Source organism: Neisseria sp. P0009.S010 (assembly GCF_051958545.1).
GTDB classification, from domain to species: Bacteria; Pseudomonadota; Gammaproteobacteria; order Burkholderiales; family Neisseriaceae; genus Neisseria; species Neisseria subflava_A.
In genome coordinates this window covers 111,320-168,271 of sequence record NZ_JBQCVH010000003.1, presented here as the reverse complement: position 1 = coordinate 168,271, position 56,952 = coordinate 111,320, and the positions used below count along the sequence as shown (strand labels likewise).

The following is a 56,952-nucleotide window of genomic DNA, read 5'->3' as shown; positions in this document are numbered from 1 at the left end:
CTAAGAAATTAATGTCGGCGGTTTTCTCACCGCGTACAGGCACGCGGTCGGCCGCGATGGCAATCCATTCGCCGTTTTCGATACGGTGGTTTAATTCCATCATCAGGGTGGTGTCCAAATCTGTCACCTGAATCAGACGGATATGATCTGCACCGGCTTTTTGCAATGCCTCGTTAAATGCCTGCGCGTGTTTGCTGTGCACCAATACGTTGAGTCTGAAATTTTTATGGTGTGACACCAGCGCACGGCAAACTTCGGTATTGCCCAAGTGTGAGCAGGCAAAAATCTGGCCGCGTTCGTTGCGCTTGACTTGCGAATAGATGTCGTCCGGGTCTTCAATTACCAAATCTTCATAACGGATTTTGCGTTGCCACACGGCAAAACGGTCGCAAACCGCTTCGCCAAATGCGACGAATTGTTTGAATACGCTGTGTTTCGGCAGGACAGTATGGGGAAAGGCCATCTGAAGACGGGTTTGATAGCGTAAGACATGACGGCGCGGTTTGGGCGCGGTTGCATAAAAATACAGCACCACAAACCAAATGCACGGCCTCATGAAAAAAGCCGGCAGATAGCGCACCATCAATGTGGTCAGAGCGAGAAACAGGCGGTTGCCGCGTTCGGGCTGCGCCGCCCAATGGGTTTGTTTATTGTCGGTCATGGTTTCAGACGGCCTTTCCGAAAACTTTACCCAATCGGTGTTTCAACATACCGAAAAACAGCCGTGTGTGCATTTTGCTGATGCGGACATTGTCGGCAAAGGCATCGAAGTGGGACACGCCGTCGGCGGCGTATTGGACGGGCGTTTTAATCCAAACCGGTTTGACATCGCGCCAGTAGAGGCGGATAAGGATTTCTGTATCGAAGTCCATGCGGTCGCCTACAGTTTCTTCGCGGACAACGGATAGCGCGGGTGTAAGCGGATAGAGGCGGAAGCCGCACATGCCGTCTTTGATGTCGCATGACCAAGTGTGCAGCATATTCCAAAAGTCGGTAATTTTGCGTCCGTAAAGTCGTGCTTTGGGCGCGTCATTACCGTATTGCGGCCAGCCGCAAACAACGGCTTCGGGATTTTGTTCTGCTGCGGCGAGGAGTTTGGGTGTGTCGCTTAAGCAATGCTGGCTGTCTGCATCAACCTGCAAAACGTGGGTATAGCCATGTTCTTCAGCGTATTCCAAACCGGTTTTGACCGCTGCGCCTTTGCCGCCGTTGATGGGACGGTAAAGGACATCAATGCCTTCTGAAACCAAAGCCTGCAATACAGGTTTGCATTCTTCGCGTGAACCGTCGTCCACAATTAAAACGTTTAAACCGAAGCCGCGCATGGTTTGGGCAACGTGGCTGATGGTGGTCGGGTGGTTGTAATGTGGAATGAGGGCCAGGGTTTTCATAAATATTTTTTAGACGACGTTAACACAATGCAGAGTATAGCAAATAAACATGCCATAGCGTTTGAAAAGGCCGTCTGAAACGGCGATGACAAAATCGTTTGATTTCGTTTTTCACTGTTTCAGACGGCCTTTGCTATGCCATTAATTCAGCATTGTACATGACCGACATCGAGGCATAAATCATGGAATTCATTGAGCGTGCTGCGGTGGCCGATGCTGATGATGATGCTGTCGGGTAGTTTTTGCTTTAAGGCACGGTAGAGCATGGCTTCGGTCGGTTCGTCCAAGGCGGCGGTGGCTTCGTCGAGCAGGATGACTTTGGGCTGCGAGAGCAGGGCGCGGACGAAGGCGACGCGTTGTAGTTCACCCGGGGAGAGTTTGTGTTGCCAGTCATCAGATTTGTCTAATTTATCAACCAGATAACCTAATCGGCAGGTGTTCATGGCTTCGATCAGTTCCGGATGTTGTTTGTCGATGTCGGGGTAACAAATCGCATCGCGCAGGCTGCCTTGTGCCGTGTATGGGCGTTGCGGCAGGAAGAGGATGTCTTGATGCGGCGGATGGCTGACTTTACCGCTGCTGCCGAAAGGCCAAAGCCCTGCCAGCGCGCGCAGCAACGAAGTTTTGCCGCAACCGCTCGGGCCGCGTATCAGTAGGGAATTGCCGCTTTTGAGGTTGATGTTGATGCCGTCTAATAAAACTTCGCCGTTGTGGCGGTATAGGGCAACGTTTTCCAAGATCAGGCCGTCTGAAACTTCGGTAAGGTCGGGTTGTCGTGCGGTGTGTTTTTCTTCCGTACTCAGCAAAAAGCCGTACAGACGTTCCAGTCGGGCGCGGTAGGCGGTGAATTTGTTGTAGAACATTCGAAAGAAAGACAGCGCGTTTTGCAGTCGTGCGAAGGCTTGGACGGTCTGCTGGATGTCGCCGATTTTGATTTGTCCGGCAAACAGGCGCGGGGCTTGTAAAATAATGGGGAAGAGTTTGATGCCGTTGGTGAACATATCGTTAAAGCCGCTCAGGCAGACGCTTTGTCGCGCAATGCGCCAACGGTTGCGGATAATGGCTTTAAAGCGGTCGGAAAGCTGGTCGTGTTCGTGTTTTTCGCCGCTATAAAACGCCACGCTTTCGGCGTGGTCGCGCACGCGGATGAGGGAGTAACGGTAGTCGCCGTTGAGCTTTTCGTTTTCATAGTTGTAACGAATCAACGGGTTGCCTATCCACATGGCGATAAAGGTCGCCAAAATCACAAACATATAGACAAACCAAACGATGCCGTGCGGAATGTCGAAGCCGAACACGGTCAGGATGCCCGCCAAGCCCCACAAAACAACGGCAAATTCCAGCGAGGTAACGACCGAATTGACCATGCCGCGCACAAATTCTATGGTCGAGGCGATGAAATCCTGCGCGTCTTGTTGGATACGCTGGTCGATGTTGTCCGGCGCATGGCGGCGCATTTGCAGGCGGTAGTAGTTTTTGTCGGCAAGCCAGCGCGTTGTCAGCACTTCATTCAGCCGCTCCGACCATTTAATCGCCAAGCCTTGATCGAGAAAGTCGTTGACGACGTTGTTAAACGCCCGTACCAACACCACGCCGGCGTTCATCGCTGCAAACATCCAAAACGCGGAGGCGTTCAAATCCTGCATCGAGTCGTAAAGCCCTTTGGACATAAAGGTACTCAATACATTCAGCCGCACTTCGGTCAGCAGCAGCACAATCATCGCCGTAATCAGCAGCAAGACTTTGACCGCGCTTTTCGGCGTCAGGCACAGCCGCAGGATATAGGCAAACTCCCGCCCGAAGCGCGTTTCGCGTGCCAAAAACAGAATCACCGCCGAGGCGGCGGCGACCATCAATAAGGTTTGTAACAGCCAAGACGGCGTGGAATAAAGCTCGATTTGCCATTTTTGCATGTGCGTTGTCTCTTGAGGCAGGCAGCGGGCAGGGGTCGTCTGAAACCCTGATTCTCCGCTTAATAAAATAATTTACAATTACGATAGAAAAAGTTTTGATTGATGTTGTATTTTTATTTTTACAAATAGTTATCATCACTTTTTATAGAAAAGCAGAATGTTATCAAATATAATTCCGCAGCAAAATTACTTTGTGATTTTTAACGCTTATTGCAACAAAAATAACCCACCTCAAAGACAGAAGGAATTTATGAACAGCAAATTAGCCCTGATGCCGCTTTTGATTATGAGCGCATTTTCTTATGCCGCCGATGAAGCGACGCCCGAAGCCCCCGTGCAACAGCAGTTGCAGGAAGTCCATGTCCGCGCCGACGCCAAACGCGTCAAAGCCGCCCGCTCTTACTCCATCGCCAGCGACGGCGACTTGCGCGACCGCGTAAATTTGGGCGTATTGGGCAAAGCTAATGCCTTTACCGCGCCGATTACCGTCGTCAACTACGACGAACAAGCCCTTAACAACACCGAAGCGCGTACTTTGGTGGATGCCGTAGCAAAAAAAGACGCTTCCGTTTGGCAGTTTGGCGGAGAAAGCAACACGCTGACCGGCCTGTATTTCCGCGGTTATCAGCTTGATGCGCGCCAATTCAGCGTCAACGGTTTGGCAGGTATGTACGGCACGCAAGGCACAGCTAGCGTGCAAGTCGGCTCCGCACAACTGATTAAAGGCGCGTCCACCGCCGTAAACGGCATGGACCCTGAAGGCGCGGTATCCGGTTCCGTCAATATCGAAACCAAAAAAGCCGCCGATGAAGGCAACCGCAAAATCGGCTTGGGCTGGTTCAGCAACAACCGCGCCCAAGGCACATTCGACTTGGGTCAACGTTTCGGCGAAAACAAAGAATTCGGCGTGCGTGCCAACGGCAAACTGCGCCACGGCGACACCCCGCGCCACGGTTACAGCGAAGACAACAAAGAATTTGCCTTAAATGCCGACTACCGCGGCGAAAAACTACGCGTGGCGTTCGATTCCATCTACGCGAAACGCAAAACCAACGGCGGCCGCGCGCGTATGCAGGATATTCAAAACGCCAGCGGCCGCTTGTTTGACGCGCCTGAAGGCAAAGTGAATCTGGCGCCGAGCTGGCAGGCTCAAAACACGCGCGGTCAGACCAATATGCTGACCTTCGAATGGGATGCGTTTGAAAATGCCCAAATTACAGGCGGTATCGGCTACAACAATGCGCGCTATTATGGTAATTTCGCCTCTCCGACCGTTACGAGCAGCGGTTTGACCTACAATTCAGGTCGCGCACGTTTGACCGACCAGCGTTTCAAAACGCTCAGTATGAATCTGACTGCACGTGGCGAATTTGAAACCGGTCCGGTAAGTCACAACTGGAGTGCCGCATTTGACCGTATCGACCGCAAACGCACCACTTATCAAGGCGCACGTCAAACACGAAGCAGCGTTATCGATCCGAGCCTTGATATTCCAACTCAATTGGCAAAATTGGATTCCAACTTAGGAACGGCATGGAGTGCAACGCCTTCAGTGGATACCGTGATCAAAGTAAATAGTTTGGCGGTATCTGACACGCTGGGTTTTGTCGACAACAAATACCGCCTCACTTTGGGCGGACGTTTCCAAGCCGTCGAGCAGAAAAACAAATTAAACGGCCGCAAAGCAGATGCGAGCCGTTTCAGCCCAATGTTGATGGCGGCATGGGTTCCGCAGCCTGACTTGGTGGTTTACGGCAACTATATGGAAGATTTGGAGCCGTCCGACATCCGTACCGATGATGACGGTCATGTAACGATGGCAGATCCGCGCGTCAGCCGTCAGTTTGAAGTCGGCGTACGCAAAAACTGGGGCGATTTCGTAACGACGCTGAACGCATTCCAAATCAAACGTCCGGGTTACTGGCGCGGTAATACGACTTCAGGTACTGACTTCGCAATGCGCAAAAATGCAGGCTTGGCTTATAGCGGTTCCGAGCAAGGCATGGAACGCAGCCGCGGTATCGAGTTCAATACCTATGCCAATTTGTTGAACAAAACCCTGCGTCCGAGCTTTGGTTTGATGTATCTGCAATCGACCGTAAAAGATTACCCGAATTTCGCCGACAATCTTGTTAACGGCGTGCAAGTCGCCAACCCGCGCATGATTGCCAAAGCGGGCGTGGAATGGGACACCCCGTTTGCCAAAGGCTTGACCTTGAACGGCAACGTTTCGTACTTCGGCAAGTCTTACCAAGACACTCAAAAGCAATACGCCTTCCCATCCTATACCTTGGTTGACGTAGGCGCGCGCTACAAAACCAAGCTGGGTAAAAACACCCTGACCGTCAGCAGCTCGGTAGAAAACCTGTTCAACAAAAACTACTGGCAGGTACAGCGCGGCCAATACGACCGCAGCTTCGCAGTTGTCGGTATGCCGCGCACTTATTGGCTGAAAGCGGAATTGGATTTCTAATCTGATTTCGGTTTGACCGTAATAGCAGGCCGTCTGAAAGGGAATGATAAAGAGCAAGAATTTGTTTTATCCCTTTTCAGACGGCCTGATTTGATTGCCTTATGTTTTTCGCTTGAAAAATCTTACATGTTTTTTATGGATTTCACGCGAAACAAGGTTAATATTCCATTTTCACAATACATCATTCGAGAAGACATATGAAAAAATCCATCAAACTGACCCTGTGCGCCCTCGCACTCTCACTTTCCGTGCAAGCTCAAGCGGTTACCCATGCCGTGATTGAAACCAATATGGGCAACATCCAACTGGAGCTGGATGAAGTCAAAGCGCCAAAAACCGTGGCAAACTTTGTCAATTACGCCAAAAAAGGTTTTTACGACAACACGATTTTCCACCGCGTTATCGACAATTTTATGATTCAAGGCGGCGGATTTACCGAGAAAATGGTTCAAAAATCCACTGATAAAGCCATCACCAATGAAGCATACAACGGCTTGAAAAATAACGTCGGCACCATCGCCATGGCGCGTACCGGCGATCCGAATTCAGCAACCAGCCAGTTCTTTATCAATACAGCCGACAACGACTTTTTGAATTTCAAAAGCAAAACTCCTCAAGGCTACGGCTATGCCGTTTTCGGTAAAGTTACTTCCGGCATGGACGTCGTCCGCAAAATCAGCAAAGTAAAAACAGCGACACGCGGCTTCCACCAAGACGTTCCAACCGAAGCCGTGATTATCCGCAAAGTCAGCATCAAATAATTTTGATTGTTTGAACCCAAACAACAGGCCGTCTGAAACATTCAGACGGCCTGAATTTATTTATTTGATAGTAAGTGGCAATTTGGGCGATAATTCAGCATCTACTATTTAAGGAGTCGATTATGCAAACCCGCCTGCCTTTTTTCGGCGTTGTCCGTGTCAGCGGTGAAGACAGAGCTTCATTTCTTCATGGCCAATTATCCAACGATATTAATAATTTAGCTTCCGGTCAGGCATGTTACGCCACATACAATACGCCTAAGGGCCGTGTGTTGGCGAATATGCTGGTCGTCAATCGCGGAGAAGATTTACTGTTGGTCATGGCGCAAGATTTGACCGAAGCCATCGTCAAACGCCTGAGAATGTTTGTTTTGCGTGCAAAAGTCGTCTTCGAGTTGATGCCTGATTTAGCAGTCAGCGGCGAGTTGGCAGACAATGCAGCACCACATCCTGCTGCCGAACCGCAACTGTCTTTCCCGGCCCAAATTCAAGCAAACACCGTAGAAATCGCCTTGCCGCACACAGGCCGTCTGAAAATTTCAGCAGCCGAAAACGCAGCAGAATATCAAGCAGAAGCCGAAAACGCATGGAACCTGCACGAAATACGCAGCGGCTATCCGTGGATTTGCGCCGCAACCAAAGAAGCGGCCGTTGCCCAAATGCTCAACCAACACATCATCGGCGCCGTCCATTTCCGTAAAGGCTGCTACCCCGGCCAAGAAATCATCGCCCGCGCCCAATACCGAGGCCAAGTCAAACGCGGCCTGGCCGTATTAAGCGGCGATTCTTTGGAAGCTGCCGGTATTGCCGTCAAAATCGGCGAGGAAGAAGCAGGCGTTATCCTCAATGCGGCACTGACTGAACAAGGCAGCCTCAGCCTCGCCGTTATCAAGTTTTCCGCAGCAGAAGCAGCATTGACCGATGCAGACGGTAATGCTTTGAAACAGGAAGCACTGTTTTTTACGGTTGAGAAAGATTGATGTTAGATGATTGAATAAAAAGCTTAAATTTAAGGATTAATCAGCTTGAAATGAAAACAGAAAGGCCGTCTGAAAATTATTTTTCAGACGGCCTTTGATATTAAGTTTTGTTGGGTCATGACCCAAGCTGCGTTTGCTGCCGACTGGATTACGGCATGATTTGAAATCATTCGGTAGCAACAAAAACCGCGTGCGTGCGTACCGCACACACCCTACACCTCAATCTTAAGGTTTGCGTCGCCCGCAGTGGTAGGGTGTGTGGTCTAGCTACGCACGCGGTTGACAGGGGTGCGGGCTACAGCTTGCTGCGCCAGTGTCGGGCTGAAATAACCCGCCCCGCAGCCCACTTCCAAAATGCGGTGGTGCGGCGCAAGGTACAGCCGTTACACGATTTGTTGCGGCGAAAGCGCCCAGTTGCGCAAAGGAATTAGTAGCGTGAATGCAAGCTGATGCGGGAAGATTTTGCCTTTTTGCGTAAGTCCCTGCCAAATGCTTTTGAGCGTCTTAAACATGGGGATTCCTTTGGGTAGTTTGTTTCGCCGTGTGCCTGCACAATATACAGTATAAAAATAGTGTGCGTTTTTTCTAATCATCACAAAAAGCAGCCTGCATTTCGATTTTTGAAAGTGCAGGCTGCTTTCGATAGAGAGGGGCCGTCTGAAAATTATTTTTCAGACGGCCTTTGATATTCAGTTCCGTTGGGTACATGACCCAAGCTGCGTTTGCTGCCGACTGAATTACGGCATGGTTTGAAATCATTCGGTAGCAACAAAAACCGCGTGCGTGCGTACCACACACACCCTACACCTCAATCTTAAGGTTTGCGTCGCTAGCAGGTAGGGTATGTGACATGGCAACGCACGCGATTAGTGGAAATGCAAAGCTACAACTTGCTATGCTTGTTGATAGCTTTAAAATTCAATTCATTTTTATTTGTACTATTTTCATTTGTTTCATTTTGTAATACATTATTGTCAATGTCGATACTTTTATCTGTATTTCTAACGGCAAGATTCTTAGTCAATTCTTCATTATTTCTGTTAGGTAGATTTATAGTTCTTACTAAATTATTATATTTACCTTCAAAATCATTTTTTAATTCTTCAAGTTTTTGTTTAAAATCGTTACTGAGTTTTTCAGTTAATTTTTCTTTAAGTTCATCAATTTCATCTAATGCTTCATTAATTATTTCAGTTGATTTTTCTTTAAATTCATCAATTTCATCTAATGCTTTATCAATTCTTTGTGACTCTCTCAATGAGAAAAATATAGAAATTACAGTTATTAATACTGCGTATAAAGAAACTGAAAATGTTAGGGAGTTAATTATTTTATCTTGGTTATCTATTTTTATTTGTATATTTTCTATATATTCCTTTTGAATTTCATACCTAATTTGCTGGATTTTTTGTTGTATAACTTGACATTCACTTTTACTCTTACAAGTATATATCATATTCTTGGATGAAATTTCCTCTAGATAATTTTTATTGCTTTGTGTATTGTTGAAGTATATAAAAATTATTGGACTTATGCATAATGAAAATATGATCGTCATCCAAGAAATATTCCAAACAACATTCCAAATTTTATTATTTTTAGGTATAGATTCAGTTTTATTTTCATTAGACATTATTGAGTACCATTATTCAGATAAAAATTCATTTTTTAAGGAAGCAATACTTTCCTGTATGGCTGCCAGTGCGCGCTCAATTTTTCTATGTGAAATCTCTTCTTCTTCATCAATAAATATATCAACAAAGCAAATAGCAGTCTTTTCTTCTTGAAGTATAGTCCATTTAATTAACTTTTTTGTTAAATTTTCCTTAAGCAAGGTTTCTTGAATGTCATTACAAATTGGATTTAACTTTAAAACAGAAAAAAATTGTATAAAATCACCACCTTCTTGAATAGAGATTACTTGCATGAATCTCATATCCTGCTGTTCTTCGATGGAAAAACCTAATAAAAAACCATTAACTTCTTCATCGTATTTATATTTTAAAGAGTTCTTATTTAAATATGATATAATTTTTTTCTTTGTTGATTCAGTATTATATGCCATAATAATATCCTTTGCTGAGATTATTGTTTAACTTAAAACCAAATATAGAATAATTTGCCCATCTAGTTTTCTAATGTTTTTCACTAAAACTTAAATGAAATTAGATTTTTAAAAGGAGGTCGTGTGAGAGTTTTTTAGACGACCTCCTTTATCTACATATCACTCATTGTCAAAAACAAGTTTACTGTTCACCCAACCTTCCACGCTTCCCAGCATTTCAGGCAGTTTCGCAGCATCCGTACCGCCTGCCTGCGCCAAGTCAGGACGGCCGCCGCCTTTGCCGCCGACTTGTTCGGCTGCAAATTTAACCAGATCGCCTGCTTTGACTTTGGCAGTCAGCGGTTTCGATACGCCGGCGCACAGGGAGACTTTGCCGTCGTTTACTGCCGCTAAAAGAATCACGGCGTTGTCGGATTTGCCGGTTAAATCGGTCACGATTTCGCGCAGGGCGGCTGCGTCGGCTTCGATTTGTGCGGCAACGAGTTTGGCTGAGCCCAAGTCTTTAGCATCGTCCAAGAGTTTGGCGCCTGCGTGGACGGCGAGTTCGGCTTTGGCGCGTGCCAATTCTTTTTCCAATGCTTTGGCGTGTGCTGCGCCTGCTTGGATTTTCGCCAGTACGTCTTTTTCAGTTTGGGCTTTGGTTTCGGCAATAATGTCTTTAACCAAACGCTCTTGTTCTTGCGCCCATTTGAGTGCGTTCAGACCGGTGATGGCTTCGATACGGCGTACGCCTGCGGCAATACCGCCTTCGCTGATGATTTTGAAGAGGCCGATGTCGCCGGTGCGTGAAACGTGTGTACCGCCGCACAATTCGGTTGAAAACTCGCCCATTTGCAGTACGCGCACTTCGTCGCCGTATTTTTCGCCGAAGAGCATCATGGCGCCAGTTTTTTGGGCATCTTCCATGCTCATAATGGCGGCGTTGACGGCAACGTTGGCCAAAATGGCTTCGTTGACGCGGCGTTCGACTTCGGCGATTTCTTCGGCAGTTACTGCTTGAGGATGGGAAATGTCGAAACGGGTGGATTCGGCGGTAACCAAAGAGCCTTTTTGTTCAACGTGTTCGCCCAATACATCGCGCAGAGCTTTGTGCATCAAGTGGGTGGCGCTGTGGTTGCGCATATTGGCATTGCGGATTTCGTCATCCACTTTGGTGGTAACGCTGTCGCCGACTTTCAGACGGCCTGAAGTTTGTACGCCGAATTGACCGAATACGGCCGCTTTGATTTTTTGGGTATCGCGTACTTCGAAGCGGTTTTCGCCTGCAAAGATATAGCCGACGTCGCCAACTTGGCCGCCGGATTCTGCGTAGAACGGGGTAAAGTCGATAACGACGGCACCTTCGTCGCCTTCGTTCAATTCGTTGACTTGCTCGCCGTTTTTGTAGAGGGCGAGGACTTTAGATTCGGTTTGGCGTTCGCTATAACCTTTAAACTCGGTATCCTGACCTTCGTAAGGCAGTTGGGCGTTGGCTTTGAAGCTTTGTGCGGCGCGTGCGCGTGCGCGTTGTGCATCCATTTCGCGGTTGAAGCCTTCTTCATCCAAATCGATGCCCAATTCGCGCGCCATGTCGGCAGTCAGGTCGTAAGGGAAGCCGTAGGTGTCGTAGAGTTTGAAGATGTGTTCACCACCGATAACGAGTTTGCTGTTGGCGATGTTGTCCATCAAATAGGCATTTAAGGCTTCGGCAAACGGTTTTTCCGCGTCGGGAATATGGGCGGTTTCCAAAGCAGCCTGCAAATCGATATACATGCCTTCGTTCAGGCTACCTGAAACTTGGGGACGGATAACGATTTGCTTTTTGCCTGAAGCGGCACGGGAGGCGGCGGTGAATTCCACACCCTCTGCGGTTTTCAATGCCAGTGGTTTGCCCGCACCATCTTGCGGCAGCAGGCTTTCCAGTTTCAAGAATTTCATGCCGTTGAACACTTGATTGAACAAGCCCATGCCTTTTTCCAGCGTTTCGCCGAAACGGCTCTCTTCCGCGCGCAGGGCTTCCATAATCTGCGTCTGCTTCTCTTTCAACTCAGGATAAGCATCACCCATTACTTTCACCAAGTCGGGCACGAGTTTGTAGAAAAACGCTTGTTTCTGACCGAGTTTGTAACCGTGGCGTACGGCGCGGCGGACGATGCGACGCAGTACATAGCCGCGGCCTTCGTTGGACGGCATCACGCCGTCTGCAATCAGGAAGGAGCAGGAGCGGATGTGGTCGGCGATGACTTTCAGGCTTGGTTCTTCCATGCTGAACGGCGCGCCGGTTTCGCGGGCAACGGCTTTGAGCAGGTCTTGGAACAGGTCGATTTCGTAGTTGCTGTGGACATGCTGCATGACGGCGGCCATACGTTCCAAGCCCATGCCGGTATCAACGGATGGTTTAGGCAGCGGATTCATATTGCCTTGTTCGTCGCGGTTGAACTGCATGAATACGCAGTTCCAAATTTCGATCCAGCGGTCGCCGTCTTCTTCAGGGCTGCCCGGAATGCCGCCCCAGATTTCTTCGCCGTGGTCGTAGAAAATTTCGGAGCAAGGGCCGCAAGGGCCGGTGTCGCCCATTTGCCAGAAGTTGTCGGATGCGTATTTCGCGCCTTTGTTGTCGCCGATACGGACGATGCGCTCGGCAGGCATGCCGATTTCGTTCAACCAAATGTTGTAGGCTTCGTCGTCTTCTGCGTAAACGGTCGCCAAGAGTTTTTCTTTAGGGATATTCAACCATTCGGGAGAAGTCAGGAATTCCCAAGCGAAGTGGATCGCGTCGCGTTTGAAGTAGTCGCCGAAGGAGAAGTTACCCATCATTTCAAAGAAGGTGTGGTGGCGGGCGGTGTAGCCGACGTTTTCCAAGTCGTTGTGTTTGCCGCCTGCGCGTACGCATTTTTGCGCGGTAGTGGCGCGGTTGTAGGGGCGTTTGTCAAAGCCGAGGAATACGTCTTTAAATTGGTTCATGCCTGCGTTGGTAAACAGCAGGGTCGGGTCGTCGTGTGGCACGAGCGAGGAGGAGCGGACGATGGTGTGGCCTTTAGATTCGAAAAATTTCAGGAATTTTTGGCGTAGTTCGGTGGTTTTCATAATGTCTCGATAAATTTTTTACAAGGATTTCAGACGGCCCGGACGGCGCGTTGCGATTAAAAACGAATGGGCGTTATCTTACCGCAAAACCATATTTCAAGCTATCGGCAGAAAGGTTTTAAGTTGGCGGCAAGCTGTCTTTCAGACGGCTTCAAGCGGGTCGATATCTTTTAGCAATGAAGCCTATCCGCCCCGGCTTGCCTGCTTTATAATGCCTTTCTCTTTTCAACCGGATACGCAAGGAATGATAATGGCCAAACATCTGCCCCTCATCGTACTGACTGCGCTGGCATTGGCCGGCTGCGGCGGCTCGGACAAAACTTCTGCCGACAAGGCGGCGCAAACCGATAATCAAAAGGTATTGAGCATTTACAACTGGTCGGAATATGTCGATCCCGAGACGGTTGCCGCGTTTGAGAAAAAACACGGTATCTCAGTAACTTATGATGTATATGACAGCGATGAAACGCTGGAGAGCAAGGTATTGACCGGCAAGTCGGGTTACGACATCGTGGGTCCATCCAATGCGTTTGTCGGTAGGCAGATTAAGGCAGGTGCGTATCAGAAAATCGACAAATCCCTGATTCCCAACTATAAAAACTTGAATCCTCAGTTGATGAAGCTGATGGAAGGCGTTGATCCGAACCACGAATATGCCGTTCCGTTTTATTGGGGGACTAACACTTTTGCCATCAATACCGAGCGTGTGAAAAAGGCTTTGGGTACGGACAAACTGCCGGACAATCAATGGGATTTGGTGTTTAACCCCGAATACACGTCCAAACTCAAGCAATGCGGCATCAGCTATTTGGACAGCGCGGCAGAGATTTATCCTATGGTATTGAATTATATGGGTAAAAATCCAAACAGCAGTGAAACGGTGGATATTAAGGCGGCTACGGAAGTCTTGAAGAAAAACCGTCCGTACATCAAGCGTTTTACCTCGTCCGGTTTTATCGATGATTTGGCGCGCGGCGATACTTGCGTAACAATTGGTTTTGGCGGCGATTTGAACATTGCCAAACGTCGTGCCGAAGAAGCGGGCGGCAAGGAAAAAATCCGTGTGATGATGCCGAAAGAAGGCGTGGGAATTTGGGTGGATTCGTTTGTGATTCCGAAAGATGCCAAACACGTGGCCAATGCCCATGCGTATATCAATGATTTCTTAGATCCTGAAGTTGCGGCGAAAAACGGCAATTTTGTTACTTATGCGCCGTCCAGCAAACCAGCTCAGGAGCTGATGGATGAAGAGTTTAGAAACGACAATACGATTTTCCCGACTGATGAAGATTTGAAAAACAGCTTTATCATGGTGCCTATTCAACCTGCGGCGTTGAAATTTATGGTCCGCCAATGGCAAAGCGTGAAAGCAGGAAAATAAGCTGATTTGAATCATATTCAGGCCGTCTGAATGGTGTAACCGAAATCCTTGATTTCGTTTTACGGCTGTTCAGGCGGCCTTTGGTTTGTGTCAGACTGGCTTGAATAAGGTTTGAAAAAAACAAAGGGCGTGTCTATCAATCACGCCCTTTGTGTTTGTTTCAGACGGCCTTAGAATTTCACGCCTTTATGCAGGGCAACGATGCCTGCGCTCATGTTGTGGTAATCCACGCTGTCGAAGCCTGCATCCAGCATCATTTGCTTCAAAGTTTCTTGGTCGGGGTGCATACGGATGGACTCGGCAAGGTATTGGTAACTGTCGGCATCTTTGGCAATCAGTTTGCCCATAATCGGCAACAGTTTGAAAGAGTAGAGGTCGTACACGCCTTCCAAAGGTTTGTACACTTTTGAGAATTCCAACACCAGCAGGGTGCCGCCCGGTTTCAATACGCGGTACATTTCTTTCAGCGCGGCATCTTTGTGCGTCATGTTGCGCAGGCCGAATGCGACGGAAACCAGATTGAAATAGTTGTCGGGGAACGGCAATTTTTCAGCGTCTGCCAACGATACGGGCAGAATCATGCCTTCGTTGAGCAGGCGGTCGCGGCCGACCGTCAGCATGGAGGAATTGATGTCTGTCAGCCAAACTTCGCCTTCTTTGCCCACGCGTTTTGCCCAGCCTCGGGACAAATCGCCTGTGCCGCCGGCGATGTCCAATACTTTGTCGCCTTTTTTCAGGCGGGCGGTATTGATGGTGAAATGTTTCCAAACACGGTGCAGACCGCCGGACATTACGTCATTCATAATGTCGTAGTTTTTTGCCACGGAGTGGAAGACTTCGGCAACTTTGCCTGCTTTTTCGTCTTCGTCAACGGTAGAGAAGCCGAAATGGGTTTTGTGGTCGCTCATAGTGTCTGCCTTCTTAAAATAATACGGATTCAGATATCGAATACGTCGAAATCGCCAACCACTTTCGACGCGGGAAATATAGTTTGTGCCTGCCGCTCCAGCATCAGGCGTTGTTCTTCTTCGGTATAACGTGCGCTGATGTGGATCAGGTAAAGTTGTTTCACATTGGCTTGCAAGGCCAGCTTGGCGGCATCGGATACGGTCGAATGGAATACTCGTTCCGCTGTCTCTTCATTGCCTGTCGCAAAGGTTGCTTTATGCACCAAAACGTCTGCGTTTTGTACGGAGCATGCTGCACGCGGACAGGCTTTGGTATCGCCGAAGATAGCCACTACCCGTCTTTTTTTGGGCGGGGAGAGGAACGCTTTGCCGTCAATGGTCCTTCCGTCATTCAAGCTTACGGTCTTGCCTTTTTTCAGACGGCCTTTCCGCCGCAACCGCCGCTACCGCAGGAATGTGTGTGTTTGTGTTTTAAATCTTCTGCACTTGGCATTCTGGACGCGCCGGCTTTTTCGAGGCGGTCGAGATAGTCTTGCCAAAGCGCGTCTTGATTGTGCGCCAGTCGGTAGAGATAGTCCCAATCGTAAAGGCCGCTGTCGTGGCCGTCTGAAAAAGTAATTTTCAATGCGTATTGACCGACGGGGTCTAAATCGGTAATGCTGACTTCGGCTTTGCCTGTTTGCAAAACATCCTGACCGGGGCCGTGTCCGCGCACTTCCGCGCTGGGCGAGTACACGCGCAGGTATTCGGCAGGAAGGCTCTTGGCACCGTCAACATAGACCAAAGTCAGTACGCGCCGTTCTTTTTGGAGGCGGATTTCTTGTGGAATTTTATCGGCTTGGGTCATGTCATGCTCCGTTCTTTTTACGCAAATAGGCAACGCGTACAGAAAAAATACCGCCAAGTACAGCAAACAGCACGATTGCGTAGAGTGAAAACCGTATCAGGCCCACTTGTGTGTCCGCCGTCAGCCCTAAGGGCAGCAACATCACGGCAACGAACAGTAAAAATGCGGCCAACATGGCGGCAATGCTGGCAAAGGCATAGCGGGTATTGGCTGCTGTTTGCGGATGTTTGGTCATATTGGATAGCTTGCCGTAGGGTGGTGAGGCGGTATTTTATCAGTTTTTTGGTGCTTCATGCCGTCTGAAAACGGCTTTATTTCCATAAATAAAGTGTAATGGCGCGCCTGTCTTCGCCTTCGGGCATTAAGCGGATGCTGCTGCCTTTGCTTCCGTTGACACGGATAATGATGCCGCCGGCCTGCCGCTCGATGATGTCGAGTTGGGTGTCGCGGTTCATGCGGTAGTTGTAGCGTTCGCATTGCTTCAAGCACCAAAAATCCTGCCAATGGATAAAATATTTTTGTCCGGATTCGATGGCCAGCGTTTCGCCGCCTTTGACGATGAAATAAGGATAATCGGGTTTTTGCGTGCTGAATGTCCATTCGGCCGTTCTGTTTTTTCCGTTTTGACGGTATTCGAACACGGCACGGTAGTTGGTGTCGTATTCCAATGGCTGCAAAGGAAACAGCGCAAATTGACGTTCGGTCAGGAGGCGGTTTGGGTCATTATCTTTATCTAATATTTTGACGTCTCTGATTTCTTTTGTGTCCTGATACAGTTTGAACGAACGCATTTTGACCGGAGGCGATTGTTCTGAGAACGCGATGCTGACCGGATTGCCGGTCATTTCATAATGAGGCATAGGGTCGGGACGTTCGCCATGGAAAACCGGTAAAGCGAAGTTGCCTTGCGGATAGGTGATGTAAGGCCGGAATTTGCGGTTGGAGATTTCATCCGCATAAACAATGGAATGGCCATGACAGGCATCTTGATAAAACGAGCGGCTGAGGTCGGAGAGGGGGCGGTTTTTTTGGCAGAGGCTGTTGAATCTGCTGTCGCCCTGATTGATGCTCAGCGCGATTTGTTTGCCTTGCGATTCAAATGCGGCTCCGGCCTCGTCGATATTTTGATCGAGTAAGGAGAGACGGTGGTAAATCGCCGTCATCAGATTATCCAGCTGATGTTGGGCAGGTAGATGGCTGTTGATTTTTTCGTTTGGCGGATGCTGGCCGGTGCTGACGTTTTCGTGCACGCCTTTATAGGCATAACCGGCTTTGCGCGTGCGGTCTGATGGGCGTGGGCCTGTATAAAAGGGATTGTGTGTATTGTGTTCGTCATGTCCGTCGTCAGGGTTTTGCAGCAGATAGCGGGCATGATTGCGCGCGGCACGTTCGAGTGTGGCTGAGTGCGCCAGTGCGGGCAGATTGGCTGAGGCGCGGAGGAAGTTTAAATACGCCAAAGCGTCAAAATCGGCAACGGCAGAACGATTTTGTGGCGGTTGGGCATAGATGAGCTGGTCTTCGGAATAGCGATGGGTTTCGTAGTATTGGAATATGCCGAGGGTGACGGCAAAACCACCCAGCCAGTAAAGAATGTGTTTCATTATATGTACTGCGTTCAGACGGCCTTGAGCTACGGCTCTTTCCCCCTTGAAACTCATGCCGTTAAATGATTATTTTGATAGCGGCTTGACTTGGAATGCTTCAGGATGGGATTTGAAATATTCGACAGCGATAAATCCGCCGCCAATAATAATCAAGAGGGCAATGGCCATGCCAATCATCGCTAAAATGAATTTGTCCATATTTGTCCGTTTGAATGAAGGCCGTCTGAAACACTTGAAAGCGTTCAGACGGCCTTAAGTCAGGTTAATTAACGTTCGATTTGCGATACGTCGCGTACTGCGCCTTTGTCGGCGGAAGTCGCCATCGCGCCGTAGGCACGCAGGGCTGCGGAGACGTGGCGGTCGCGGTTTTCCGGTTTCCACGCTTTACTGCCGCGTGCTTCCATTTCGGCACGGCGTGCGGCAAGCTCTTCATCGGAAATGACAAGGTGGATGCTGCGGTTTGGAATATCGATTTCGATGGTGTCGCCTTCGTGTACCAAACCGATGGCGCCGCCTTCTGCCGCTTCAGGCGAAGCGTGGCCGATGGACAGACCGGAAGTACCGCCGGAGAAGCGACCGTCGGTCAGGAGGGCACAGGCTTTGCCCAAACCTTTGGATTTCAGGTAAGAAGTCGGGTACAGCATTTCTTGCATGCCCGGGCCGCCTTTAGGGCCTTCGTAGCGGATGATGACGATATCGCCTGCCACGATTTGGTTGCCCAAAATGCCTTCTACTGCATCTTCTTGGCTTTCAAATACGCGGGCGCGGCCGGTAAATTTGAGGATGCTCTCGTCCACGCCTGCGGTTTTCACTACGCAACCGCGCTCGGCAATGTTGCCGAACAATACTGCCAAGCCGCCGTCTTGCGAGTAGGCATGTTCGACATCGCGGATACAGCCTTTTTCGCGGTCGAGGTCTAGGGTTTTCCACATACGGTTTTGCGAGAACGCCTGAGTAGTGCGCACGCCGCCGGGAGCCGCTTTGAAACGCTTGATGGCATGGGTGTTTTCAGGGTTGGTCACGTCCCATTTTTCAATCGCATCTTTCAGTGTCGGCGCGTGGATGGTGTACACGTCGGTGTGCAGTTTGCCTGCTTTGTCCAATTCTTTCAGGATAGCGAAGATGCCGCCTGCGCGATGCACGTCTTCCATGTAGTAGTCGTGGTTGTTTGGCGCGGTTTTGCAGATGCAAGGTACAACGCGGCTCAGGCGGTCGATGTCTGCCATTTTGAAATCGACACCGGCTTCGTTGGCAACGGCCAACAGGTGCAAAATGGTATTGGTAGAGCCGCCCATGGCAATGTCCATGGTCATGGCGTTTTCAAACGCTTTTTTGGTGGCAATGCTGCGCGGCAACACGGTTTCGTCGTCTTGTTCGTAGTAGCGTTTGGTGATTTCGACAATCATGCGGCCGGCTTCGAGGAACAATTCTTTGCGGCCTGCGTGGGTCGCCAAGTATGAACCATTGCCCGGCAGGGAAAGGCCGAGTGCTTCGGTCAGGCAGTTCATGGAGTTAGCGGTAAACATGCCTGAGCAGGAGCCGCAAGTCGGGCAGGCGTTTTGTTCGACTTCTTCGACTTGCTTGTCGCTGATATTGTCGTCAGCCGATTCGATCATGGCGTCAATCAAGTCCAAACGGCGTTCGGGTTGAATGTTTGCAACTCCGATAACTTTACCGGCTTCCATAGGGCCGCCGGAAACGAAGATGGTCGGAATGTTCAGGCGCATGGCGGCAATCAGCATGCCCGGGGTAATTTTGTCGCAGTTGGAAATGCACACCAGCGCGTCGGCGCAGTGGGCATTCACCATGTATTCGATAGAGTCGGCAATCAGGTCGCGGCTGGGCAGGGAGTAGAGCATACCGCTGTGGCCCATGGCGATACCGTCGTCAATGGCAATGGTGTTGAATTCTTTGGCAATGCCGCCGGCTTTTTCGATTTCACGGGCAACCAGTTGGCCCATATTGTGCAGGTGCACATGGCCTGGGACGAATTGGGTGAAGGAGTTGGCAATGGCGATAATCGGTTTGCCGAAGTCGGTTTCCATTACGCCGGTCGCACGCCACAATGCGCGCGCACCTGCCATATTGCGGCCGTGGGTAGAGGTTTTGGAGCGGTATTCAGGCATTTTTGTTCCTTTGTTTTATGCTGAGGCCGTCTGAAATAGGCTGGTTGGTTGGCGGCCCGTTGTAGAAATAACTGGCTATTTTATACCAATTACGAGCGATGAAGCACGCTATTTTGTAATAAAACTAAACTGTATTTGCTTCACCTGAATTTGCTGCTCATTCTTTCAGACGGCCTGAAGTTTTCTTGGATGAAACGCTGTCTTTCCCAGTTGCAAAAGATGTTGGTGTCAAAAAGTGATATGATAGGGAACTTCTCACATTTCTAAGGATAAGACGATGAAAAAAATCATGTTTGCATTGTGTTCGGCCATATTGGCTTCTGCTGCGTCTGCCGCTGTTTATAAAGTGGACGAATTCCATGCCAATGCCCGCTTTGCCATCGACCATTTCAACACCAGCACCAACGTCGGCGGTATTTATGGTTTGACCGGTAATTTGGAATTTGACCGTGCCAAACGCCAAGGCTCAATCGATATCGTATTGCCTTTGTCCAAACTGCAAACCGGTTCAGATCGCTTTACTCAACATTTGAAATCTGCCGATATTTTCAATGCAGACAAATACCCTGAAATCCGTTTTGTATCCACCAAATTCAATTTCAACGGCAAAAAACTGCTTTCCGTTGACGGCAATCTGACCATGAACGGCAAAACTGCGCCGGTGAAACTCAAAGCTGACAAATTCAACTGCTACCAAAGCCCGATGGCAAAAGCAGAAGTGTGTGGCGGCGACTTCAGCACCACCATCGACCGTACCAAATGGGGCTTGGATTATTTGGTGAGTGCCGGTATGAGCAAAAAAGTTAACATCAATATCCAAATCGAAGCAGTGAAACAATAATCCTGCTTGATTTCAAAATAAAGGCCGTCTGAACAGGTAAGGCAGAAATCGTTGATTTCGTTTATCCCTGTTCAGACGGCCTTATGATTAAAGACGTTTAGGATTCTTTATTTTTATCGGCTTTGGCTGCCCAATAAGTTGCCAGGAGTGAGCCGGAGATATTGTGCCACACGCTGAACAACGCGCTGGGAACGGCAACAACCGGCGCGGCGGCAAAGTGTGCGGCGGCAAGCGCGGCGCCTAAGCCTGAGTTTTGCATACCGACTTCGATGGCCAGCGTTTTTTGTGCATCATAAGGCAGGCCGGTCCATTTGGCGGCAAAGAAGCCGAGCAGATAACCGATGCCGTTGTGGAGTACGACAACCGCGAAAATCAGCAGGCCGCTTTCAATAATCTTGCCTTTGCTGGCGCCGACTACCGCGCCGATAATCAGCACGATGGCGGCAACGGAAACCAGCGGCAGCGCGTCGGTCAGTTTTTCAGTTTTGTTGCCCAAGACTTTATGGACAATCAAGCCCAAAACGATGGGGAACAAAACCATTTTGACGATGGACATCAACATACTGCCCGCTTGGATTTCCAGCATTTCACCGGCAAGTATCAGGAAGATAGCAGGGGTCAGCAATGGGGAAATCAGAGTAGAAACCGATGTAACGGCAACCGACAAAGCCACATTTCCGCGCGCCAGATAAGTCATTACATTGGAAGCCGTACCGCCCGGGCAGCAGCCGACCAAAATCACACCAACCGCGATTTCGGCAGGCAGGTCCAACAGTTTCGCCAGCAGATAGGCAGTTGCAGGCATGATGGCAAATTGGGCAATCACGCCGATAATGACGGCTTTGGGGTGTTTGAACAAAATGTCAAAGTCGGAAGGTTTGAGGGTCAAGCCCATGCCGAACATGATGATGCCCAGAAGCCAAGGAATGTAAGGGCCGACCCATTTGAAGGTATCGGGTGAGAAAAAAGCGATACCGGCAAAGAGCGCAGCCCAAAGGGAAAATGTTTTTCCAATAAAGTTGCTGATTTTATTGAAGATACTCATGATAATATGTTGTGAAGTTGTTTTTAAGGGAAATCAAGGATACACGCCTTAACCTTAATTTGCAAAATGACTTAAAAATAAACCAGGCCGTCTGAAAATAGAGATTGATTTTCAGACGGCCTGCAATTTGTATTTATGATATAGACGGCATTATTCTTTTGATAAAATATTGCGCAGCCATCGGGCGGCAGGTGCGATTTCTCCGGCGAGCATACCGGTTTCGATTTTGCCGCTGTGTTTGATAACATCGGCTGCCGCTCCGTGCAGCCATACGCCGGCGCAGGCGGCTTGGAATGTCGGAATGCCTTGTGCCAGTAGGCTGCCGATAATGCCGCTCAAGACATCGCCGCTGCCGGCGGTGGCCAAACCGGCATTGCCGCTGGTGTTGGTATAGGTCATGCCGTCAGTTGCGGCAACTAATGTATGATGGCCTTTCAATACGACAGTCGCGCCATATTTTTGGCTGATTTCGGTTACGGCTTTTTGCCTGTCGGCTTGAACTGATTGGGTATCGGTGCCGAGTAAGCGGGCGGCTTCGGCCGGATGAGGTGTCAAGATGATATGTTTGTACAATTTGAGGCGTTCGGCCAATTCGGGAGAACGGGCAAGCAGTGTTAAAGCATCGGCATCGAGCAATAAAGGCCGGTCGTGGTGTGTAGACAGTATTTGGGGCAGCAGATGCTCTGATAATCCGTCCAAACCAAAGCCGCAACCGATTACGCGTGCGCTGACATCGTTGCGCTCCATCAATTGGGTCGCAGTAGCGAGCATAATTTCAGGGCGTTCGGGAATAATGGCAAAAGGCAGCATGGCTTGGTTGAAGCCTGCCCAAACCTTGCCGCATCCTTGATACATGGCGGCTGTAGCTGCCAAAACCACTGCACCGCTCATTCCCGTTGCGCCGCCGATAATGGCAAGCGTGCCGTATGTGCCTTTGTGCGATTCTTGTGCGCGGGGGTGGAATACGTCGGGAAATGCTAAGGCCGTCTGAAAAGCTTGAAGCGATTCGGGAAGCGTGTAGATGGGCTGCATGGCGTAACCTTCCAAGATAAGAAATTTAATTTTAAATCAGAAAGTAAAAGGTAATGAAGCAAAAAATAAAAGTTTGGGATGCACCTACGCGCCTGTTCCATTGGCTCTTGGTGTTATTGATGGGATTCATGTGGTACAGCGCAACCCAAGGCGGCGATATGCTGATATGGCACTTGCGCGGCGGCTTGTTGATGCTAGCGTTGGTGGCTTTTCGTTTGTGCTGGGGGATTTGGGGTAGCGATACGGCAAAATTCAGCCAATTTGTGCGCCCGTTTTCCGAAATCCGCCGCTACACGCAAGGCCGAATGTCTGAAGACGAATTGGTCGGCCACAATCCTTTGGGCGCGCTGATGGTCATCGCTTTATTGGCCGCCTTGGTTTTTCAGACGGCTACAGGTTTATTTGCCGCCGATGAAAATACGTTTACCAATTCCGGCTTTTTAAATCATTTGGTCAGCGAACACGCCGGTACGCTGGCGCGAAAAATCCATGTCAATTTCTTTAATGTTTTAGCTGTTTTGGCGGGTGTACATATCGCGGCTGTTTTGCTGTATCGCTTTGTGAAAAAACAGGATTTGATTACGCCAATGATGAGCGGCTTTAAAACCATCGATGCCAAGCAGCCTAAGTTGGCCGGAGTGGGACAACTGCTTGCCGCTTTGTCGGTGGCGATTGCGTTAGTGTGCGCAGTATGGATGTTGCGCGGTTGATGTTTTAAGGCTGATACCTAAAAACAAACCGACCCCGATAGCCGAAATGGTTGTTGGGGTCGGTTTATTTTTAGGGTTTAAAAGATGATGTTCAGACGGCCTTAACGCAGCGCAAGATGCTGTGGCCGCGGCCGATGCCGTCTGAAACTTCCGCTACTTTCAATCCGGCTTTTTCGACGCAACGGATTAGGTCTTCAGAGTGGAAGATTTTGCTGTTGCCGTTGGCCATGGCAGTGAAATACAGGCTGGTCATGGTCAGGCAGTAGGCGGCGGTTTCGTAGCGTTGTCTGTCCCAGAAAGGCTCCATGATGTAGAGGCTGGTGTTTTCGCTCATAGATGCAGCGGCGCGTTGAAGAATGCTGGTAGCTTGTTCCTCGGTGAAACAGTCTAGGAATTGGCTCATCCAGATCGCGTCAAAACCGGTTGGGAACGGAATTTCAGGATCAAGCAGGTTGGCCGGATGGGCGTGGATACGGTCCGCACCGTTTTTGCCTTTGGTCGCTTCGCGCATCAAGCCGATTTGTTGCGGCAGATCCATGATGGTTACTTCGACTTCGGCATTGTGGTTGACGCATTGTTCCGCCCAGCGGCCGGTATTGCCGCCGACATCGAGCAGTTTTTTAACCGGTTTGGCGAACACGGTGTTGAGTGCTTCTGCGAAGGAGTTGTCGGAATAATAATGGTCGAATGCAAACCATTTTTCCTGCGCGATGCTTGGCAATGAAGACAAGCCTTCGTAAATGGTCGGCCAGTCGCCGAATACTTTCAGGCCTTCGGGCTTGCCGGTTTGCAGGGTTTTTTCCAAATCAAACATGCCTTGGTAGCAGATTTCTTGCGTGAAATCCATGTTGACGCGGGCCATTTTGTCTTTGAGGACAAACCAACCGGCCTTGCTGATGAAATAGCGGTTGTCGCGAGTCAAGACAGTGCCGATAGACAGCGAGGCTTCCAGCAGGACTTGTGCCGCGTAGTTGCTGATTTTCGCTTTTTCGGCGATGTCAGCTTGAGTGAGGCCGTCTGGATGGTCGTTCAGCAAATCCAGAATGCCAAATTTCACCATCAGGCGAGAAACTTGGAACACAATCGGTGCAAAAGCGATTTCTTGAGCCAGACGTTGAGCCTCGCCTGCGGACTGGTGTTCGTGGGAATAGCGTTGTTCTAGGGCAGGGAAGAGTTGCATATTGTTGGTTTTCCACTAAAAAGTTAATAGGTATATTCAGACGGCCTCAAACACAATCCGTCCTGATGCACACGGATGCTCTCCGTTGTTGATTTTAAAGCTCAGTTTGTTTTTACCTTCATCAAATTTCAGCTCTACCGACACTTCATCGTGAGGACGGATAAACTGCTGATATTTTAGATTTTCGATGCGGATGACGCGCTGTTTGCCCCATGGCTGGGGCGCGATTAGGTTGCGCACCCATTGCAGCTCGACCACGCCGGGAACCAGCGGGAAGGTGGCAAAATGGCCGCCGAAATAAACCAAATCCAAAGGCACGCGGCCGATAAAAGTTTCGGTATTGGTTTTATCGTCAGATGATGTTTTCGACCAAACGGGAGAAGTTTGGGCAACGGTAAAGGCCATCTGAAAATCTGCCGCGGCGATTTTGGCTTGGGCATTGCGCGGCAGGCTGTCAGTAAAACGCCAGTAACGCGGCAGGGCGATGGTGTCCTGCGTGGCGGCCAGATGGCGTTTGAGCGTATCTGCGACCGCAGCGTGGCCTTTCTCACGCAAGGCGGCGATACCGTCTGCGTTCAATGCCGCCCATATGGCAATGCGTTGGTGTTGCGGATGACGGCCGCAGTGGGCGTCGGCAATCCAAGGGTGTTGTAAAAGTTCGTGTTCGATTTGGGTCAGCGACACGCGTTTGTCCTCAAATTTAATAATGCGGTCTTGGCGACCGAGTAACAGAAAACCGTCATCTTGCGGCTCGATCAAATCGGCGGTTTGGCGGCGTTCGGGCGACCAAGGCGAAGAAGCCCAAAGTGCGCCTTCTTCGTTTTGCCCGATTTCCACGCCTTCGAAAGGCTGCCATTCTTGGCGTTCGCAACGTGAGGCAATCACGCCGGTTTCGGTACTGCCATAAACTTCAAACGGGCGGACGGCAGCCTGTTGCAGCAAATCCGCCGTGGCAGAAGGAAGCGCGCCGCCGGCCGAGACAATGCCTGCAATTTTATGGCCGATACTTTGCCAGTTGCGGTTTTCGCCCAAGCGGTTGAGTACGGCCGGGCTGGCAATCCAAACCACTTTATCGTGTGCGGCCGTGCTGGAAAGCAGGTTTTCCGGATAAACCGCCTGCTGTCGTTCCATAGTCCAACCCATTGTCAGCGCGAGTGCGAAGCGAAATGTGAAGCCGTAAAGATGTTGCGGAATCACGCTGCCGATCACGGTTTCACCGTGTTGTCCAAATGGCAGCGTATTTGCCAAAGTCAGGGCTTCTGCCTGCATCTGCGCGGCGGTTTTCACAATAATTTGCGCTTCACCGCTGGAACCTGATGTTTTCAGCCATGCTTCGGCATGGTCGGGAATCAGATGGTTTTCAGGATAGGTGCTCAGTCCTTCCGATTCTGTTTGAGTCAATACATCAGGCAAGTGCCAGATGTTCAGGCCGTCTGAAGACAGCTTTTTATCTGTTGAATCCGTTAAAAACGCTTCTGCCGTTTTTCCCCACTCCAAATTGTCTTGCGCCAAATTGGGCAGCAATAAAACCTTTCCGCCAGAATGCCACACTGCCAACACGGCACAGGCAAACAGCGCGGCATCGTCAAACCACAGCGCGGCCGTTTGCACGCCTGCCTGTTTCAGACGGCCTGACAGATGAAAAACCGCACGGTTGAAATCAGCACGCGTCCAATTCGGATGGGCAGCGATAAGGTCGTGTTGGGGCAGGTCGGGGGATAGAATTTGGGTTAGGTGCATGATGGTTCTAAGGTTTTATAATTTTGATGTATTTGCCTTGGTATCTTCTTTGAATTGGGCCAAGCATTCATCGTATTGTTTGTTTGTCGTTTGGCGTACCAATTCGTAATCATTTGCCTGCCACTCTTCCAATGAATGGCTTTCACTTCTTTTGAAGCAATGGAGTAACCGATCGGTTTTGCCGTTTTGTCCGTCTACAAAAGGCTGATAATTGATGAAATATTTTTAATGGTTTAAACCTTCAAAACTAATTTCCGATAAATCCACTCTCCGGCAAATAATATTCCCATTAACACATACGACACGATGCCTGTATAAGCCGCCCACCAATCGTAATATTGCAAGCTTGCCAAAATGGCGGCGGTTGCGCCGTTGAAGATAAAGAACGCGCACCAGATTTTCGTAACGCGTCGAGTGTGGCGCACACCTTCGGGCGGCAGGTCGGGGTGTTGCAGTCGGGCGAGGCGTTCGATAACGGTTTGTTTGGCAAACAGGCTGCCGCCGAAAATGGCAAGCATCAGTGCATTGACGGCGACGGGATACCAATACATCGAGTCAGGCCGTCTGAAAACCAGTACCGCCGCAAAAAAGGCGGCAAGGATAATCGCCGTAATGCGTTGGGCTGTGGTTTGCGGCATGGCGGCGCGTATCAGCCATAACACACACATGGCCGCAGCAAGCCAGAAAAATGCGCCGTTTTCCCTGCCGTAATACCATAGAAGCGGATAGGCGAGGCTGGCAAGGGTCAGTAGGAATTTTCCCAGTGTTTTCATAATGGTGTTCGGTTTCAGATGACTTTTGGGTTTTAGGGGGGGAGGTCGTCTGAAAGTTGTTTGGAAAAATAGTAGGATCAGTTCAGCATGGCAATGGCGGCGGACAGAAAAAACGGTGCGACAAGGGTCAGGATAAAGCCGCTGACGACGGCGTATTTGATGTATTCGGCGCGGCAGTTTTCTTTTACAAAGGGCAGGGCGGAGTCCATTGCCGCTGCGCCGGAAATGCCGATTGCCGCCATAGGCTGCTTTCGTCCGTAGAAATACAGGAAGACGATGCTGATCATTTCGCGGAAAAAATCGGTCATAAACGCTGCCGCACCCATTTCGGGCGATACCGCTTTTCCAACCATAGGACCCGAAAGGGAGAACCAGCCGAAACCGCCCGACAATACCAGGCTTTGGGCAAACGAATAGGGCGAACATAGCGAAAAAACGAAACACGCGGCGGCGGTTGCAGCAACGGTCAGAAGCGGCAGCAGGAAAATCCTACGTCCGAATCCGCCAAGCTGGAAATGAACCAAGTCCATGCCAACCATGAAAATCAGCAGATAGAGGATATGGGTGCTGTCGATGGGCAGATTGCCGACCTGTCGCCCGAAAAAGGCAAATGCCGCGACACCCAAACCGAAAAAAGCAAAGGCTTTGAAACAGCCGTAAAAGGGTTTGATAAAGCTGCCCGATGGAGTGGGAGCAGTCGAGGCTTCGGGTTTGCGATAAAGCGCAATCAAGGTAAACGCGCTGATAATCAGTGCGAGCAGCAGGGCATATTTGACGATGTCCGCGCCCAGATTCGGGTCGGTAAAGACGCCGCCGAACTCATAGCCCATGAAAAAGAGCAGCAGCAGGACAATAAAGGACAAGGGTTTGAGTAGGACTTGTCGAAGGGGTGGTGCAAGAAATTTACCAGATAGGAAACCGGTAGATAACAATGCAAGAACAATAAAGATCGATGATAAAGATGATTCCATATTTATAATTCTCCAGTTGAAAATTATTGATTTGATATTAAATATTTTGTTTCGTAAGAGAGAAGTCAATTAATATCATTGTTCTTTGAGCAGGTTTGCCAGTTGCAGTTTGCGGCCGGTTTCGCATTTGATGTGGTCAATAAGGTCGATGGTGTCTTGGATTATTCGTTTTCTTCCTTATTTTTTTCAAAGGCTTCATGTTCTACGAGCAGCTTATAGTATTTTGGATAAAGCTTGGCGATGCGGTTACGGTTTTCCGAGGTGCAGAATTTTGCAACCTCTTTGGGTTCATGAGATTTAGGATAGCGGGAAAACATTTCAGTCTGCTCTTGTTTGGTCATTTTTTTGACCGTTGGGCAGATAGGGGCCATTGCTGATTTGCTGTTGGCAAATCCAGCCATATTCCATGCCAGCATCCCGTTACGTTGAGTTTCCTCGTTCGTGTTTTTTTCACAAAACTCCATATCGTTATACATATCCAATGAATCACGAATGACTTGCATACACTCGGCATGTGTCATTTTTTTGATGAGGGAAATTTCAGCGTGCGCAGACAAGGCGGGGAGTAAGAGCAGTAGGGAAATGAATTTTTTCATGGTGTTAGTTGTATATTATGGATAAGTGAGAAAGATTGATGATTAGGTTGTTTATTGATATTCAGACGACCTTGCCGGTGGGTAAGGCCGTCTGAAAATATGCTGATTCAAAGTAAAATCAGGAATCTTGTTGTACTTTCAAGACCGCTTGAACCACGTCTTCTACGGTACGCACGTTGCGGAAGTCTTCGGCTTGCAGTTTGCGGCCGGTTTCGCGTTTGATGTGGTCGATAAGGTCGATAGCGTCGATGCTGTCGATTTCCAAATCTTCGTAGAGGTTGGTTTCGGGTTTGATGCGTTCCGGTTCGATTTCAAACAGGTTAACCAGTGCATCGGTCAGCAGGGTGCGTACTTCTTGTTCGGTCATCTTGTCTCTCCCTTATGCTTGGCGGCTCTTGACGAACTCGGCTAAAGTTTTGACGTTGGCGAAGTTTTCGCGCAGGTTGTCGTTTTCACCGTCGAGCTGGAAGCCGAAGGTTTTTTGTACGGCCAAACCAAGTTCCAATGCATCAACCGAATCCAGGCCCAGGCCGTCGTCGCCGAAAAGTGGATCTTCGCTGCCGATGTCGGCAACGGTAATGTCTTCCAAGCCCAAGCTGTCGATGATTAATTGTTTGATTTGGTTTTCTAAATTGCTCATGTGGTTTTCCTTGTGAAATAGTCTTGCAGGTATTCGTTTAAACGGCGTGCGGCGATGGGCAGGGGTTTTTCTGCCAGCCATTCTTCCGGCAGGATGTCGTCGCCGACGGTAATTTCATAATGAATTTTTTGTGGCGGGATTTTGTACCACGGTTGCCCTTTTTTAAAATTGGGTGGCGTCATCTTGATGCACACGGGCGTGATGACTGATGCACTGCGCAAACCGAGTGATACGGCGCCGCGGTGCATTTTAACCTGTCCGTCCCAACCTGTGCGCGTGCCCTCGGGGAAAATCAGCAAACTTTGTCCGCTTTTGAACACGGCGTCGATTTCTTCCAGCATTTCCATGCTTTCATCGTTGGGGATGTAGCCGGAAGCGATAATCTGGCTTTTCATGCTGGGGTTGTGCAGCAGGTCTTTTTTTACCAGTACGTTTGGCTCGGAATAGTGGCTGATCAGCAAGACGACATCCAAAAGCGAGGGATGGTTGGCAAGAATGAGCTGGCCGGGCCTGCCGAGTTTTTCCAAGCCGTTGAAACGGACGCTCAATACGCCCGACCATTGCAGGTAGCCGACGAAGAAACGCCAAACTTTGCCTATCATGCGTCTTGCTTCAAGTTGGCGTTTGATGTCGCCTTTGGTCGATTTGAGCGTATAGGGCAAAAGTGCGATTTTGAACAATACGCCTGCAACGCCGAAGAGGATGAAGCCGAAGAGTGTGGCAAAAAAGCGACGGAAATAGTCTAAAGTCTTCATGCGTTTTTCTGCCAGTACCAGTTTCTACCGGCATAGTGTTGCGTGTGTTGTCGGCCGTCTGAAAGCAGGAAGCGTACCCACTCCAAGCTGCTCCAATAGGGCTCGACTGTTGTATCGTTAGGGTTTTCAGACGGCCTTGCGGATGTGGTTTCCAAGCTTAGGGTATAGTCTTCGCCCTTTGTGATGACCAGTGCCAATGCATAGGCAAACGGCGCACGTGTAGCCAAGACAGGATAGTCTTCAGACAACGGATCATCGGCGACAATCACTAAAACAGATGGCGCGCCGTCTTGCAAAAGCGCGAATGCTTCAGTCAGCGCGGTTTCAAAGGAATCGGCGGCAACGGCCAACGCGGTATGTTCGCTCATGTCTTTACGCAACATCGACCATTGCCCAATCGTCGCGTTGTGAACGGACAGGCCGAATGAGGTCGGCGAGACGGTATGCGTGTTCAGAAGCTCTTGCCATAATTCAAAGCTGCGGTTGCTTTCGCCGTCGTGCGAAACGTACACCGGGACGCTTTCAGGATATTGGTCGGCCAGATTCCATGCGGCATCACAAACCAAGCGCGCCGCTTTTCCCAAGCGGCGGCGTTGCATAGGCGGCAAAAAGGAGAGCACTGGTTTGCACTCCGGCAGGGAGGCGGTATCGAGTTTTCCCTGTGCCCAGTCCTGCCATTGCTCCGGCGTACTGATTTTGCTGGAGGAGGCCTGCCATGCGGCGATATTGAAGCTGAAACGGCAAACGTTTTGAGGCATGATGTCTTTCAATGTTTTACATTTTCATACATTGTAATGAAATGGGTTAGTAAAAGCTAGGCTCTGTTATAATGCATATTGTAACGTAATTTATTCCCGGATGACATTTTATGCCTTCAATACCGAGTGCCCCGATTTATGATGTGGCGTCGCTACTTCCGCACAACGGACATATGGTGCTTATCGACTGTGTGAAAGAATTTGGCGATGACTATACGGTTTGCTGTGCGCCAGTTGGCGACAAGCATATTTTGCTGCAGGATGGCGTGTTGCCGTCTATGGCTTATATGGAATTGATGGCGCAGGGTATAGGCGCGTTTGCAGGCATTGAGGCTTTAAAGGCCGGAGAGCCTGTACGCTTGGGTTTTTTATTGGGAACGCGCAAGCTGGATTTGTTTGCCGATTCCGTGCCTGTCGGTACTGAGCTGGAAGTCAGGGCGCATGTGTCCATTCAGGATTTGGGCGGCATGGGCGTATTTGATTGCGAGTTGCGCTGGACGGATGCGCCGGAAGATGTGAAGCATCTGTTGCCGCCGGACGGTTTACTGGCAAAAGCTTCTTTAAATGTGTACAGTCCGAAAGACGGTCAAGTCATTTAAACCGTTTACAAGGCCGTCTGAAAAGACAAAGATTCAGACGGCCTGTCGATATAGTGAGAAAACGTATGAGTGAAACTATTTTAATTACAGGGTCTAATCGCGGTATCGGCAAAGCCGTCGCGCTTGGTTTGGCGCAGGACGGCTTTGATATTGTCGTCCACTGCCGCAGCCGCCGCGATGAAGCGGAAGCCGTTGCAGAAGAAATCCGTGCATTGGGTAGAAATGCGCGCGTGTTGCAGTTTGACGTGTCCGACCGCGAAGCTTGCCGAGAAATTTTGACTGCCGACATTGAGGCAAACGGCACATATTACGGCGTGGTGCTGAATGCCGGCCTGACGCGAGACAATGCGTTTCCTGCATTTACAGATGATGATTGGGACTTGGTGCTGCGTACCAATTTGGACGGTTTTTATAATGTGTTGCACCCTTTGACCATGCCGATGATCCGCCGCCGCAAAGCCGGACGGATTGTGTGCATGGCGTCGGTATCCGGTTTGACGGGCAACCGCGGTCAGGTCAATTACAGCGCGTCCAAAGCGGGCTTGATCGGCGCGGCAAAAGCCTTGGCGGTTGAGTTGGCTAAACGCAAAATTACCGTCAACTGCGTGGCACCGGGCCTTATTGATACCGATATTATCGATGAGAACGTACCTGTCGAAGAAATCTTAAAGGCTGTCCCTGCCGCGCGTATGGGATTGCCCGAGGAAGTGGCGCATGCGGTGCGCTTTTTAATGGATGAAAAAGCGGCGTACATTACGCGCCAAGTGATTGCTGTGAACGGAGGTTTGTGTTGAATACCAGAAGAGTCGTTGTAACAGGTATCGGCGGTATTACCGCCTTCGGCCGTGATTGGCAAAGTATTCAGACGGCCTTTAAAGCCGAAAAAAACGCAGTCAAACATATGGACTGGAGCGAACGCTTTCCTGAATTGGAAGCGCAACTGGGTGCGCCGATTGAAGGCTATTCTCCTCCCAAACATTGGACGCGCAAGCAGCTCAGAAGCATGGGGCGTGTATCGCATTTGTGTGTCGATGCGGCAGAACAAGCCCTGACGGATGCAGGCTTGTTGGGTGATGAAAGCATTACCGACGGCCGTATGGGCGTGGCGTGCGGTTCGTCTGTCGGCAGTACCCAAGACATCGGCGATTTGGGCGAGCTCCTGCTGACCGGCACATCGCGTAATTTCAACGCCAATACTTATGTGCGTATGATGCCGCATACGACTGCCGCCAATATCGGCATTTTCTTCGGCTTGAAAGGCCGCATTATCCCGACTTCGAGCGCGTGTTCGTCCGGCAGCCAAGGCATAGGCTATGCCTACGAAGCCATCAAATACGGCATGATAGACATGATGCTGGCGGGCGGCGGCGAAGAATTTTGTCCGTCCGAAGTTTATGTTTTCGATTCACTTTATGCCGCCAGCCGCCGCAACGGCGAACCTGAGCTGACGCCGCGCCCTTACGACAACGCTCGAGACGGCTTGGTCATCGGCGAAGGCGCAGGCATTTTCGTATTGGAAGAATTAGAACACGCCCGTGCGCGCGGTGCGAAAATCTATGCCGAGCTTGTCGGCTATGGTGCCAACAGCGACGGCAGCCACGTTACCCAGCCGCAAAAAGAAACCATGCAGAAATGTATGGAGCTTGCGCTGAAAGACGCCGGTATTACGCCTGATAAAGTCGGCTATGTCAGCGGCCACGGTACGGCGACCGAAAAAGGCGATATTGCCGAAACATTGGCGACTGAGGCGGTATTTGGTTTTGTGCCGATGAGTTCGCAAAAAAGCTATCTCGGCCATACACTCGGCGCGTGCGGCGCATTGGAAGCCTGGTTTACCATTGAAATGATGAACAACGGCTGGTTTGCGCCGACTGTCAATTTGGAAAACATCGATCCGCGTTGCGGCAAGGTGGATTACATCCAAACTGGCGGACGTGAGATTCAAACCGATTATGTGGTCAGCAATAACTTTGCTTTTGGCGGCGTCAATACTTCGCTGGTGTTCAAACGTTGGCAAGAATAATCATTGCTTGATTTTATGATTAAAGGCCGTCTGAAACGTATCTTGAGTTTCAGACGGCCTTTATTTCATTTAGAGCTTGAGATGCTTGCGAATTTTATTCGTTTGTTTTCTTCTGATTTAAATCCACCAGCCTTGTTCCGGCCAAGAAGTCGTAGAGGAATTGGCGGTCGGGATGGAACAGGGCGAAGCCCCATGGCAGGATGAGCCAGATGAGCGCGGCTCCGAATGCGCCTTTGGGCGGTATATTGAGCAGATGACGCAATCCGGCGTAGGCAAGCAGGGGAATGAAAACAATAAAAATGCTGGCCCAAATAAAGCGCAGGCGCAGTTGAGGCAGGGGCGGCTGGGTGTCGTTTTTATCGGCTAAGCCGATTTTCCATGTTTGCATGGCGAGGGTTTGGCCTTTTTTGTGCCAGTTGGCGCGGAAGTAGAGCCACCATGCGTAGAACAGAATCAGACAGGTTGCCAGCATGGACAGGCGCGTGGAAACGGGATTGAAAAAGATGGCGACAATACCGGCTGCAAGGGCGGCAATGCTGGTAACGGCGCCGGTCAGCAGAAGTTCGTAAACCAGTGCGGCGAGGCGGCGTTTAAGTGGGGCAGTGGGAAGACGGGTCATAATGCGATGGAAACGAAAATGGGTTTGATGGCAATAAAAACAGGCCGTCTGAAACGGGATAGGATGTTCAGACGGCCTGTTACTGTCGGGATTAGCGATGTGGACGTTTTTGACCGCGTGCCTGTTGGGCAGCCATTTGGTTCATTTCCTGACGGGTCGGACGTTTTTTGAAGATAGCATGCGCTTCGTCAACAGAACATTTTTGTGACAGGCAAACCAGGGTAATCGCGTCTTTTTGATGTTGGCCGCCGCTGTGGTACATACGGCGCAGGTTGGCTTCGTTGATACGGCCTTTTTCCGGGTCGATGTCGAATTTTTTCAGGCGCTCGAGGAATTGGCGTTGCTGACGGCGTGAAGTCCAAACGAAACCGCCTGCGGCAGCGGCCACGATGATGACGGCCAACAGAATGGCCAGCGGCCATGAATCGACAATCAGAACGATGATGAGGCTTAATACGGCAGTGGTCAGCAGGGCCAGACCGCCGATGCGAAGTTTGGTTTTATTATCCATATGGTTGGTGTTTCCTTGTTTTTTGCTGGAAGAGGCCGTCTGAAATGCGAGGTTCAGACGGCCTGAATTTGAGTTTACGCTATTTTACAGTATTTTCTGTTTTTGGGGCGTATTGCGTGCAAGTTTCTTGACGCGTGGCAACGGTTTCAAGCGGCCAGCGAGGTAACGAGTTGTTTGAACTCGGTCCATGCATCGCCTTCTTCCGCGCCTTTGATGATGCGGTCGATTTTAGCGCAGGTTTTGAGCGCGTCGAGCAGGCGGTTGATGGAAATGCGTTTGGCCGCCATCGGTGCAAGGGTCTGCTTGTCGCCCCATAAGCGCAGGCTGTTGCGCAGGCTTTGGATGTTTTGTCCCTGCTTGAGTGCGGCAATCAGGCGGATTAGAGTGCGGATGTCTTCGGCAACCGCCCACAACAGCAAAACCGGCTCTTCGCCTTCTTCTTCCAAACCGTCCAGTAAGCGGGAAACGCGCAGGGCATCGCCTTTCATCCATGCACCGGCCAGTTGGAATACGTCGAAACGGGCAACGGTGGCAACTGCGGCTTCTGCGTCGGCAATATTGATCAAATGGCCTTTGGGATGGAGCAGTGCGAGTTTTTCGATTTCCTGACGGGCGGCTAAAAGATTGCCTTCGACGCGCTCGGCAAAAAGGGCAAGTGCTTCAGGTTCGATATCCAAACCTTGCTGCTTCAGACGGCCCTGTATCCATTGCGGCAAAGCATGTGGCGCAACGGCTTTGGCTTCTAAGACGATGCCTTTGCCTGCCAATGCAGAAAACCATTTGGACTGGATTTGCGCTTTTTCAAGCTTGGGTAGGAGGATAAGCGTAACCGTATCTTCGGGCAGGCGTTCGGCGAAAGTTTGCAGGGCATCGCCTCCGTTTTTGCCGGGTTTGCCGTTGGGAATGTGGATTTCCAGCAGTTTCAAATCGGCAAACAAACCTGCGCTGCCGGCACTTTGCAACAGCTCGTTCCAGTCAAAATTGTTTTCGGCGGTATAGACTTCGCGGTTGAGATAGCCTTGTTTTTTTGCGGCTGCGCGCAGCGTATCCAAAGCCTCGATGCGCAACAAATCCTCTTCGCCGTGAATAATGTACAACGGTTTGAGCGGCGTATCGGGGCGCAGGCTCTCAATGGGCGCGGCAGCCATTATTGCGCCTTCAGGAAAGTCAGGCGGCGGACGATTTGATCTGCGGCGTCGATGCGCATTTCAGACCAAATGGTTTCTTCCTCTTCCTGTTTGCCCAAAACTTCGCTGTCGGCGTAGTCCATGGTACGGTGAACCTTAACTTCCATCGGTTCGCCAACCGGCTCGCTGTTGCGGAAGGCTTGGGCTTTGATGGTCATGGCCAGCAGGTATTCGTTGATTGCGGCGGCGCGGGTGATGGTGTAGATGTCGCGGCGTTTTTGAAAGTCGACAACGCGCAGGGTGATTTGTGATTCGGCTTCGCTAACTGGATGGCCGTCAGCACGGCGTAAGGCATTTTCCAGCGCTTTTTGCATGACGGCTCCGCCTTCTACATGCCAGTTTTGATAAGGCAGCGGCTGAGAAGTCACGCCTGTGCCTTTCAGGTGGAAACCGCAAGAGGCAAGCAATAGGGCGAGTGCAGGCAATAGGATTTTTTTCATTGGATATTCCTTCGTTGAAACCGGTTACGGTATCGTCGGATTATAACGAATAATGTTTAGGCCGTCTGAAATCGCAAACGGAAAGTATTTCAGACGGCCTTGTCTTTGATGGTGCAAATTTTATTTTTCCAACCAAATCAGGCTGACCATGCGACCGGTTTGTCCGTCGCGGCGGTAGGAGAAGAAAGTATCGCGTTCCAAGACGGTGCAATGGGTGCCGCCATAAATCATGTTCACGCCTTCGCGGTGCAGAACCATGCGTGCCAAAGCGTAAATGTCGGCAAGGTATTTGCCGCCGCCGATGTCTTCAAACGCATCGACAGCTTCCGGCATAGGGGTGCAAAACGCATCAAATACATCTTGCCCTACCTCAAACGCATCAGGGCCGATGGCAGGCGCGAGATAGGCCATGATTTCCAACGGCTCGACATTCATTGCTGCAATGGTGTTTTGCAAAACGCCGCCAGCCAAACCACGCCAACCTGCATGAGCCGCCGCAACCACCGTTCCTGCTTTGTCGCAAAACAAGACAGGCAGGCAATCGGCAGTCATCGAAGCGCAGGCGACTGTACCCGTCGCATCAACCGAAGCATCGGCGTCGGGCGTATTACCTAACGCTTCGGCGGCATTTACAACGATGGTACTGTGGATTTGATTGAGGTAGGCAACGGGCAGGCCGACTTGTTCCTGTACGATTTCACGGTTGCGGAGCACGGCTTCCAGATTGTCGCCGACGTGCGAACCGACATTCAGGCTGCGATATACGCCTTCGCTGACACCGCCGTTGCGCGTGGTAATAAGCGTTTTAACATTGGCAGGGGCAGGCCAGTCGGCAGTCAAAAAATTCTTGCCTTGCGGGGCGAGGTTTAGGGTATCTGTGATGGTTTTCATAATCTTTGAGTCGCTGAAATATTGGAACGGATTGATTTCAGACGGCCTGAAATAATATTTTAGGCCGTCTGAAAAATGGGTTTAATCCCTTACATAAACGACTTCGACATCGTAGTCGTCTTCATTCCAATCATCGTCATCGTCCATGCCGAATTTCTCTTGCCATTCTTCCTCGTTGCTTAGGGACGAATCCAAACCGGCTTCCAGACGCAGGACGGAAAGCAGGTGGTACATATCGTCAGGCATAGGCGCTTCAAAGGAAACGGTTTCACCGGTTTTCGGGTGTACAAAGCTCAAGCGGTAGGCGTGCAGGGCTTGACGCGCACCAAGGGCTTTGATGGCTTCTTTAACTGCGTCGCTGCATGGATGGCGCAGGTTGCCGTAAACAGGGTCGGCGGCCAGCGGATGGTTGGCTTCGCGCATATGAACGCGGATTTGATGCGTGCGGCCGGTTTCGAGCGAGCATTCGATGTAGCTGTGCGCCAGATAACGTTCCAACACTTTGACGTGGGTAATGGCAGGTTTGCCGCCGAATTTGACGACTGCCATTTTCAGGCGGTTGTGCGGATCGCGGCCGATTTGGGTTTCGATTTTGCCGTCAAAAGGGACGATTCCGTTGGCGACTGCGCGGTAAATGCGTTTGACTGTACGCTCTTGAAGCTGCTGAACCAATGAGTTTTGCGCCGGCAGGGTTTTAGCGACCACCATCAGGCCGCTGGTTTCTTTGTCCAAACGGTGTACGATACCCGCACGCGGCACTTGGCTTAATTCGGGACAGTGCGCCAGCAGGCCGTTAAGCAGGGTACCGCTCCAGTTGCCTGCGGCAGGGTGGACGACCAATCCGGCCGGTTTGTTGATGACGATGACGGTATCGTCTTCATAAATAATGTCCAAATCCATCGGTTCGGGCGTGAACGCGAGGTTTTCTTCGCTCGGACGTACCGTAACGGCAATCAATTCACCGCCTATCATTTTATCTTTGGGTTGCGCGGGCTTATCGTTTACAATGACTGTACCCTCTTTAATCCATGAACTCAGGCGGCTGCGCGAGTAGTCGGGCATGAGTTTGGCCAATACGGCATCCAGCCTTCCGCCCGCCATTTCGAGCGGAACGGTCAAATTAACACAACTTTCTGTTTCAGGGGATGACGGAAAGTCTAAATCATCGCTATAATCGGCTTCGTTATCAAAGGAAGTATTCTGCATGAAAAAAATTCTTTTAGTAGTTTCTTTAGGTTTGGCACTGAGTGCCTGCGCAAATAAAGGCACAATCGATAAAGACGCCCAAATTACTCAAGATTGGAGTGTGGAAAAGCTTTATGCCGAAGCGCAAGACGAATTGAACAGCAACAATTATACGCGAGCTGTCAAGTTATACGAAATTTTAGAATCCCGTTTTCCAAACGGCCGCTATGCCCAGCAGTCCCAGTTGGATACGGCGTATGCCTATTATAAAGACGATGAGCCGGAAAAAGCTTTGGCTGCCATTGCGCGCTTCCAACGCCATCATCCGCAACATCCGAATATGGACTACGCGCTGTACTTGAAAGGTTTGGTCCTGTTTAACGAAGACCAGTCTTTCTTGAACAAACTGGCTTCTCAAGACTGGTCCGACCGCGACCCGAAAGCCAACCGCGATGCTTATCAGGCGTTTGCCGAGTTGGTTCAACGTTATCCAAACAGTAAATACGCTGCCGATGCAACCGAGCGTATGGCCAAGCTGGTGGACGCGTTGGGCGGTAACGAGATATCTGTGGCGCGTTATTACATGAAACGCGGTGCTTATGTCGCAGCAGCCAACCGTGCGCAAAAAATCGTCAGCCGTTACCAAAATACCCGTTACGTCGAAGAAGCTTTGGCGATGATGGAATTGGCGTACAAAAAACTGGACAAGCCGCAACTGGCTGCCGATACACGCCGCGTTTTGGAAACCAACTTTCCGCAAAGCCCGTTCTTGCAACACGAATGGCGATCTGACGATATGCCTTGGTGGCGTTACTGGCGCTAAGCGTCGGGTTGTTCAGGCATGAATTAAGGCCGTCTGAAAATGATGCAGCTATGCATTTGGTTTTCAGACGGCCTTTGTTTTTAATGTTTTTTTACGCTCTCTGTAAACAGGGTGCAAAATTCGTTTTAATATGGTAAAGTCTGATTTTAATAACTCGACGGTTTGAAGCCGTTACTCAGGGGCTGTTTAAATTTAAAATCAGTTTTGTTGAAGCCGCATCGGATTTGCCGTTGATGCATTCAGGAAAATTTCAGTCGTCAGGCTGATTTGGTTTTAAATTTAATCAGCCCTTTATGTTTACAAAAAAACAGAGGTAGATTCTCATGAAGTCTTGGCAGCTTCCTGAACACGTCGCCGACGTGTTACCGACCAATGCCCGACAACTGGAAAGCGCCCGTGAGCGGCTATTGGCTTTGTTCCGCGTGCATGGTTATAAATTGGTGCAACCGCCATTGATGGAATACAGCCATTCCTTATTGACGCATATCGATGCCGGTTTGTCTTTGAAAACCATTTTGGTCGTCGATCAGCTCAGCGGTCGTCAGCTCGGTATCCGCGCGGATATTACGCCGCAGGTGGCGCGTATTGATGCCCACTTGCTTTCCGCCAATCAAGGTATCAACCGTTTATGCTATGCCGGTTCGGTGCTTCATGCGCGGCCTGACGGATTGCTCAATATGCGCGAGCCTTTGCAGGCCGGTGCGGAAATGTACGGCTTGGAAGGCATTGAAGCGGATATCGAATTGATTGATTTGATGCTGAAAAGCATGAAGATTGCCGACATGGGCGAAGTTTTGCTTTCATTGGGTCATATCGGCGTATTCCGTGCTTTAGCAAATGCCGCGCATTTGGATGAGCAGCAATCGGCAATCCTGCTGTCATCGATGCAGGACAAAGATGCCGAGGCTGTCAGCCAGTTGGTCAAAGAGTGGAAACTCGACGGCATGTGGGCAAAAGCGTTTTCACTGTTGCCCCGACTGTACGGCGGTCGTGAAGTGCTGACTGTGGCTCGTGAGAAATTACCGGAATTGTCCGCAGTCAGTGCGGCTTTGGATGAATTGCAGGCGGTATGCGATGCGTTCCCAAATCAAAAAGTGCATATCGATTTGTCGGAACTGCGCGTTGACAATTACCACACCGGTTTGCTTTACGCGGCTTATGGTTCAAACCGTCATGATGCCGTAGCACGCGGCGGCCGTTATGACGGATTGGGCGGATACTTCGGACGCGCGCGTCCTGCTGCTGGATTCAGTTTTGATTTGCGCAGCTTTATCGGCCGCCTTCCTGCTATCGGACGGGAGTCCGTGGTGGCTGTCGATGTAAAAGACATGCCTGCGGCTCAAGAAGCGTTAGATGCTTTGCGCGAACAAGGACAATGTGTCGTTATCGATTACGGTATCGGCTATAACGGTTCAGAAGAGGTTACAGGCCGTCTGAAACAGGTAAACGGCGTTTGGAAAGTAATCGCTTTGAATAATTGAGTTTTATTTTGAAATTTTGTATCTGAAATAAGGTTAGATAGCTATGGCTAAAAATGTTGTCGTAATCGGTGCCCAATGGGGTGATGAAGGCAAAGGTAAGATTGTTGACTGGCTGGCGGAAGAAACCAGCGGTGTTGTACGTTTCCAAGGCGGCCACAATGCCGGCCATACATTGGTCGTCGGCGGCAAAAAAACCATTTTGCGTCTGATTCCAAGCGGCATTTTGCATGAGACTTTAGACTGCTTCATCGGTTCGGGTGTCGTGGTTTCTCCTGAAGCATTGTTGGGTGAAATCGACGAATTGAACGCCGCCGGTGTGAAAAACGTTGAAGGCCGTCTGAAAATTGCGCCGACCTGCCCATTGATTCTGCCTTACCACATTGCGCTTGACCAAGCACGCGAAGCTTACCGCGGTAAAAGCAAAATTGGTACAACCGGCCGCGGCATCGGCCCGGCTTATGAAGATAAAGTTGCCCGTCGTGCGATCCGCGTGGTGGACTTGTTGCACCCTGAAAAACTGGTTGAAAAACTGGAAGCTGTTTTGGCTTATTACAATGTTCAGTTGCAACACCTGCACCATGCCGAGCCGGTAAAACTTGAAGACGTGATGGCGGTCATTGAAAAAGTTGCGCCGCGCATTACGCCGATGATTACCGATGTTTCCCGTGTTTTGAACGAGAAAAACCGCAAAGGCGAAAGCCTGTTGTTTGAAGGCGCGCAAGGTACGTTGCTTGACATCGACTACGGTACTTATCCGTTTGTAACTTCGTCCAACTGCTTAGCCGGTGCCGCTTCTGCCGGTGCAGGCGTGGGCCCGCAAATGCTGGATTACGTTTTGGGTATTGTTAAAGCCTATACGACCCGCGTGGGTTCCGGCCCGTTCCCGACTGAATTGTTTGACGAAGTGGGTGCAGGTTTGGCTGAGCGCGGTCATGAGTTCGGCTCTGTAACCGGTCGTGCGCGTCGTTGCGGTTGGTTTGACGTGGCTGCGTTGAAACGCTCCATTCAAGTTAACGGCATTTCCGGCATGTGCATTACCAAGCTGGATGTCATGGACGGTGTTGAAAACATCAATATCTGCGTAGGCTATGAATTGCCTGATGGCAGCAAAACCGACATTCTGCCTTGCGGCTCTGACGCGGTGGAAACCTGCAAACCGATTTATGAAACCATGCCGGGTTGGAGCGAGTCGACTTTCGGTGTGAAAGAGTACGACAAGCTGCCTGAAAACGCTAAAGCTTATCTGAAACGTATTGAAGAAGTGTGCGGTGCGCCTGTGGCCATTGTTTCAACCGGTCCTGACCGTGAAGAAACCATTGTTTTGCATCATCCGTTTGCTTAATTGATTAAGTGAATAAAAGGCCGTCTGAAAATTCAGACGGCCTTTTATATAAAATGCAATAAAAACTCAGCCCTGAAGAACACCTGTCTTCAGGGCTGAATTTTGTATTTTACGCCGTTTTGAAGTACGAATGTTTGGAAAATGAGATGTAGTGCCAAGTAACAATTATTCTCATTGACGTAAATCAAGAAAAACCAAATCTGTAATTTTATTTCACAAAAACCCCTGTAAATAAATGGGTATTGATGTTATCCTTTCAGAAAATTTACAGTCTATATTTTCAATAAAATTAGGAGCTTGATATGTCAAATGATGTTCAGCAACGTCCTGCCGCTTGGGAAGGTTTTGTCGGTGGCAACTGGGAAACCAACGTAGATGTCCGCGATTTTATTCAAAAAAACTACACGCCATATGAGGGCGATGCTTCATTCTTAGCACCTGCAACCGAAGCCACAACCAAGCTGTGGGCGGAAGTGATGGAAGGTATCAAGGTTGAAAACCGTACACACGAGCCGTATAAAATCGACGCGCAAATCGTCTCCGGTATTACCAGCCACGCTCCAGGCTACATCAACAAAGATTTGGAAACCATTGTCGGCCTGCAAACAGACGAGCCTTTGAAACGCTCTATCATGCCGTTTGGCGGTTTGAAAATGGTGCAAGACGCGTGCAAAGTGTACAACGTTGAATTGAATCCCGAAGTCAGCGAAATTTTCACCAAATACCGCAAAACCCACAACCAAGGCGTATTTGACGTTTATACGCCCGACATCCGCCGCTGCCGCAAATCAGGCGTGATTACCGGCCTGCCGGATGCTTATGGCCGCGGCCGTATTATCGGCGACTACCGCCGCGTGGCATTGTACGGTATCGACTTCTTGATGAAAGACAAACTCAACCAGTTCAACTCACTGCAAGCCGATTTGGAAAACGGTGTGGACTTGGAAGAAGTGATCCGCCGCCGCGAAGAAATCAATGAGCAATATAAAGCATTGAACCAAATGAAAGAAATGGCAGCTTCTTACGGCTACGATATTTCCGGCCCTGCAAAAAATGCACAAGAAGCCATCCAATGGACTTACTTTGCCTACCTCGCTGCCGTTAAATCTCAAAACGGTGCGGCGATGTCTTTCGGCCGTGTATCTTCATTCTTGGATATTTATATCGAACGCGACCTGAAAAACGGTGTGATTACCGAAACCCAAGCGCAAGAATTTATCGACCACTTGGTGATGAAACTGCGTATGGTCCGTTTCCTGCGTACGCCCGAATACGACCAACTCTTCTCCGGCGACCCGATTTGGGCAACCGAATCCATCGGCGGTATGGGCTTGGACGGCCGTACGCTGGTAACCCGCACCAACTTCCGCGTGCTGCATACCCTGTACAACATGGGCCCGTCTCCTGAGCCAAACATCACTGTATTGTGGTCAGAACAACTGCCTCAAGGCTTTAAAGAATTCTGCGCCAAAGTATCCATCGATACTTCGTCCATCCAATACGAAAACGACGATTTGATGCGCCCTGACTTTAATAGCGACGACTACGCCATTGCCTGCTGCGTCAGCCCGATGGTGGTCGGCAAACAAATGCAGTTCTTCGGCGCACGCGCCAACTTGGCTAAAACTCTGCTGTACGCAATCAACGGCGGCGTGGATGAAAAATCTAAAGAGCAAGTTGGTCCGAAAACTGAGCCGATTATGGACGAAGTTTTGGACTACGACACTGTCTTTGAGCGCATGGACAAATTCATGGATTGGTTGGCAACCCAATACGTTACCGCGCTTAACATTATTCACTACATGCACGACAAATACAGCTACGAAGCCGCGTTGATGGCGTTGCATGACCGTGATGTGAAACGTACGATGGCATGCGGTATCGCCGGTTTGTCTGTGGCTGCCGACTCATTGTCCGCCATTAAGTACGCCAAAGTGAAACCGATTCGTGACGAAAATGGCATTGCCGTTGACTTCGAAATCGAAGGCGAATACCCACAATTTGGTAACAACGACGACCGCGTTGACGATATCGCCTGCGATTTGGTTGAACGCTTCATGAAAAAAGTGGCAACCCACAAAACTTACCGCAACGCTACTCCGACTCAGTCCGTACTGACCATTACTTCCAACGTTGTTTACGGTAAGAAAACCGGTAATACTCCAGACGGCCGCCGTGCAGGCGCTCCGTTTGGTCCGGGTGCAAACCCAATGCACGGCCGTGACGTCAACGGTGCAGTCGCTTCATTGACTTCCGTAGCCAAACTGCCATTTGAGTTTGCCAAAGACGGTATTTCTTATACCTTCTCCATTATTCCTGGCGCGTTGGGTAAAGACGAACATTCTCGCGAACGCAACCTTGCCGGTTTGATGGACGGCTATTTCCACCATGAAGACGGTAATTTGGAAGGCGGCCAACACTTGAACGTCAACGTATTGAATCGCGAGACTTTGGAAGATGCGATGCACAATCCGGAGAAATATCCGCAGTTGACCATTCGTGTGTCCGGTTATGCGGTTCGCTTCAACTCGCTGACCCGCGAACAACAGCTTGACGTGATTACCCGTACGTTCACAGAAACCATGTAATCCGGGTGGAGAAACAAACCGGAAGCTAAATTTGCATTTGGTTTGTTTTGAAACAAAGCTCCGAGGCCGTCTGAAATGTTCAGACGGCCTTTATTATCGTACAATCCATATAAGCAAAAACATTTTTGAGCCGAACACTATGTCCACGACTTTTGCCATTACCCCCGAGCCGGCACTGAAAGACCTTGGTCACCGTCACTATAACGGCAAAGGCATTATTCATTCGATTGAATCTTGCGGTGCTGTCGATGGTCCGGGTTTGCGCTACGTGCTCTTTTTGCAAGGCTGCCTGATGCGTTGCCTGTATTGCCATAATCGTGACACATGGGATCTTCATACTGAGCAGGCGCAGGAATTGGATGTGGCAACTGTGATGAAGCAGGTCATGACCTATCGTCATTATTTGCGTGCGACAGGCGGAGGCGTAACGGCAACCGGCGGCGAGCCGTTATTGCAATATGAGTTTGTGCGCGATTGGTTTACGGCCTGCCGGGAACACGATATCCATACCTGTCTCGACAGCAATGGCTATGCTTTGCACTATGATTCGATTTTGGATGATTTGCTCGATCATACCAATTTGGTCATGCTCGACTTAAAACAAATCGATCCTGAAATTCATAAAGTGCTTGTCGGTATTCCAAATACCAAAACGCTGAAATTCGCGCGCTATCTTGCCGAACGCAATCAGCCGACGCGTGTGCGTTATGTGGTTGTTCCAGGCTACACTGATGATGAGCGTTCAGCGCATTTATTGGGCGAGTTTATCGGTGATATGGATAATGTCGAAATGGTCGAGCTTTTGCCGTATCACGAATTGGGCGCACACAAATGGGCTTTGTGCGGCGACGAATACAAGTTAAAAGGCGTACATCCGCCGCCTAAAGAAACCATTTTGAAAATCAAAGAAATATTAGAGAGCTACGGAAAAAACATTATTTATTAAAACAGAAAAAGGCCGTCTGAAACGAAATAATCAGTTTCAGACGGCCTTTTCATTATTGAAAAAAATTTAAGCGTTCAATGCGGCCAGAACCTTGGCAACAACTTCTGATACTGCAACAGCTTGAGCCTGATTGTCACGGCGTTCGGCATATTCGACATTGCCTTCTTTTAAGGCGCGATCACCGATCACGATGCGGTGAGGAATACCCAACAGCTCAGAGTCATTCAGCAATACGCCCGCACGTTCATCGCGGTCATCCAACAATACATCCGCACCGGCAGCCAAAAGCTCGGCATAGATTTTGTCAGCGGCTTCGCGTACGGCTTCAGATTTTTTGTAGTTCATCGGCACGATAACGACTTCAAACGGCGCCATTGCTTTGGTCCAAACAATGCCTTTTTCGTCGTTGTTTTGTTCGATGGCGGCAGCAACAACGCGGGTAATACCGATACCGTAGCAGCCCATTTCCATGATTTGGGATTTACCGTTATTGTCCAAGAAGCTGACATTCATGGCTTGGGTATATTTATCGCGTAATTGGAAAACGTGGCCGACTTCAATACCACGCGCCAGTTTTAGACGGCCTTGTTCGTCAGGGCTGATATCGCCTTCGATGACATTGCGCAAATCGACAAATTCAGGCTCGTCAGCATCTCGGCCGAAGTTGAAGCCGGTATAGTGGTAGTCGTCTTCGTTCGCGCCGATAACCCAGTCTGCGCCTTTTTCAGTAGCGAAATCGGCATAGACTTTACCTTTGAAGTTGACAGGGCCGAGAGAGCCGCCGTTTGCGCCGAATTGTTCAATAATCACGGCAGGGCTCGCCATGGTCAGTGGCGATTTTACGCCGGCCAGTTTTTCTGCCTTGATGTCGTTAAATTCATGGTCGCCACGCAACAGCAGCAGGACGAGTTCGCCTTCGTTTTCGCCTTCAACCACGATGGATTTGAGGGTTTGTTCAACCGGAATATTGAGGAATTCAACCAAAGACTCAATGGTTTTGACGTTTGGCGTATGTACTTTGGTCAACTCGGCCTGAGCAGCAGCGCGTTCGCCTTTAAGCGGCAAAGTCGGCGCCAGCTCGATATTGGCGGCGTAATCAGAAGTGTCGCTATATGCAATAACGTCTTCGCCGCTTTCAGCCAATACTTGGAATTCGTGAGAGCCGGTACCGCCGATGCTACCGGTATCCGCGGCAACAGGACGGAATTCCAAACCCAAACGGGTGAAGATACGGCAGTAAGCGTCGTACATATCTTGATAGGTCGTCTGAAGCGAGGCATAGTCGGCATGGAAGGAATAAGCGTCTTTCATGACAAACTCGCGTGCACGCATCACACCAAAGCGCGGACGCACTTCATCGCGGAATTTGGTTTGGATGTGATAAAAGTTTTTCGGCAATTGTTTGTAGCTGTTGACTTCTTTGCGCACGATGTCGGCAATCACTTCTTCACAAGTCGGACCCATACAGAAATCACGGTCATGACGGTCTTTCAGGCGCAGCAGTTCTTTACCGTAAAACTCCCAGCGGCCGGATTCCTGCCACAGTTCGGCAGGTTGTACCACCGGCATCAGCAGCTCCACGCTACCTGCGCGGGCCATTTCTTCGCGCACGATATTTTCAACTTTGCGCAATACGCGCAGACCCATCGGCATCCAAGTATAAAGACCTGATGCGTTGGCTTTGATCAAGCCGGCACGAATCATCAGCTTGTGGCTGGCAAGTGCGGCTTCGGCAGGGGCTTCTTTAAGGGTAGAAATGAAGAACTGGGAGGCTTTCATGGCGTATTTTTCTTTCTTAAAAATAAGTGCGTATTGTAACGCAAAATGTATGACCGCGTGTCTTTTGAATGGCATCTGATGAAATCGGCCGTTGTTTTACGCAGCTTTTGATTCGGGGCGATTTTTAGGGATGTCAACCCTAATTTATGCACAAAGCCGCATAACCTTGTTTTACCTATAAATTTTCACTGTATGATTATAGTAAAATCTTATAAATATAACTATTTGATTTTATTATGTTTTATTTGATTAAATTTTAGTCAATTTAAGACTTGGTTTGTTCCTAAAGAAAATTTTACGATTACCCAAAGCTTATCAACAGATTTATCCACAGAGATTGTGTATAGATTTTAAATGCCGCCAGCGTAATGATTTTGCATGATTGGCAACCTTGTTTAAAGCAGATTTGATTGCCTTAAAAAGATGGGGCAACAACACGATGGGCAGGTTTTGCGCTAACATTCTGCTTATTGCTGTTTCCTTACAAGAGGTAAAATGAAAAATTCAGAATTGCATTTGCTGGAACGCAGAAAGATGTTTAACGGGTATCAGGAACGGTACCGCCATTTTTCTCAAACCTGCCGGACGGATATGGTATTTGATGTCTATCTGCCGCCACAAGTCTTAAAAGGCTATCCCGCGCCTGTTTTATATTTTCTTTCCGGTTTAAATAGCGATGGTTCTGAATTGGTTCGGCAAAGTGGAATCCAACGTTTTGCGGCACAGTGGAATATTATTGTGGCTTTTCCGGATACCTCGCCACGCGGTCAGCATGTTGCCGACAGTGAGGAACATTATCTTGGACAGGGTGCCGGATTTTATGTCAATGCAACTGAAGTGCCTTGGGCGCAGCATTACCAAATGGAAAGCTATATCAGCCAAGAATTGTCTGATTTAATCGAGCATCATTTTCCGGTAACGAAAGAGCGCAGCATTGCAGGTTTCAACATGGGCGGGCATGGCGCGCTGCATTTGGCTTTGAATCATCCAGGCCGATATGCTGCGGTTTCAGCCTTTGCGCCTTTATGTCATCCTATCGATACGGAAGGCGGCAGGCAGGCGTTGTCAGCTTATTTGGGCCAAAACGTGGAAACGTGGAAACGCTATGACAGTACAGAGCTGCTTCAGACGACCTCGCATAAATTGCCTGTTTTGATTGATGTCGGCAGTGAAGATGCTTTGTATCCTGAAGTCCTGCAACCGGAAGGGTTTGTCCGCTCAGCACGCGAAAAAGGTTTCAATATCCAATATAAAGTACGCCCGGGCTATGGGCATGACTATTTCTTTATTGCCAGCTTTATCGATTCGCATATTGAGTTTCATGCTCAGGCATTGGGGCTTTAAGCAGTATTGAATAAAAGGCCGTCTGAAATCCGATTAATGGTCGGATTTCAGACGGCCTTTATTTGGTCTTTAACCTTTAATTTCAAACAGACTTATTCCTCAGGACGTTCGCCGTCGGTATCGTCCAATTTGCCTTCGGTAATATCGACATTGATACCGACTGCCGCACGGATTTTGGCATCGATTTCGTTGGCGATATCAGGGTTTTCTTTCAGCCAAACGCGTACATTGTCTTTACCTTGGCCGATTTTTGCGCCGTTGTAGCTGTACCATGCACCAGATTTTTCAACGATGTCATGTTTGACGCCCAAGTCGATCAATTCACCTTCCCAGCTGATGCCTTCACCGTAAAGAATATCGAATTCGGCTTGACGGAATGGAGGTGCAACTTTGTTTTTGATGACTTTGACTTTGGTTTCGTTACCAATGACGTCATCGCCTTTTTTAATCTGACCGGTACGGCGGATGTCGAGGCGGACGGAGGCGTAGAATTTGAGTGCGTTACCGCCGGTCGTGGTTTCAGGGCTGCCGAACATCACGCCGATTTTCATACGGATTTGGTTAATGAAAACAACCAATGTATTGGTGCGTTTGATGTGGCCGGTCAGTTTGCGGAGGGCTTGGCTCATCAGGCGAGCTTGCAGGCCGACGTGGCTGTCACCCATTTCGCCTTCGATCTCGGCTTTAGGTACAAGTGCGGCTACGGAGTCGACAACAACCATATCGATACCGCCTGAGCGTACCAATGTATCGCAGATTTCCAATGCCTGTTCGCCGGTATCCGGTTGGGAGAGATAGAGTTCTTCGACTTTTACACCGAGTTTGCGGGCGTAAATCGGGTCAAAAGCATGCTCGGCATCGATGAATGCGCAGATGCCGCCATTTTTTTGGCATTGGGCAATGGCTTCGAGACAGAGTGTGGTTTTACCGGAGGATTCCGGGCCGAAAATTTCAACCACGCGGCCGCGGGGCAGACCGCCAACGCCGAGTGCCAAGTCCACGCCGAGGGAGCCGGTGGAAATAACATCAAGGTTTTCTTCCTGTTGGCTGCCGTCCATTTTCATGATGGAGCCTTTGCCAAAGTTTTTTTCGATTTGGGCAAGGGCGGCGGCTAAGGCTTTGCTTTTTTCGTCTGACATGTTTTCTCTCCGAAAGGAAATATGAATCGCTAAGAATTTATTTAGCTATTATCGCATAAATTAAGAAAAAGTATAGTTTTATTTTTATTTTTCAGACGGCCTGTGTTTTTTGTATGCAACAGGCCGTCTGAAACTTTGAATAATCAATCAGTTGGTTAATGATGCAAAAACTTGGAAATACTCGGGGAAAGTTTTATGCGTACATTTCGGGTCGTTGATGATGACGGGGACGCCCAAAAGCGAAGCCAGCGAGAAACACATGGCCATGCGGTGGTCGTCGTAAGTATCAATGACGGCATTGGGGGTAAGTGTTTCGGGCGGCGTAATATGGATGGCTTCGGCTTCTTCAACGACTTCTGCACCCAGTTTGCGCAGTTCGGTTGCCATAGCGGCGATGCGGTCGGTTTCTTTGACGCGCCATGAGCCGATATTGCGCAGGGTGCAGGGTTGCTTAGTGGCCAGCGCAACAATGGCCAGAGTCATGGCCGCGTCTGGAATATGGTTGGCATCCAAATCAAAAGCCTGAATCTTGCGCTCGGCAGGACGGGAAATTTCTACAAAATTTTCGCCCCAAATGACATCTGCGCCGATTTTCTCCAATTCACGCGCAAAGGCAACGTCGCCTTGGATGCTGTGTGCGCCGATGCCGGTTACGCGGATGGGTGTACCCGCAATCAGGCCTGCGCCCAAGAAATAAGACGCGCTGGAGGCATCGCCTTCTACATATAAATGCTCGGGCGCATGATATTTGGCACCAGCCGGGATTTTAAATACACGGTAGTCTTCATTGATGATGTCCACACCGAACTGCGCCATCAGCTTGAGCGTGATGTCGATATAAGGTTTGGAAATCAATTCGCCTACCATGTGGATTTCAAATGCTTGTCCGGTCAAGGGCAAAGCCATCAGCAGGGCGGTCAGGAATTGGCTGGAAACATTGCCTTTAATCGGAATAACGCGCTCGCCGTTGTCTTGGCGTTTGCCGATCTGAAGAGGCGGATAGTTTTCATTGCCCAGATATTGTACGTCCGCGCCTGCAATCCGCAGCGCATCCACCAAATCGCCGATGGGGCGTTCGTGCATACGCGGTACGCCATGCAGATGATAGTCGCCACCCAAAACGGCAAGCGCGGCAGTCAAAGGACGGAATGCCGTACCGGCGTTGCCTAAAAACAAATCGGCGGTTTGGTTGGGAAAGCGGCCGCCGGTGCCATGAACTTTCAGACGGCCTTCAGGTAAAGATTCAATTTGAACACCGAGTTTATCGAGTGCTTCAAGCATTCGGTCGGTATCGTCGGATTTGAGCAAAGAATGGATTTCGCAAACGTTGTCGGAGAGTGCCGCCAAGAGTAGCGTGCGGTTGCTGATGCTTTTGGAACCGGGCAGGGCAACGGTCGAAGGCTTGAGTGTAGAAGCGGGCAGGCGGATGGATTCGGTCATGGCTGGACTAAGCTCATTTGAGTTGTAAATTAGACCGATATTATACGCAGGCAAAGGCCGTCTGAAAAATGAAGAGGGTGCAATTTATTTGTGAAAAAATGAATTTTTATATCAGTACACGATTTTCTAATCGTTTATTTTGAAATTTTCTGCTTCAGTTTTATGTTTGCCACTATAACTTATTTTGTTGTGGCAGGCATATAACCAAACACCATAAGAAAATCAGAAACCATTCTTTCCTATTTTTTCAGACGGCCTTTAATATCGGCGGACAATCATTGATAAAGCAAGAGCACGACCATGAGACATTATCCTTTGTTTGCCGATTTGAGAGACCGCCCAGTTTTACTGGCAGGTGCGGGTAAGGTTGCCGAACGCAAGGCGGAAAGCCTGTTGTCTGCCGGAGCGCGCGTACGCGTTGTTGCGGAAACTCTGAATCCGCAGTTTCAGCAATGGGTGACTGAAGGGAAAATAGTTTGGCTGGGCGGCTTGTTTGAAGAAGCTATGCTGGACGAGGTGTATTTCGTTATTGCGGCGACGGATGATGATGGGTTTAACCGCCGTGTTTTTGAAGCGGCGGAACGACGGGCAAAATTGAGCAATACGGTGGATACGGCAGATTTGTGTTCGTTTATCGTGCCTGCCGTGGTGGATAGGGGGCCATTGAAGATAGCCATATCCAGCGGCGGTACTGCGCCTGTATTGGCGCGTAAATGGCGGCAGATTATTGAAACATTGATTCCGTTGCATACGGGCACGATGGCGCGTATTGCCGGTAAATGGCGTGAGAAGGTGAAACAGACGATTCATCATGTCGAACGCCGCCGTTATTTTTGGGAAAAGTTGTTCGACAGCCGTTTTAGTATTTTTGCGGCTCAAAACAATATCGAAGCGGCAGAACGTGAATTGATCACGCAGTTGAATCGGGAAACGCCGTTTGGCGGCGAAGTGGTTTTGGTGGGCGCAGGGCCGGGTGATCCGGGCTTGCTGACTATACATGCTTTGCAGGCGATACAGGCTGCGGATACGGTGTTTTACGATGCTTTGGTATCGGATGATATTTTGGCGATGGTACGTAAAGATGCAGTGAAAATCAGCGTGGGCAAACGCGCCGGTGCGCACCATGTCCAGCAGGAAGAAACCAATCGTCTGTTGGTTGAACACGCTCAAAAAGGCGAGCGTGTGGTAAGGTTGAAAGGCGGCGATCCTTTTGTGTTCGGACGTGGTGGGGAGGAAGTGCAAACCCTGCATCAAGCTGGAATCGCTTACCGCATTGTGCCGGGTATTACTGCTGCACTTGGAGCTACTGCTTATGCCGGTATTCCGTTAACCCATCGCGATTGCGCCCAAAGTGCTTTATTTGTAACTGGCCACAGCAAACACGAGGGCAATCAGCCTGATTGGCAGACTTTGGCTTTAAGCCGTCAAACGCTGGTAATCTATATGGGCACGCTTAAAGCGGCTGAGATTGCGGAAAAACTAATGGCTTATGGCAGGCAGCCTTCTACGCCCGTTGCCGTGATTTCTAATGGCACTTTACCTAATCAAACCGTGCGGACAGGCCGTCTGAAAGATTTGGGCTTGCTGGCTGCCGAAGCAGAGCGTCCGGCTTTAATGGTGATTGGTGAAGTGGTTGCCCTGCGCGATGAGATGAAATGGTTTGGAGAATTTGTCGAATGCTATGAAGAAGCGGCGTAAAGAGTATTGATCAAACAAGGCCGTCTGAATATTGGTTTTCAGACGGCCTTGCCTTATTTAAAAGCTTGGCAATATTGCTGATAACGTTCTGCCAGTCCATATAGGATGATTGCTGTCAGCCCCCAGATGTCGTAGTGCCGAAAAGGTAGGGCGGGGAGGGCGAGGGTTTGATTGTTGTGATGAAGCTGGCGGAATGTGTAGTTTTGCAGGTTTAAGGCGAAGTCCAAAGGCAGATAAAAAATTTCTGCTACTTCATCGGGATTTGCTTTTGGGTTGATGGGCTGGGTGCAAATTGCCGGAACAGGCGTAACACGGTAGCCGGAAGGCGTGTCATAAAAGGGTAGCGGCGCAAAAGTCTGCCATGCGGCAATCGGAATGGCGGTTTCTTCATAAGCTTCTCTTAACGCCGTTGCCGTTAGACTGTCATCTTGGGCATCTTTGCGGCCGCCGGCAAAGGCGATTTGTCCGGTGTGCTGCCTTAAGGTCTCGGCCCTTTTGGTCAGTAAAATTTGCCACGCTCCTTCATGCAAGACAATGCCGACCAAAACGGCTGCTTTTTTGACCGTTTTTGGGGTAACTAATTGATTGCGCTCTGCTTGCATACGGCTGCTGAAGTGTGAAGCTTGAGTTAGGAAATGGATAAGGTGGTCGGTATTCATTTTTGGCGCTGATCGTTTTATGCAGATGAGGATTACACAAGGTTTACGGTTACCGTGTCAACAAAATAGGGTGCGTGTGTTACAGTTATGCCTGAATGATAAATAAAGCTTTGCGTCTGTTTTGCAAGTGCTTAGGCCGTCTGAAAATGTCGGCAGGTTCTCAAAAAGGATAGTTATGTTGTTTTCCCCATCCCGTATTCGAGTAGTAGCCGCGGCTGTCATGATGTTGTTTGCTACACAGACTTTTGCCGCGCCCGGCGATTCAAATGCAGTTTTTGAATCGGCTAAGATTATTAAAAAGAAAAGCCGTGCCGACCATTTTTCTCCCGAAGAACGAGAGCAGGAGCGGATACGTCTGTTGGGTATACAAAACCGCACCTCGCAGGTTTTCACTTTGTTAAATTCAGAACTGGCCCTGCAAAAGGGTGATGCGGCTTCTGCTTTGTTTACTTATATTTTGACGTTGCATCGCACCAAATCTCCCGAAGTGGCCGAACGCGCTTTGGAGATGGCGGTTTCTTTAAACGCATTTGAACAGGCTGAAGCTATTTACCAAAAATGGCGCGAAATTGAGCCGGAGCCTGGTGAAACACAAAAGCGTATGACTTGGTTGCGCAATTTGCTGCTGGGCAAAGCCGATAAGAATTTGAGCGGATTGGATAAGGTGATTGCCGGCGGTAGTGAAGACGAGCAAAAGCGCGTGTTCCTGCTTTTGGCACAAACCGCAGCCCAACAGCCGAATCTGACCAGCGATGCAGTCAAACAGGTACATAAAACGGCACTGATTTATAAAGACTTTCCAGAAGCGGCGATTGCGGATGCAATTTTTAGTGCAAAAGACGGTCAAAAGAAACACGCCATTGCGGCATTGCAGCGATTGGCCAAGTTGGACAACGAAATCCTGCCGCCGACTTTCGTCACCCTGCGGCTGATGGCGCAACGGCATCCTGATATTCTGGACGGTTTCTTCAAAGAGACAGACACCAAAACCTTATCTCCGATTTGGCAGGAATTGGACATCGCCAATTTGATCGCTCATGGTCAAAATGATAAGGCATTCAAGCGTTTGCAGACTTTGTTGGAAGAAAATCCCAACCCTGATTTGTATATTCAGGCTGCCTTATTGTCAGCCAGCAAGACGGAAAATATTTCTGCAGTAAACAGCTATCTGGAAAAGGCTTATAAAGCCGGTACGGAGGAGCAGCGCAGCCGTGCGGCATTGATTGGCGCGGTGTCTTACAATGATGCCGAGGATTTTGCCAAAGCCAAACAATGGCTGGCCAAGGTCACGGCTACGGCTTATACGTTTGATAAAACCATTTTGGCCGCTTCCATCGAGGCCAAGCAGGGCAACCATAAAGAGGCTTGGGCTTTGGTGCAACGCGCACAAAAAATACCCGAGCAAAGAGGACGTTATTTTGAAGCCAGGGATTTGCTGAATACGGCTTTGTTTGTATTGTCTAAAAATACCAATCTTCAAGAATCGTTGAACGCTTTGAACAGCTTGGTAAACTCCACCGAAAAATCCTTGAAAACCCAAGCTTCTCCAGAGTTGCTTGCCAATGTGCTGTATCAGCGTTCGATGGTGTATGAGAAGCTGAATCAGCCAGGCAAGGCGATTGCCGATTTGCGCCGTGTGGTAGAGCTGTATCCGGATAATCCGCACGGTTGGAATGCTTTGGGCTATACCTTACTGTCAAGTGGCAAGGATTTGGAGGAAGCTTTTAAAATGGTTCAGACGGCCTATCAAATGGAGCCGGAAAGCGCAGCAATTAATGATAGTGTAGGCTGGGCGTATTATCTTAAAGGTGATGCGCAAATGGCGCTTCCATATATCCAATATGCCTACGAAAAAGAACCTGAAGCCGAAGTCGCCGCGCATTTGGGCGAAGTCCTATGGACGCTTGGAGACCAAGATAAGGCCAAAGAAATCTGGAATGATGGTTTGAAGCGCGGAAGCAATCTCCGAGTATTAAAAGAGACAATGTCCAAATTCGGTATAACGTCCAGTAAACCGCATACTCAAAAACACAAATAAAACCAAAAGGCCGTCTGAAAAGCGTTTGATTTCAGACGGCCTATGAAGGAATATCCATGAATTTGAAACGATTATCATCGGTTGCAGCCTTATTGCTTTTGGCTGCCTGTGCGCAGCCAAATTTACCTCAGCAAAACAGTTGGCAAGCAGCAGAGCAGGTGCAGGATTTTAGCGCAGACGGTCGCTTGGCTGTCAAAATGGAAGGCAAAGGCTCTTATGCTAATTTCGATTGGACTTATCAAAACGCGGTTCAAACCATTGATGTGAATACACCGTTGGGCAATACCGTAGGTCAGCTGTGTCAAGACAGTGAAGGCGTATTGGCAGTAGACAGTAAGGGTAAGGTTTATCAGGCGGAGACGGCTGAGGAATTGAGCAGACAGCTTTTAGGCTTTGCTTTGCCGGTTCAATATCTGCATATTTGGGCTGATGGTAAACGCGTTGCCAATGCGCCATACAAAATCCTGCCTGATGGCCGTCTGGAACAGTTTGATTGGACAATATCGCGTACTTTAAATGGTTCAGGACAGCCCAAAACGCTTCAACTTGAGAATGCCAAGTTTAATATCCGCTTGGTGTTCGATACAGTAAATCACTCTTTGGATAAGAATGGACAAACCCGATGCGCAGCACGCAAATAGAGGATACTATGTCTGTTTCAGAGGAAATCCAAGCCTTTCCTGCGCCGGCCAAATTAAATTTGGATTTGAGGATTACCGGCCGCAGAAGCGATGGTTATCATAATTTGGAAAGTATTTTCTGTTTAATCGGCTTATACGATACCGTTCATCTGAAAATGCGTACTGATGGGCAGATTATTCTGCATACGCCGGTTGAAGGGATTGAGCCCGAACAGGATTTGACTTATCGGGCGGCTAAATTATTGCTGCCATATGCAAGCGTAGCGCACGGCGTTGAAATTTGGTTGGATAAAGTGATTCCGACGGGCGGTGGATTGGGCGGCGGCAGCTCTGATGCGGCCACAGTCTTAATGGTTTTAAACCAATGGTGGCAATGTGGCTTGAGCAGGCAGCAACTGATTGATTTAGGTGTAAGTCTTGGTGCGGATGTTCCTTTTTTTATTTTTGGAAGAAGTGCTTTTGCCAAAGGCGTAGGCGAGAAGCTGGCTGAAATAGATGTCCCTAAACAATGGTATGTTATCGTTAAGCCCCCTGTTCATGTGGCAACAGCTAAAATTTTTGCACATGAAGGCTTGACACGGGATTCCAAACCCAGCATAATGCCGACTTTCCAATCGTTACAGCCGTTTCAAAATGATATGCAGGCGGTTGTGTTTCAGGAATATCCTGAAGTTTGGAAGGCTTATACTGAGTTATCCCAATATGGTTATGCATTAATGACCGGTTCTGGAGCTTGTTTATTTATAGCAAGTGAATCTCATCAAGAAGCAAATACAATTTACCAACAGGTTTCTCAATCATATGAAGCGTATTGTGTGGAAGGATTAGATATTCATCCGCTGTTTCATATGATTTAGTAAGTTGGGGAGTCGTCAAGCGGTTAAGACACTGGATTTTGATTCCAGCATGCGAAGGTTCGAATCCTTCCTCCCCAGCCAAACCCTTTGTTGGGGAGTCGTCAAGCGGTTAAGACACTGGATTTTGATTCCAGCATGCGAAGGTTCGAATCCTTCCTCCCCAGCC

Annotated in this window: 53 protein-coding genes, 2 tRNA genes and 1 pseudogene (1 of these 56 running past the window's edge); 21 read left to right on the top strand and 35 right to left on the bottom strand. The window is 49.5% G+C overall.

The annotated features are described in order from the left end of the window. The 3 genes from ACTHSN_RS04285 to ACTHSN_RS04275 all read right to left on the bottom strand — a co-directional run. Positions 1 to 661, bottom strand: the 5' portion of a protein-coding gene (locus tag ACTHSN_RS04285) for an LpxL/LpxP family acyltransferase (protein WP_107696909.1). 269 nt of this gene lie to the left of the window's left edge; 661 of the gene's 930 nt are visible here — the first part of the coding sequence; the start codon lies at positions 659 to 661; its stop codon lies off the left edge, out of view. Positions 662 to 665: 4 nt separating this feature from the next. Then, positions 666 to 1,391: a glycosyltransferase family 2 protein gene (locus ACTHSN_RS04280; RefSeq protein ID WP_107696908.1), complete on the bottom strand. Its 726-nt coding sequence runs from the start codon at positions 1,389 to 1,391 to the stop codon at positions 666 to 668. 146 nt (positions 1,392 to 1,537) lie between these two features. Continuing rightward, a complete protein-coding gene (locus ACTHSN_RS04275; protein WP_440365105.1) occupies positions 1,538 to 3,304 on the bottom strand; it encodes an ABC transporter ATP-binding protein/permease in 1,767 nt (588 codons plus the stop codon). Between the two features lie 250 nt (positions 3,305 to 3,554). On the opposite strand from ACTHSN_RS04275, the gene ACTHSN_RS04270 reads away from it, so the two are divergent. From ACTHSN_RS04270 to ygfZ, 3 genes are all read left to right on the top strand, one after another. Further along, positions 3,555 to 5,777 carry a TonB-dependent receptor gene (locus ACTHSN_RS04270; RefSeq protein ID WP_440365104.1) on the top strand — a complete coding sequence of 741 codons (2,223 nt, stop codon included), beginning with the start codon at positions 3,555 to 3,557 and terminating at the stop codon, positions 5,775 to 5,777. 197 nt (positions 5,778 to 5,974) lie between these two features. Then, on the top strand, positions 5,975 to 6,538 hold the full coding sequence (locus ACTHSN_RS04265; RefSeq protein ID WP_070585669.1) for a peptidylprolyl isomerase: 564 nt from the start codon (positions 5,975 to 5,977) through the stop codon (positions 6,536 to 6,538). 122 nt (positions 6,539 to 6,660) lie between these two features. Beyond that, positions 6,661 to 7,518, top strand: a complete 858-nt coding sequence (gene ygfZ / locus ACTHSN_RS04260; protein ID WP_070695657.1) for a CAF17-like 4Fe-4S cluster assembly/insertion protein YgfZ — start codon at positions 6,661 to 6,663, stop codon at positions 7,516 to 7,518. Between the two features lie 305 nt (positions 7,519 to 7,823). On the opposite strand, the pseudogene ACTHSN_RS04255 reads toward ygfZ, so the two are convergent. The 4 genes and pseudogenes from ACTHSN_RS04255 to alaS form a co-directional block, all read right to left on the bottom strand. Beyond that, positions 7,824 to 8,030: pseudogene (locus ACTHSN_RS04255) on the bottom strand (class I SAM-dependent methyltransferase); the annotation flags it as partial. A gap of 371 nt (positions 8,031 to 8,401) precedes the next feature. After that, positions 8,402 to 9,151, bottom strand: a complete 750-nt coding sequence (locus ACTHSN_RS04250; protein WP_440365103.1) for a hypothetical protein — start codon at positions 9,149 to 9,151, stop codon at positions 8,402 to 8,404. A gap of 12 nt (positions 9,152 to 9,163) precedes the next feature. Continuing rightward, a complete protein-coding gene (locus tag ACTHSN_RS04245; RefSeq protein ID WP_070695655.1) occupies positions 9,164 to 9,583 on the bottom strand; it encodes a hypothetical protein in 420 nt (139 codons plus the stop codon). Positions 9,584 to 9,742: 159 nt separating this feature from the next. Further along, complete coding sequence (alaS, locus tag ACTHSN_RS04240; protein WP_440365102.1) at positions 9,743 to 12,649, bottom strand: alanine--tRNA ligase; 2,907 nt, start codon at positions 12,647 to 12,649, stop codon at positions 9,743 to 9,745. 250 nt (positions 12,650 to 12,899) lie between these two features. On the opposite strand from alaS, the gene ACTHSN_RS04235 reads away from it, so the two are divergent. Beyond that, positions 12,900 to 14,030 carry a polyamine ABC transporter substrate-binding protein gene (locus tag ACTHSN_RS04235; protein WP_049322171.1) on the top strand — a complete coding sequence of 377 codons (1,131 nt, stop codon included), beginning with the start codon at positions 12,900 to 12,902 and terminating at the stop codon, positions 14,028 to 14,030. Between the two features lie 170 nt (positions 14,031 to 14,200). Here ACTHSN_RS04235 and ubiE read toward each other — a convergent pair whose 3' ends face one another. From ubiE to ilvD, 7 genes are all read right to left on the bottom strand, one after another. Beyond that, positions 14,201 to 14,938, bottom strand: coding sequence for a bifunctional demethylmenaquinone methyltransferase/2-methoxy-6-polyprenyl-1,4-benzoquinol methylase UbiE (ubiE, locus tag ACTHSN_RS04230; protein WP_004519946.1), 738 nt, complete (start codon positions 14,936 to 14,938; stop codon positions 14,201 to 14,203). Between the two features lie 29 nt (positions 14,939 to 14,967). Next, positions 14,968 to 15,333, bottom strand: a complete 366-nt coding sequence (locus ACTHSN_RS04225; RefSeq protein WP_440365101.1) for an MBL fold metallo-hydrolase — start codon at positions 15,331 to 15,333, stop codon at positions 14,968 to 14,970. Positions 15,334 to 15,353: 20 nt separating this feature from the next. Next, positions 15,354 to 15,785, bottom strand: a complete 432-nt coding sequence (locus ACTHSN_RS04220; RefSeq protein ID WP_070615267.1) for a gamma-butyrobetaine hydroxylase-like domain-containing protein — start codon at positions 15,783 to 15,785, stop codon at positions 15,354 to 15,356. Position 15,786: 1 nt separating this feature from the next. Continuing rightward, on the bottom strand, positions 15,787 to 16,020 hold the full coding sequence (locus ACTHSN_RS04215) for a hypothetical protein (protein ID WP_003746394.1): 234 nt from the start codon (positions 16,018 to 16,020) through the stop codon (positions 15,787 to 15,789). Between the two features lie 76 nt (positions 16,021 to 16,096). Beyond that, positions 16,097 to 17,386 carry a CAP domain-containing protein gene (locus tag ACTHSN_RS04210; protein ID WP_440365100.1) on the bottom strand — a complete coding sequence of 430 codons (1,290 nt, stop codon included), beginning with the start codon at positions 17,384 to 17,386 and terminating at the stop codon, positions 16,097 to 16,099. A gap of 69 nt (positions 17,387 to 17,455) precedes the next feature. Continuing rightward, positions 17,456 to 17,587: a hypothetical protein gene (locus ACTHSN_RS04205; protein WP_256388404.1), complete on the bottom strand. Its 132-nt coding sequence runs from the start codon at positions 17,585 to 17,587 to the stop codon at positions 17,456 to 17,458. A 68-nt stretch (positions 17,588 to 17,655) separates the two neighbouring features. After that, positions 17,656 to 19,515, bottom strand: a complete 1,860-nt coding sequence (gene ilvD, locus ACTHSN_RS04200) for a dihydroxy-acid dehydratase (protein WP_440365099.1) — start codon at positions 19,513 to 19,515, stop codon at positions 17,656 to 17,658. 277 nt (positions 19,516 to 19,792) lie between these two features. Between ilvD and ACTHSN_RS04195 the strand changes: the two genes are divergently transcribed. After that, entirely contained in the window at positions 19,793 to 20,356 is a 564-nt protein-coding gene (locus tag ACTHSN_RS04195; RefSeq protein ID WP_070461751.1) for a YceI family protein, read from the top strand. A 97-nt stretch (positions 20,357 to 20,453) separates the two neighbouring features. Here the strand turns inward: ACTHSN_RS04195 and ACTHSN_RS04190 are convergent, their stop codons facing one another. Together ACTHSN_RS04190 and ACTHSN_RS04185 are read right to left on the bottom strand one after the other, a co-directional pair. After that, entirely contained in the window at positions 20,454 to 21,401 is a 948-nt protein-coding gene (locus ACTHSN_RS04190) for a bile acid:sodium symporter family protein (RefSeq protein ID WP_070461752.1), read from the bottom strand. A gap of 150 nt (positions 21,402 to 21,551) precedes the next feature. Further along, the gene (locus ACTHSN_RS04185) at positions 21,552 to 22,433 is read right to left on the bottom strand and encodes an NAD(P)H-hydrate dehydratase (RefSeq protein WP_070461753.1); all 882 of its coding nucleotides are present in this window, start codon (positions 22,431 to 22,433) and stop codon (positions 21,552 to 21,554) included. Positions 22,434 to 22,486: 53 nt separating this feature from the next. On the opposite strand from ACTHSN_RS04185, the gene ACTHSN_RS04180 reads away from it, so the two are divergent. After that, positions 22,487 to 23,143, top strand: a complete 657-nt coding sequence (locus ACTHSN_RS04180) for a cytochrome b/b6 domain-containing protein (RefSeq protein WP_070461754.1) — start codon at positions 22,487 to 22,489, stop codon at positions 23,141 to 23,143. Positions 23,144 to 23,234: 91 nt separating this feature from the next. Here the strand turns inward: ACTHSN_RS04180 and ACTHSN_RS04175 are convergent, their stop codons facing one another. From ACTHSN_RS04175 to ACTHSN_RS04135, 9 genes are all read right to left on the bottom strand, one after another. Beyond that, entirely contained in the window at positions 23,235 to 24,323 is a 1,089-nt protein-coding gene (locus ACTHSN_RS04175) for a class I SAM-dependent methyltransferase (protein WP_070461755.1), read from the bottom strand. Between the two features lie 36 nt (positions 24,324 to 24,359). Continuing rightward, a complete protein-coding gene (locus ACTHSN_RS04170) occupies positions 24,360 to 26,063 on the bottom strand; it encodes an AMP-binding protein (RefSeq protein ID WP_070461756.1) in 1,704 nt (567 codons plus the stop codon). 233 nt (positions 26,064 to 26,296) lie between these two features. Continuing rightward, entirely contained in the window at positions 26,297 to 26,836 is a 540-nt protein-coding gene (locus ACTHSN_RS04165) for a septation protein IspZ (protein ID WP_107769003.1), read from the bottom strand. Positions 26,837 to 26,913: 77 nt separating this feature from the next. Beyond that, positions 26,914 to 27,699: a lysine exporter LysO family protein gene (locus ACTHSN_RS04160; RefSeq protein WP_101755194.1), complete on the bottom strand. Its 786-nt coding sequence runs from the start codon at positions 27,697 to 27,699 to the stop codon at positions 26,914 to 26,916. Positions 27,700 to 27,968: 269 nt separating this feature from the next. Beyond that, positions 27,969 to 28,403 carry a hypothetical protein gene (locus ACTHSN_RS04155; protein WP_101755195.1) on the bottom strand — a complete coding sequence of 145 codons (435 nt, stop codon included), beginning with the start codon at positions 28,401 to 28,403 and terminating at the stop codon, positions 27,969 to 27,971. A 118-nt stretch (positions 28,404 to 28,521) separates the two neighbouring features. Then, on the bottom strand, positions 28,522 to 28,770 hold the full coding sequence (locus tag ACTHSN_RS04150; protein ID WP_003680823.1) for an acyl carrier protein: 249 nt from the start codon (positions 28,768 to 28,770) through the stop codon (positions 28,522 to 28,524). Between the two features lie 12 nt (positions 28,771 to 28,782). Continuing rightward, complete coding sequence (locus tag ACTHSN_RS04145) at positions 28,783 to 29,043, bottom strand: phosphopantetheine-binding protein (protein ID WP_003680822.1); 261 nt, start codon at positions 29,041 to 29,043, stop codon at positions 28,783 to 28,785. Next, positions 29,040 to 29,798: a lysophospholipid acyltransferase family protein gene (locus ACTHSN_RS04140; protein ID WP_049344240.1), complete on the bottom strand. Its 759-nt coding sequence runs from the start codon at positions 29,796 to 29,798 to the stop codon at positions 29,040 to 29,042. The genes ACTHSN_RS04145 and ACTHSN_RS04140 overlap by 4 nt, the downstream gene beginning before the upstream one ends. Continuing rightward, a complete protein-coding gene (locus ACTHSN_RS04135) occupies positions 29,795 to 30,556 on the bottom strand; it encodes a beta-ketoacyl synthase chain length factor (RefSeq protein WP_070461760.1) in 762 nt (253 codons plus the stop codon). Before ACTHSN_RS04135 ends, ACTHSN_RS04140 begins: the two co-directional genes overlap by 4 nt. Before the next feature lie 110 nt (positions 30,557 to 30,666). Between ACTHSN_RS04135 and ACTHSN_RS04130 the strand changes: the two genes are divergently transcribed. The 3 genes from ACTHSN_RS04130 (at position 30,667) to ACTHSN_RS04120 (ending at position 33,178) form a co-directional block, all read left to right on the top strand. Continuing rightward, the gene (locus ACTHSN_RS04130; RefSeq protein ID WP_168160499.1) at positions 30,667 to 31,155 is read left to right on the top strand and encodes an ApeP family dehydratase; all 489 of its coding nucleotides are present in this window, start codon (positions 30,667 to 30,669) and stop codon (positions 31,153 to 31,155) included. 65 nt (positions 31,156 to 31,220) lie between these two features. Continuing rightward, entirely contained in the window at positions 31,221 to 31,949 is a 729-nt protein-coding gene (fabG, locus tag ACTHSN_RS04125) for a 3-oxoacyl-ACP reductase FabG (protein ID WP_003746422.1), read from the top strand. Further along, entirely contained in the window at positions 31,943 to 33,178 is a 1,236-nt protein-coding gene (locus ACTHSN_RS04120; RefSeq protein ID WP_070461762.1) for a beta-ketoacyl-ACP synthase, read from the top strand. Before fabG ends, ACTHSN_RS04120 begins: the two co-directional genes overlap by 7 nt. Positions 33,179 to 33,272: 94 nt before the next feature. Here ACTHSN_RS04120 and ACTHSN_RS04115 read toward each other — a convergent pair whose 3' ends face one another. From ACTHSN_RS04115 to rluD, 6 genes are all read right to left on the bottom strand, one after another. Next, on the bottom strand, positions 33,273 to 33,797 hold the full coding sequence (locus tag ACTHSN_RS04115) for an RDD family protein (RefSeq protein WP_440365098.1): 525 nt from the start codon (positions 33,795 to 33,797) through the stop codon (positions 33,273 to 33,275). A 91-nt stretch (positions 33,798 to 33,888) separates the two neighbouring features. Continuing rightward, positions 33,889 to 34,308, bottom strand: coding sequence for a hypothetical protein (locus ACTHSN_RS04110; protein ID WP_003746427.1), 420 nt, complete (start codon positions 34,306 to 34,308; stop codon positions 33,889 to 33,891). 146 nt (positions 34,309 to 34,454) lie between these two features. Next, a complete protein-coding gene (gene holA / locus ACTHSN_RS04105) occupies positions 34,455 to 35,456 on the bottom strand; it encodes a DNA polymerase III subunit delta (protein WP_070461763.1) in 1,002 nt (333 codons plus the stop codon). Continuing rightward, complete coding sequence (locus tag ACTHSN_RS04100) at positions 35,456 to 35,935, bottom strand: LPS-assembly lipoprotein LptE (RefSeq protein ID WP_070461764.1); 480 nt, start codon at positions 35,933 to 35,935, stop codon at positions 35,456 to 35,458. The genes holA and ACTHSN_RS04100 overlap by 1 nt, the downstream gene beginning before the upstream one ends. A gap of 120 nt (positions 35,936 to 36,055) precedes the next feature. Beyond that, complete coding sequence (gene pgeF, locus ACTHSN_RS04095) at positions 36,056 to 36,826, bottom strand: peptidoglycan editing factor PgeF (protein WP_107810891.1); 771 nt, start codon at positions 36,824 to 36,826, stop codon at positions 36,056 to 36,058. Between the two features lie 81 nt (positions 36,827 to 36,907). Then, positions 36,908 to 38,032, bottom strand: coding sequence for a 23S rRNA pseudouridine(1911/1915/1917) synthase RluD (gene rluD, locus ACTHSN_RS04090; RefSeq protein WP_440365097.1), 1,125 nt, complete (start codon positions 38,030 to 38,032; stop codon positions 36,908 to 36,910). Here rluD and ACTHSN_RS04085 point away from each other — a divergent pair. From ACTHSN_RS04085 to pflA, 5 genes are all read left to right on the top strand, one after another. Continuing rightward, positions 38,031 to 38,834: an outer membrane protein assembly factor BamD gene (locus ACTHSN_RS04085; RefSeq protein WP_003680807.1), complete on the top strand. Its 804-nt coding sequence runs from the start codon at positions 38,031 to 38,033 to the stop codon at positions 38,832 to 38,834. The genes rluD and ACTHSN_RS04085 overlap by 2 nt on opposite strands. 323 nt (positions 38,835 to 39,157) lie before the next feature. Further along, complete coding sequence (locus ACTHSN_RS04080) at positions 39,158 to 40,315, top strand: ATP phosphoribosyltransferase regulatory subunit (protein WP_440365096.1); 1,158 nt, start codon at positions 39,158 to 39,160, stop codon at positions 40,313 to 40,315. Positions 40,316 to 40,358: 43 nt separating this feature from the next. Next, positions 40,359 to 41,657 (top strand): adenylosuccinate synthase, encoded by a 1,299-nt coding sequence (locus tag ACTHSN_RS04075; RefSeq protein WP_070461768.1) that lies wholly within the window; start codon positions 40,359 to 40,361, stop codon positions 41,655 to 41,657. 302 nt (positions 41,658 to 41,959) lie between these two features. After that, positions 41,960 to 44,245 (top strand): formate C-acetyltransferase, encoded by a 2,286-nt coding sequence (pflB, locus tag ACTHSN_RS04070; RefSeq protein ID WP_070461769.1) that lies wholly within the window; start codon positions 41,960 to 41,962, stop codon positions 44,243 to 44,245. A gap of 139 nt (positions 44,246 to 44,384) precedes the next feature. After that, a complete protein-coding gene (pflA, locus tag ACTHSN_RS04065; protein ID WP_039862212.1) occupies positions 44,385 to 45,191 on the top strand; it encodes a pyruvate formate lyase 1-activating protein in 807 nt (268 codons plus the stop codon). 66 nt (positions 45,192 to 45,257) lie between these two features. Here the strand turns inward: pflA and ACTHSN_RS04060 are convergent, their stop codons facing one another. Beyond that, positions 45,258 to 46,970: a proline--tRNA ligase gene (locus ACTHSN_RS04060; protein WP_070461944.1), complete on the bottom strand. Its 1,713-nt coding sequence runs from the start codon at positions 46,968 to 46,970 to the stop codon at positions 45,258 to 45,260. A gap of 495 nt (positions 46,971 to 47,465) precedes the next feature. Between ACTHSN_RS04060 and fghA the strand changes: the two genes are divergently transcribed. After that, positions 47,466 to 48,314: an S-formylglutathione hydrolase gene (gene fghA / locus ACTHSN_RS04055; RefSeq protein WP_070461770.1), complete on the top strand. Its 849-nt coding sequence runs from the start codon at positions 47,466 to 47,468 to the stop codon at positions 48,312 to 48,314. 92 nt (positions 48,315 to 48,406) lie between these two features. Here the strand turns inward: fghA and recA are convergent, their stop codons facing one another. Together recA and aroA are read right to left on the bottom strand one after the other, a co-directional pair. After that, positions 48,407 to 49,453, bottom strand: coding sequence for a recombinase RecA (gene recA / locus ACTHSN_RS04050; RefSeq protein ID WP_003680794.1), 1,047 nt, complete (start codon positions 49,451 to 49,453; stop codon positions 48,407 to 48,409). A gap of 147 nt (positions 49,454 to 49,600) precedes the next feature. After that, complete coding sequence (gene aroA, locus ACTHSN_RS04045) at positions 49,601 to 50,893, bottom strand: 3-phosphoshikimate 1-carboxyvinyltransferase (protein ID WP_070461771.1); 1,293 nt, start codon at positions 50,891 to 50,893, stop codon at positions 49,601 to 49,603. 300 nt (positions 50,894 to 51,193) lie between these two features. Here aroA and cysG point away from each other — a divergent pair, with 300 nt between their 5' ends. Beyond that, positions 51,194 to 52,591 carry a siroheme synthase CysG gene (cysG, locus tag ACTHSN_RS04040; RefSeq protein ID WP_070461772.1) on the top strand — a complete coding sequence of 466 codons (1,398 nt, stop codon included), beginning with the start codon at positions 51,194 to 51,196 and terminating at the stop codon, positions 52,589 to 52,591. A 53-nt stretch (positions 52,592 to 52,644) separates the two neighbouring features. Here the strand turns inward: cysG and ACTHSN_RS04035 are convergent, their stop codons facing one another. Beyond that, a complete protein-coding gene (locus ACTHSN_RS04035) occupies positions 52,645 to 53,250 on the bottom strand; it encodes a CoA pyrophosphatase (RefSeq protein ID WP_070461773.1) in 606 nt (201 codons plus the stop codon). 175 nt (positions 53,251 to 53,425) lie between these two features. On the opposite strand from ACTHSN_RS04035, the gene ACTHSN_RS04030 reads away from it, so the two are divergent. The 5 genes from ACTHSN_RS04030 to ACTHSN_RS04010 all read left to right on the top strand — a co-directional run bounded on the left by ACTHSN_RS04030 (position 53,426) and on the right by ACTHSN_RS04010 (position 56,950). Further along, positions 53,426 to 55,288 carry a tetratricopeptide repeat protein gene (locus ACTHSN_RS04030; RefSeq protein WP_070461774.1) on the top strand — a complete coding sequence of 621 codons (1,863 nt, stop codon included), beginning with the start codon at positions 53,426 to 53,428 and terminating at the stop codon, positions 55,286 to 55,288. Between the two features lie 56 nt (positions 55,289 to 55,344). Then, positions 55,345 to 55,929, top strand: a complete 585-nt coding sequence (lolB, locus tag ACTHSN_RS04025; RefSeq protein ID WP_440365095.1) for a lipoprotein insertase outer membrane protein LolB — start codon at positions 55,345 to 55,347, stop codon at positions 55,927 to 55,929. A gap of 8 nt (positions 55,930 to 55,937) precedes the next feature. Next, positions 55,938 to 56,786, top strand: a complete 849-nt coding sequence (gene ispE / locus ACTHSN_RS04020) for a 4-(cytidine 5'-diphospho)-2-C-methyl-D-erythritol kinase (RefSeq protein ID WP_107867421.1) — start codon at positions 55,938 to 55,940, stop codon at positions 56,784 to 56,786. A 5-nt stretch (positions 56,787 to 56,791) separates the two neighbouring features. Further along, positions 56,792 to 56,867: transfer RNA gene (locus ACTHSN_RS04015), tRNA-Gln, on the top strand. 10 nt (positions 56,868 to 56,877) lie between these two features. After that, positions 56,878 to 56,950, top strand: a tRNA-Gln gene (locus ACTHSN_RS04010). The last annotated feature ends 2 nt before the right edge of the window (positions 56,951 to 56,952 follow it).

Coding starts and splice junctions, on each gene's coding strand:
- ACTHSN_RS04280 (WP_107696908.1), bottom strand. CDS start 1,391: ATGAAAACCCTGGCCCTCATTCCACATTACAACCACCCGACCACCATC.
- ACTHSN_RS04275 (WP_440365105.1), bottom strand. CDS start 3,304: ATGCAAAAATGGCAAATCGAGCTTTATTCCACGCCGTCTTGGCTGTTA.
- ACTHSN_RS04270 (WP_440365104.1), top strand. CDS start 3,555: ATGAACAGCAAATTAGCCCTGATGCCGCTTTTGATTATGAGCGCATTT.
- ACTHSN_RS04265 (WP_070585669.1), top strand. CDS start 5,975: ATGAAAAAATCCATCAAACTGACCCTGTGCGCCCTCGCACTCTCACTT.
- ygfZ (WP_070695657.1), top strand. CDS start 6,661: ATGCAAACCCGCCTGCCTTTTTTCGGCGTTGTCCGTGTCAGCGGTGAA.
- ACTHSN_RS04250 (WP_440365103.1), bottom strand. CDS start 9,151: ATGTCTAATGAAAATAAAACTGAATCTATACCTAAAAATAATAAAATT.
- ACTHSN_RS04245 (WP_070695655.1), bottom strand. CDS start 9,583: ATGGCATATAATACTGAATCAACAAAGAAAAAAATTATATCATATTTA.
- alaS (WP_440365102.1), bottom strand. CDS start 12,649: ATGAAAACCACCGAACTACGCCAAAAATTCCTGAAATTTTTCGAATCT.
- ACTHSN_RS04235 (WP_049322171.1), top strand. CDS start 12,900: ATGGCCAAACATCTGCCCCTCATCGTACTGACTGCGCTGGCATTGGCC.
- ubiE (WP_004519946.1), bottom strand. CDS start 14,938: ATGAGCGACCACAAAACCCATTTCGGCTTCTCTACCGTTGACGAAGAC.
- ACTHSN_RS04220 (WP_070615267.1), bottom strand. CDS start 15,785: ATGACCCAAGCCGATAAAATTCCACAAGAAATCCGCCTCCAAAAAGAA.
- ACTHSN_RS04215 (WP_003746394.1), bottom strand. CDS start 16,020: ATGACCAAACATCCGCAAACAGCAGCCAATACCCGCTATGCCTTTGCC.
- ACTHSN_RS04210 (WP_440365100.1), bottom strand. CDS start 17,386: ATGAAACACATTCTTTACTGGCTGGGTGGTTTTGCCGTCACCCTCGGC.
- ACTHSN_RS04205 (WP_256388404.1), bottom strand. CDS start 17,587: ATGGACAAATTCATTTTAGCGATGATTGGCATGGCCATTGCCCTCTTG.
- ilvD (WP_440365099.1), bottom strand. CDS start 19,515: ATGCCTGAATACCGCTCCAAAACCTCTACCCACGGCCGCAATATGGCA.
- ACTHSN_RS04195 (WP_070461751.1), top strand. CDS start 19,793: ATGAAAAAAATCATGTTTGCATTGTGTTCGGCCATATTGGCTTCTGCT.
- ACTHSN_RS04190 (WP_070461752.1), bottom strand. CDS start 21,401: ATGAGTATCTTCAATAAAATCAGCAACTTTATTGGAAAAACATTTTCC.
- ACTHSN_RS04185 (WP_070461753.1), bottom strand. CDS start 22,433: ATGCAGCCCATCTACACGCTTCCCGAATCGCTTCAAGCTTTTCAGACG.
- ACTHSN_RS04180 (WP_070461754.1), top strand. CDS start 22,487: ATGAAGCAAAAAATAAAAGTTTGGGATGCACCTACGCGCCTGTTCCAT.
- ACTHSN_RS04175 (WP_070461755.1), bottom strand. CDS start 24,323: ATGCAACTCTTCCCTGCCCTAGAACAACGCTATTCCCACGAACACCAG.
- ACTHSN_RS04170 (WP_070461756.1), bottom strand. CDS start 26,063: ATGCACCTAACCCAAATTCTATCCCCCGACCTGCCCCAACACGACCTT.
- ACTHSN_RS04165 (WP_107769003.1), bottom strand. CDS start 26,836: ATGAAAACACTGGGAAAATTCCTACTGACCCTTGCCAGCCTCGCCTAT.
- ACTHSN_RS04155 (WP_101755195.1), bottom strand. CDS start 28,403: ATGAAAAAATTCATTTCCCTACTGCTCTTACTCCCCGCCTTGTCTGCG.
- ACTHSN_RS04150 (WP_003680823.1), bottom strand. CDS start 28,770: ATGACCGAACAAGAAGTACGCACCCTGCTGACCGATGCACTGGTTAAC.
- ACTHSN_RS04145 (WP_003680822.1), bottom strand. CDS start 29,043: ATGAGCAATTTAGAAAACCAAATCAAACAATTAATCATCGACAGCTTG.
- ACTHSN_RS04140 (WP_049344240.1), bottom strand. CDS start 29,798: ATGAAGACTTTAGACTATTTCCGTCGCTTTTTTGCCACACTCTTCGGC.
- ACTHSN_RS04135 (WP_070461760.1), bottom strand. CDS start 30,556: ATGCCTCAAAACGTTTGCCGTTTCAGCTTCAATATCGCCGCATGGCAG.
- ACTHSN_RS04130 (WP_168160499.1), top strand. CDS start 30,667: ATGCCTTCAATACCGAGTGCCCCGATTTATGATGTGGCGTCGCTACTT.
- fabG (WP_003746422.1), top strand. CDS start 31,221: ATGAGTGAAACTATTTTAATTACAGGGTCTAATCGCGGTATCGGCAAA.
- ACTHSN_RS04115 (WP_440365098.1), bottom strand. CDS start 33,797: ATGACCCGTCTTCCCACTGCCCCACTTAAACGCCGCCTCGCCGCACTG.
- ACTHSN_RS04110 (WP_003746427.1), bottom strand. CDS start 34,308: ATGGATAATAAAACCAAACTTCGCATCGGCGGTCTGGCCCTGCTGACC.
- holA (WP_070461763.1), bottom strand. CDS start 35,456: ATGGCTGCCGCGCCCATTGAGAGCCTGCGCCCCGATACGCCGCTCAAA.
- ACTHSN_RS04100 (WP_070461764.1), bottom strand. CDS start 35,935: ATGAAAAAAATCCTATTGCCTGCACTCGCCCTATTGCTTGCCTCTTGC.
- pgeF (WP_107810891.1), bottom strand. CDS start 36,826: ATGAAAACCATCACAGATACCCTAAACCTCGCCCCGCAAGGCAAGAAT.
- ACTHSN_RS04085 (WP_003680807.1), top strand. CDS start 38,031: ATGAAAAAAATTCTTTTAGTAGTTTCTTTAGGTTTGGCACTGAGTGCC.
- rluD (WP_440365097.1), bottom strand. CDS start 38,032: ATGCAGAATACTTCCTTTGATAACGAAGCCGATTATAGCGATGATTTA.
- ACTHSN_RS04080 (WP_440365096.1), top strand. CDS start 39,158: ATGAAGTCTTGGCAGCTTCCTGAACACGTCGCCGACGTGTTACCGACC.
- ACTHSN_RS04075 (WP_070461768.1), top strand. CDS start 40,359: ATGGCTAAAAATGTTGTCGTAATCGGTGCCCAATGGGGTGATGAAGGC.
- pflB (WP_070461769.1), top strand. CDS start 41,960: ATGTCAAATGATGTTCAGCAACGTCCTGCCGCTTGGGAAGGTTTTGTC.
- pflA (WP_039862212.1), top strand. CDS start 44,385: ATGTCCACGACTTTTGCCATTACCCCCGAGCCGGCACTGAAAGACCTT.
- ACTHSN_RS04060 (WP_070461944.1), bottom strand. CDS start 46,970: ATGAAAGCCTCCCAGTTCTTCATTTCTACCCTTAAAGAAGCCCCTGCC.
- fghA (WP_070461770.1), top strand. CDS start 47,466: ATGAAAAATTCAGAATTGCATTTGCTGGAACGCAGAAAGATGTTTAAC.
- recA (WP_003680794.1), bottom strand. CDS start 49,453: ATGTCAGACGAAAAAAGCAAAGCCTTAGCCGCCGCCCTTGCCCAAATC.
- aroA (WP_070461771.1), bottom strand. CDS start 50,893: ATGACCGAATCCATCCGCCTGCCCGCTTCTACACTCAAGCCTTCGACC.
- cysG (WP_070461772.1), top strand. CDS start 51,194: ATGAGACATTATCCTTTGTTTGCCGATTTGAGAGACCGCCCAGTTTTA.
- ACTHSN_RS04035 (WP_070461773.1), bottom strand. CDS start 53,250: ATGAATACCGACCACCTTATCCATTTCCTAACTCAAGCTTCACACTTC.
- ACTHSN_RS04030 (WP_070461774.1), top strand. CDS start 53,426: ATGTTGTTTTCCCCATCCCGTATTCGAGTAGTAGCCGCGGCTGTCATG.
- lolB (WP_440365095.1), top strand. CDS start 55,345: ATGAATTTGAAACGATTATCATCGGTTGCAGCCTTATTGCTTTTGGCT.
- ispE (WP_107867421.1), top strand. CDS start 55,938: ATGTCTGTTTCAGAGGAAATCCAAGCCTTTCCTGCGCCGGCCAAATTA.